At 41.3% G+C, this 57,671-nt stretch carries 46 protein-coding genes (2 of these 46 running past the window's edge); 22 read left to right on the top strand and 24 right to left on the bottom strand.

The genetic code is table 11. The annotated features are described in order from the left end of the window. The 10 genes from C1A47_RS08910 to C1A47_RS08865 form a co-directional block, all read left to right on the top strand. On the top strand, positions 1-119 hold the 3' end of the coding sequence (locus C1A47_RS08910) for a hypothetical protein (RefSeq protein ID WP_111894512.1). The gene continues 592 nt to the left of window position 1, outside the view; only the last 119 of its 711 coding nucleotides appear in the window; its start codon lies off the left edge, out of view; the stop codon is at positions 117-119. Then, the gene (locus tag C1A47_RS08905) at positions 103-300 is read left to right on the top strand and encodes a hypothetical protein (protein ID WP_111894510.1); all 198 of its coding nucleotides are present in this window, start codon (positions 103-105) and stop codon (positions 298-300) included. The genes C1A47_RS08910 and C1A47_RS08905 overlap by 17 nt, the downstream gene beginning before the upstream one ends. A 77-nt stretch (positions 301-377) precedes the next feature. Next, on the top strand, positions 378-686 hold the full coding sequence (locus C1A47_RS08900) for a phage holin family protein (protein ID WP_111894508.1): 309 nt from the start codon (positions 378-380) through the stop codon (positions 684-686). A gap of 253 nt (positions 687-939) precedes the next feature. Beyond that, entirely contained in the window at positions 940-1,464 is a 525-nt protein-coding gene (locus tag C1A47_RS08895) for a glycoside hydrolase family 108 protein (protein WP_111894552.1), read from the top strand. 419 nt (positions 1,465-1,883) lie between these two features. Further along, positions 1,884-2,174 (top strand): hypothetical protein, encoded by a 291-nt coding sequence (locus tag C1A47_RS08890; RefSeq protein WP_111894506.1) that lies wholly within the window; start codon positions 1,884-1,886, stop codon positions 2,172-2,174. Further along, the gene (locus C1A47_RS08885) at positions 2,171-2,452 is read left to right on the top strand and encodes a hypothetical protein (RefSeq protein ID WP_111894504.1); all 282 of its coding nucleotides are present in this window, start codon (positions 2,171-2,173) and stop codon (positions 2,450-2,452) included. Before C1A47_RS08890 ends, C1A47_RS08885 begins: the two co-directional genes overlap by 4 nt. Positions 2,453-2,755: 303 nt before the next feature. Then, positions 2,756-3,937, top strand: coding sequence for an MFS transporter (locus tag C1A47_RS08880; protein WP_111894502.1), 1,182 nt, complete (start codon positions 2,756-2,758; stop codon positions 3,935-3,937). Positions 3,938-4,014: 77 nt separating this feature from the next. Next, positions 4,015-4,488, top strand: a complete 474-nt coding sequence (locus tag C1A47_RS08875) for a hypothetical protein (protein WP_171294358.1) — start codon at positions 4,015-4,017, stop codon at positions 4,486-4,488. A gap of 366 nt (positions 4,489-4,854) precedes the next feature. Next, positions 4,855-5,901 (top strand): 3-deoxy-7-phosphoheptulonate synthase, encoded by a 1,047-nt coding sequence (locus C1A47_RS08870; RefSeq protein ID WP_227539761.1) that lies wholly within the window; start codon positions 4,855-4,857, stop codon positions 5,899-5,901. A 964-nt stretch (positions 5,902-6,865) separates the two neighbouring features. Next, on the top strand, positions 6,866-8,005 hold the full coding sequence (locus C1A47_RS08865) for a catalase family protein (RefSeq protein WP_111894498.1): 1,140 nt from the start codon (positions 6,866-6,868) through the stop codon (positions 8,003-8,005). Between the two features lie 242 nt (positions 8,006-8,247). Here the strand turns inward: C1A47_RS08865 and C1A47_RS08860 are convergent, their stop codons facing one another. The 12 genes from C1A47_RS08860 to C1A47_RS08805 all read right to left on the bottom strand — a co-directional run bounded on the left by C1A47_RS08860 (position 8,248) and on the right by C1A47_RS08805 (position 26,378). Continuing rightward, positions 8,248-8,568 (bottom strand): helix-turn-helix domain-containing protein, encoded by a 321-nt coding sequence (locus C1A47_RS08860; RefSeq protein WP_111894496.1) that lies wholly within the window; start codon positions 8,566-8,568, stop codon positions 8,248-8,250. Beyond that, the gene (locus C1A47_RS08855) at positions 8,553-9,884 is read right to left on the bottom strand and encodes a type II toxin-antitoxin system HipA family toxin (RefSeq protein WP_111894494.1); all 1,332 of its coding nucleotides are present in this window, start codon (positions 9,882-9,884) and stop codon (positions 8,553-8,555) included. The genes C1A47_RS08860 and C1A47_RS08855 overlap by 16 nt, the downstream gene beginning before the upstream one ends. Positions 9,885-10,158: 274 nt before the next feature. Further along, positions 10,159-10,755: a GNAT family N-acetyltransferase gene (locus C1A47_RS08850; protein ID WP_111894492.1), complete on the bottom strand. Its 597-nt coding sequence runs from the start codon at positions 10,753-10,755 to the stop codon at positions 10,159-10,161. 112 nt (positions 10,756-10,867) lie between these two features. After that, on the bottom strand, positions 10,868-12,028 hold the full coding sequence (locus C1A47_RS08845; protein ID WP_111894490.1) for a type III PLP-dependent enzyme: 1,161 nt from the start codon (positions 12,026-12,028) through the stop codon (positions 10,868-10,870). Positions 12,029-12,086: 58 nt separating this feature from the next. After that, the gene (locus C1A47_RS08840) at positions 12,087-13,385 is read right to left on the bottom strand and encodes a lysine N(6)-hydroxylase/L-ornithine N(5)-oxygenase family protein (RefSeq protein ID WP_111894488.1); all 1,299 of its coding nucleotides are present in this window, start codon (positions 13,383-13,385) and stop codon (positions 12,087-12,089) included. A 15-nt stretch (positions 13,386-13,400) separates the two neighbouring features. Beyond that, a complete protein-coding gene (locus tag C1A47_RS08835; protein ID WP_111894486.1) occupies positions 13,401-15,017 on the bottom strand; it encodes a (2,3-dihydroxybenzoyl)adenylate synthase in 1,617 nt (538 codons plus the stop codon). 21 nt (positions 15,018-15,038) lie between these two features. After that, positions 15,039-18,128, bottom strand: a complete 3,090-nt coding sequence (locus tag C1A47_RS08830) for a condensation domain-containing protein (RefSeq protein ID WP_111894484.1) — start codon at positions 18,126-18,128, stop codon at positions 15,039-15,041. A gap of 16 nt (positions 18,129-18,144) precedes the next feature. Beyond that, complete coding sequence (locus C1A47_RS17990) at positions 18,145-21,279, bottom strand: AMP-binding protein (RefSeq protein WP_111894482.1); 3,135 nt, start codon at positions 21,277-21,279, stop codon at positions 18,145-18,147. Further along, positions 21,276-23,753, bottom strand: a complete 2,478-nt coding sequence (locus tag C1A47_RS08820) for a condensation domain-containing protein (protein WP_111894480.1) — start codon at positions 23,751-23,753, stop codon at positions 21,276-21,278. The genes C1A47_RS17990 and C1A47_RS08820 overlap by 4 nt, the downstream gene beginning before the upstream one ends. 21 nt (positions 23,754-23,774) lie before the next feature. Beyond that, a complete protein-coding gene (dhbA, locus tag C1A47_RS08815) occupies positions 23,775-24,530 on the bottom strand; it encodes a 2,3-dihydro-2,3-dihydroxybenzoate dehydrogenase (protein ID WP_111894478.1) in 756 nt (251 codons plus the stop codon). Between the two features lie 32 nt (positions 24,531-24,562). Continuing rightward, a complete protein-coding gene (locus tag C1A47_RS08810) occupies positions 24,563-25,192 on the bottom strand; it encodes an isochorismatase family protein (RefSeq protein WP_111894476.1) in 630 nt (209 codons plus the stop codon). Between the two features lie 31 nt (positions 25,193-25,223). Next, positions 25,224-26,378, bottom strand: a complete 1,155-nt coding sequence (locus tag C1A47_RS08805; protein WP_111894474.1) for an isochorismate synthase MenF — start codon at positions 26,376-26,378, stop codon at positions 25,224-25,226. Positions 26,379-26,782: 404 nt separating this feature from the next. Here C1A47_RS08805 and C1A47_RS08800 point away from each other — a divergent pair, with 404 nt between their 5' ends. Then, entirely contained in the window at positions 26,783-27,706 is a 924-nt protein-coding gene (locus C1A47_RS08800; protein ID WP_111894472.1) for a helix-turn-helix transcriptional regulator, read from the top strand. A 112-nt stretch (positions 27,707-27,818) separates the two neighbouring features. Here the strand turns inward: C1A47_RS08800 and C1A47_RS08795 are convergent, their stop codons facing one another. The 4 genes from C1A47_RS08795 to C1A47_RS08780 are packed head-to-tail and all read right to left on the bottom strand — an operon-like array spanning position 27,819 to position 33,788. Further along, a complete protein-coding gene (locus tag C1A47_RS08795; protein WP_111894470.1) occupies positions 27,819-29,162 on the bottom strand; it encodes an MATE family efflux transporter in 1,344 nt (447 codons plus the stop codon). Positions 29,163-29,210: 48 nt separating this feature from the next. Then, entirely contained in the window at positions 29,211-30,326 is a 1,116-nt protein-coding gene (locus C1A47_RS08790; protein ID WP_111894468.1) for a siderophore-interacting protein, read from the bottom strand. A 49-nt stretch (positions 30,327-30,375) separates the two neighbouring features. Next, the gene (locus C1A47_RS08785) at positions 30,376-31,587 is read right to left on the bottom strand and encodes an MFS transporter (protein WP_111894466.1); all 1,212 of its coding nucleotides are present in this window, start codon (positions 31,585-31,587) and stop codon (positions 30,376-30,378) included. A 35-nt stretch (positions 31,588-31,622) separates the two neighbouring features. Next, entirely contained in the window at positions 31,623-33,788 is a 2,166-nt protein-coding gene (locus C1A47_RS08780) for a TonB-dependent receptor (protein ID WP_111894464.1), read from the bottom strand. Between the two features lie 226 nt (positions 33,789-34,014). Here C1A47_RS08780 and C1A47_RS08775 point away from each other — a divergent pair, with 226 nt between their 5' ends. Then, on the top strand, positions 34,015-34,764 hold the full coding sequence (locus tag C1A47_RS08775; RefSeq protein WP_111894462.1) for a thioesterase II family protein: 750 nt from the start codon (positions 34,015-34,017) through the stop codon (positions 34,762-34,764). 3 nt (positions 34,765-34,767) lie between these two features. Beyond that, positions 34,768-35,505 carry a 4'-phosphopantetheinyl transferase family protein gene (locus C1A47_RS08770; protein ID WP_111894460.1) on the top strand — a complete coding sequence of 246 codons (738 nt, stop codon included), beginning with the start codon at positions 34,768-34,770 and terminating at the stop codon, positions 35,503-35,505. A gap of 78 nt (positions 35,506-35,583) precedes the next feature. Here C1A47_RS08770 and C1A47_RS08765 read toward each other — a convergent pair whose 3' ends face one another. Beyond that, entirely contained in the window at positions 35,584-36,783 is a 1,200-nt protein-coding gene (locus C1A47_RS08765; RefSeq protein WP_111894458.1) for an OmpP1/FadL family transporter, read from the bottom strand. Between the two features lie 587 nt (positions 36,784-37,370). On the opposite strand from C1A47_RS08765, the gene C1A47_RS08760 reads away from it, so the two are divergent. Then, positions 37,371-38,099 (top strand): SDR family NAD(P)-dependent oxidoreductase, encoded by a 729-nt coding sequence (locus C1A47_RS08760; protein ID WP_111894456.1) that lies wholly within the window; start codon positions 37,371-37,373, stop codon positions 38,097-38,099. Between the two features lie 73 nt (positions 38,100-38,172). Here the strand turns inward: C1A47_RS08760 and C1A47_RS08755 are convergent, their stop codons facing one another. Beyond that, positions 38,173-40,869 (bottom strand): LuxR C-terminal-related transcriptional regulator, encoded by a 2,697-nt coding sequence (locus tag C1A47_RS08755; RefSeq protein WP_111894454.1) that lies wholly within the window; start codon positions 40,867-40,869, stop codon positions 38,173-38,175. 390 nt (positions 40,870-41,259) lie between these two features. Here C1A47_RS08755 and C1A47_RS08750 point away from each other — a divergent pair, with 390 nt between their 5' ends. The 3 genes from C1A47_RS08750 to C1A47_RS08740 all read left to right on the top strand — a co-directional run bounded on the left by C1A47_RS08750 (position 41,260) and on the right by C1A47_RS08740 (position 44,464). Beyond that, positions 41,260-41,775 (top strand): 2,4'-dihydroxyacetophenone dioxygenase family protein, encoded by a 516-nt coding sequence (locus C1A47_RS08750; protein WP_111894452.1) that lies wholly within the window; start codon positions 41,260-41,262, stop codon positions 41,773-41,775. A 192-nt stretch (positions 41,776-41,967) separates the two neighbouring features. Next, positions 41,968-43,605, top strand: a complete 1,638-nt coding sequence (locus C1A47_RS08745) for a long-chain-fatty-acid--CoA ligase (RefSeq protein ID WP_111894450.1) — start codon at positions 41,968-41,970, stop codon at positions 43,603-43,605. A gap of 25 nt (positions 43,606-43,630) precedes the next feature. Then, complete coding sequence (locus C1A47_RS08740) at positions 43,631-44,464, top strand: SDR family NAD(P)-dependent oxidoreductase (RefSeq protein ID WP_111894448.1); 834 nt, start codon at positions 43,631-43,633, stop codon at positions 44,462-44,464. A gap of 102 nt (positions 44,465-44,566) precedes the next feature. On the opposite strand, the gene C1A47_RS08735 is transcribed toward C1A47_RS08740, so the two are convergent. Together C1A47_RS08735 and C1A47_RS08730 are read right to left on the bottom strand one after the other, a co-directional pair. Beyond that, entirely contained in the window at positions 44,567-45,628 is a 1,062-nt protein-coding gene (locus C1A47_RS08735; RefSeq protein ID WP_111894446.1) for an NAD(P)-dependent alcohol dehydrogenase, read from the bottom strand. Between the two features lies 1 nt (position 45,629). Then, entirely contained in the window at positions 45,630-46,034 is a 405-nt protein-coding gene (locus C1A47_RS08730; RefSeq protein ID WP_111894444.1) for a cupin domain-containing protein, read from the bottom strand. A gap of 190 nt (positions 46,035-46,224) precedes the next feature. Between C1A47_RS08730 and C1A47_RS08725 the strand changes: the two genes are divergently transcribed. Next, entirely contained in the window at positions 46,225-47,118 is an 894-nt protein-coding gene (locus C1A47_RS08725) for an AraC family transcriptional regulator (RefSeq protein ID WP_111894442.1), read from the top strand. Here C1A47_RS08725 and C1A47_RS08720 read toward each other — a convergent pair. Next, positions 47,113-48,321, bottom strand: coding sequence for a multidrug effflux MFS transporter (locus tag C1A47_RS08720; RefSeq protein WP_111894440.1), 1,209 nt, complete (start codon positions 48,319-48,321; stop codon positions 47,113-47,115). The two genes, C1A47_RS08725 and C1A47_RS08720, sit on opposite strands and share 6 nt — an antisense overlap. A gap of 312 nt (positions 48,322-48,633) precedes the next feature. Between C1A47_RS08720 and C1A47_RS08715 the strand changes: the two genes are divergently transcribed. The 4 genes from C1A47_RS08715 to C1A47_RS08700 all read left to right on the top strand — a co-directional run bounded on the left by C1A47_RS08715 (position 48,634) and on the right by C1A47_RS08700 (position 55,051). Further along, positions 48,634-49,149, top strand: coding sequence for a hypothetical protein (locus C1A47_RS08715; protein ID WP_111894438.1), 516 nt, complete (start codon positions 48,634-48,636; stop codon positions 49,147-49,149). A 272-nt stretch (positions 49,150-49,421) separates the two neighbouring features. Further along, positions 49,422-50,810 (top strand): TolC family protein, encoded by a 1,389-nt coding sequence (locus C1A47_RS08710; RefSeq protein ID WP_111894436.1) that lies wholly within the window; start codon positions 49,422-49,424, stop codon positions 50,808-50,810. Next, the gene (locus C1A47_RS08705; protein WP_111894434.1) at positions 50,807-51,856 is read left to right on the top strand and encodes an efflux RND transporter periplasmic adaptor subunit; all 1,050 of its coding nucleotides are present in this window, start codon (positions 50,807-50,809) and stop codon (positions 51,854-51,856) included. The genes C1A47_RS08710 and C1A47_RS08705 overlap by 4 nt, the downstream gene beginning before the upstream one ends. Before the next feature lie 90 nt (positions 51,857-51,946). Continuing rightward, the gene (locus tag C1A47_RS08700; protein ID WP_111894432.1) at positions 51,947-55,051 is read left to right on the top strand and encodes an efflux RND transporter permease subunit; all 3,105 of its coding nucleotides are present in this window, start codon (positions 51,947-51,949) and stop codon (positions 55,049-55,051) included. Positions 55,052-55,326: 275 nt separating this feature from the next. Here C1A47_RS08700 and C1A47_RS08695 read toward each other — a convergent pair whose 3' ends face one another. The 3 genes from C1A47_RS08695 to C1A47_RS08685 form a co-directional block, all read right to left on the bottom strand. Further along, on the bottom strand, positions 55,327-56,460 hold the full coding sequence (locus C1A47_RS08695) for an MFS transporter (RefSeq protein WP_227539757.1): 1,134 nt from the start codon (positions 56,458-56,460) through the stop codon (positions 55,327-55,329). Positions 56,461-56,584: 124 nt separating this feature from the next. Next, positions 56,585-57,001: a GlcG/HbpS family heme-binding protein gene (locus C1A47_RS08690; RefSeq protein WP_111894428.1), complete on the bottom strand. Its 417-nt coding sequence runs from the start codon at positions 56,999-57,001 to the stop codon at positions 56,585-56,587. A 16-nt stretch (positions 57,002-57,017) separates the two neighbouring features. Then, positions 57,018-57,671, bottom strand: partial view of a transporter gene (locus tag C1A47_RS08685; RefSeq protein WP_162625929.1) — the 3' portion only. Its footprint extends 255 nt past the window's final position; 654 of the gene's 909 nt are visible here — the last part of the coding sequence; its start codon lies off the right edge, out of view; it ends in the stop codon at positions 57,018-57,020.

The raw sequence follows: 57,671 nt of genomic DNA, 5'->3' as shown, positions 1-57,671 counted from the left end.
TTGTAGTTCGTGGAGGTACGGATGATGCGCCAATCCGATTTTGCCCCTCTGCCATCTTTATCGGACTCATCAAAGACGTGGACGAGTTGCATTATGGAGAAGATGTTCACGCTCAGTAATGATACGGGTATTGCCATGAACCATGTCTTTGATCTACCCCTGAGTTTTGATCCTGATTTTTATGGATCTGATGCCTACAAAGCAGTGAAGGCAAAACGAAAAGCTGAAAATGAAAAGCAGCAGGTCTTTTATAAAATCATGAATGAAGTCATCAAAGGTATTAACAGAATCATTCGTTAATTGTCGATTTTGGAACCTCAGAAAACCCTTAATAATCCAGCACTCATAATGAGGTCATTCAGTAATGGTTAGTAGTTATGAGTGTATATGAATTTCTTGCCCAATTTGCCAAGTCGACTTATGAGACCTTAACAGTGAATAGTATGGTCATTTGTGCCATGACTTTATCAGTTGTGACATCTGCAATTAAGTCGATCAAACAAAAGGGCAAGCTGGATTGGGTCGAAGCTTTACTATGTGGATGCTTAACACTCGCCGTATCCAGTACTTTGGAATACCTCAAACTACCCCGTGAAATTTCAATTTTCTTAGGTGGATTCATTGGCTTTAAAGGCAGTCTTTGGATTGATGCGTTTATTAATCGCAAAACAGATAGTGAGGAATGATCCAATGGGTATATTGGGAGAAAGTATTTTTCGGTTTAAGTCAGTTCAATATGGTGCTGCAGCTGTAGGTTTGATTGGTGTGATTTCACCATTTCTACAGACGATCGTAGATACAGGAACATTGCAGGAACCGTATCTCACTTTAGTAAAAGGTGCATTGGTATTGTGTGCAGTCATTATTGGTAAAAAACAATATCAACCTGAGCTACATCAAGACAATGTTCTAAGTTTTGCTGAGTTGAAAGAAGATGCGATTAGCTTTGATGAGGCGTTTGAGCGATTGATTGGCCATGAAGGTGGCTACTCTAATGATAAGAATGATCCAGGTAATTGGACAGGTGGACAAGTAGGTAAGGGAACATTAAAGGGAACTAAGTATGGGATAGCTGCAAATACCTACCCGAACTTGGATATCAAGAACTTGACACTTACTCAGGCAAAAGAGATTTACCGAAAAGACTGGTGGAATAAGCTTGGTGCTGATGGAATCCACTCGGCAATTGTATTTCAGCTATGGGATTTTGCCATTAATGCCGGCAAGGTCCGAGCAATTAAAGAATTACAGCAAGCGATTGGGTTTGTTGGCTCTCAAGTAGATGGCAAGTTAGGTCCAGCAACCAAAGCCAAGATTAATGAATTTGATATTAATGATGTCATTCTGACGTTAATGGCTGAGCGTTTAAAATTTTATACTGGCTTACCGACTTTCTCTAGATATGGCAAAGGTTGGGTAGGTCGGTGTGCTGAGAATTTGAAATATGCGGCTAAGGATAACTGACTACAAATCTCCCCAAAGTCCACACACAAAAGAATATCGAATAATAGTAGAGAAAGTTGATGCATACATATTGATGAAGAGCAATTCAGTCAAGTATGGAATGCTATCAATTAAGATGTTAAAAAATAAAATTTGACAGATTTCATAAATAATTTTATATACTTATTTTTAATAGGAAACTATTTTTTAACGTACGCTGTAGTTTTTCGTTTTATAGCCATGTGAACTCTTCACATGGCTTTTTTTGTTTAAAAAATGCTTGTAAGGTATTTCATCTATAGTTTTATGTGAATGCTTATTTATTGCCACCATGACAAAGTTTTATGCTTTTTCCTTATAGATTTTATGGAATTGAATATAAAAATTATGAAAATTTATAATATTATAAGTTAGAAAATTCTTTATAAGACGAGCATACAATGAAAAAAATACTCTTTTTGCTTGCGACAGTACTCATTTTTGCATCATCAGAAGTTCCTGCGAAAAAAACTCATGCAGTGAGTGATGATGCGATAAAAGAAAAAATCATTCAGGAGTCCATAGACTCGTATCCTGGGCCATGTGCTTGTCCTTATAATTCGGCTAGAAATGGCAGTCGCTGTGGTAAGCGTAGTGCTTATTCGAGAGCAGGGGGATATGAAACGATTTGCTATAAAGAAGATGTAACCAAACAAATGATTCAAGACTATAAAAACAGGAATAAAAAATGAGCAAGACTCTAAAGTTTTCAACTTTTACACAAGACGTTATTGCCATCATGGTGATTTCAGCTGTAATCATCATAGGACTATTGCAGCTTCAGATCCGTCATAAAGACAGAGCTGGTAGCTATGTCGAGGGAACAGATGGTTACTCAGGTTACACATTTGCAAGAGACAATAATTTGAAGTCAAAAGCTGAGTGTGAGTATGCAAAGCTACCACCATCGTCTGCCGAAGAAACCAGTGATGAGTTTATGCAGGGCTGTCATAAGTATTTCGACAATTAAATCATAATGGAGTTATTCATAAAAAATCTCAAACATTCTTACAAATATTATTATCAAGGATGCAAAGTAGTTTAAATTTCCATTTAGGTTAGAAATTCTATATTTATCTGTGATTTAAAAGCTTTAATATATAAGCTTCAAGTTGATAAATTACATCAGTCTACAAAAAAGTTAAAAAAATATTTTTTCATGATTTGTAGACTTATTTGTAGACTGTTGAAATACAATCAAGGGTAATTGAATGCAAGTCGGTACAACCTTTAAAAAATTTAAGTTATTGAAAATACAATGGAATACAACTAAATGCTAGATATTCCAATCAGGGCTAAACTAGGTGGTTTTTACTTTTTCTACTATGCAATTGTTGGCATTTTCATGCCGTATTGGAATTTATATCTCCAACATCAGGGTTTTAGTTTTCAACAAATTGGATGGTTGTCTTCAATTGCAATTATTACCCGTTTTTTTGCGCCATTAATTTGGGGATGGATCGCAGACAAAACTGGTAAGCGCATGTTACTTGTCCGTATTGCGACTTGGGTTGAATCCTGTATTTGGTTTTTAATTTTTGTTATTCCAAATAATTTTCAGTCTATAGCAGCACTGATGCTGATTTTTAGTTTTTTCCAAAATGCGATATTGGCTCAATTTGAAGGTGTGACACTTTTCTGGCTGGGTGATGAAAAAGCAAAATATTACGGGCGAGTGAGAAAATGGGGATCTGTTGGCTTTATTGCTGCTGTATTTCTAATCGGTGAATTACTCGACATCATTTCAATTCGCTGGCTGCCTATTATTTTATTGAGCATCGCATTTTTGGCATTTCTTTGGGCCTTTACCATTCAAGAACCGAGTAATGCACCTAAAGCTCAAAAAAATTTACAACCAATTTGGCAAAATATTCGCCGCCCTACAGTCTTGGCATTCTTTTCAATTGAATTTATTTTACTGTTTTCATTTGCGCCATTTTATAGCTTTTACAGCAACTATTTACATGCTCAACAATATACAACCGCACAAATTGGAACATTATGGGCTACAGGGGTAATTGCTGAAATTATCATGTTTGCTTATGCACAACGCGTCTTTTTACAACGTTTTTCATGGCAAAAACTGGTGATCCTATGCATTTTGCTCACCTCTATACGTTGGCTCATTGTGGGGGTGTATTCCCATTATTTTGTTATCCAAATTATGGCTCAAACCTTACATGCTTTTAGCTTTGGATTATTTCATCTGATTGCGATGAGGGTCATTTTTCAAAATTTTAGTGCTGAACAACAAGGACGTGGACAAGCCTTGTATAGCACCATGTGGGGAATTGGGGTTGCTGTGGGGAGTATTTTGGCTGGGCATTACTGGAATATGGTTTCAGGACAACATATTTTTATCTATGCAGCAATTGCTGTACTTGTTGCTTTACCACTCACTTACTGGTTGCCTCGTCAATCTGAAGCAGATGGTGCATTGGCAACAAAGAGCTAAAAAACAAGTTATTAATACAATCTTTTAAAGTAGATGTGCTAAGTTATTCTTTATCACTTAGAGGTATAGAACAACTTATGAAGCAATTCGTCATCTGCAGTGTTTTTTGTCTGTGCTCAACATTTGCAATTGCAGCATCTAAATCGACTGATGAATCTACTGCTGCGGCAAATATTCAAAATGACAATTCAATTAATATTATTGTACGCCCACAAATCGTAGGATTATGGGGAATGGAAATCCCAAATAATAAAAAATGTGTTGAATATTACAACTTTAAAAGCAGCAATCAAGTCATTATTAAAAGTGCCGCAGAATGGTCAACAGGTATTTATGAATATCAGCCATCGAATGAAAACTCAAAAATTGGTGCACTGGCTTTACAGGTTAAATACGACAACAATCAACGTGACTGCTTAGGGCATCAACAAGATCAGGCAGGAGAGGTATCTCAATATTTTGTGCAGTGGAGAAATCCAAATACTATCCAATTTTGTGCTTCGGAAAAGGATGACAAGTGTTTTGTAACCCTTCGTCGTGTTCTACCTTAGTCTATGAAAAACAAGTATTTTTATTAAAATAGCAACTTGTTTTATAAAAATACTTGTTTAATTGAATAAACAAGCGTATTTTAATTATAAATGTTTTATTTGTGATGAATTTGATGTTACAGCAACCTATCTCTATTTCTTACAACGCGTATTACTGGCACTTTAGATAGTCGCCCGAATACGTTTGGGCACGGAAAAGATAGGTTGCCCATCAAAAAATTTAATACCTGATTGGCAACCCCAATCAGGTTTTTTTATATTTTAAATTTGGAGAATTATGATGTTTACAACTTATCTAGTGGCTTATTTTCAACCTCGATTCTGGTTCTATTTTTCAGCGAATCGCTCAGAAATACATACACCCTTATTGATGGATTAAACGCCAAGGAAATTTTTATGAACAGCGTCTTAATAACTCCACAGCAGCTCAAACAGCAACAACCTTTGACAAGCGAACTTGCTGCACAAGTACAACAACAGCGACAAACGATAGAAAGAATTTTAAAAGGGCAGGACTCACGTTTATTGGTGATTACAGGTCCTTGTTCAATTCATGATCCAAAAGCCGTTTTTGAATATGCAGAAAAATTAAAAAAATTACAGGCTCAAGTTGAAAAACAAATTTACTTTGTGATGCGTGCATATATCGAAAAACCGCGAACTACTGTAGGTTGGAAAGGTTTTTTATATGACCCAAATTTAAATGGTCAGGCAGATCTTAATGAAGGTTTAGCTCAATCTCGCGAATTGTACTTACAAATTTTAAATCTGGGTTTGCCACTTGCCAGTGAAATTCTAAATCCAATGGTGACAGGTTATTTTGATGATCTTTTGGCTTGGGGTGCAATTGGTGCACGCACATCTGAATCACAAATTCACCGTGAGATTGCAAGCAGCTTGCCATACCCAGTAGGCTTTAAAAATGGAACGGATGGCTCTGTGCAAATTGCCACAGATGCCATTTTATCTTCACAGCATTCACATCAATTTTTCGCAATGGGACAAACGGGTGCGCCAGTACTGCTAGCGAGTTCTGGAAATCCTTTAGCCCATATCATTTTGCGTGGCTCAAATTCTGGAACAAATTACGATGCTGCCTCAATTCAGGCTATTCAGAAAACATTGAAGCAGCCAACTGCAATTATTGTCGATTGTAGTCATGGTAATAGTGGTAAAGATCCACTACGTCAGCCAGAAGTATTACAGCAAGTGGTACAAGAGCGAGAACTCACTCAAGTTCGTGGTGTCATGCTAGAAAGCCATTTGGTTGATGGACAGCAGAAAATTTCTGAATGTATGGTCTATGGTCAGTCTGTCACAGATGGTTGTTTGGGTTGGGATAAAACTGAAGCATTATTACTTGAGATGGCTGAGCAGCTTGATCAGAATCAGTTAAAGAAGATTGTTGCTTAATTCAACAAAAACAGAAGATGAGGGGAAACCTTATCTTCTGATTCGCTGTGATGATTCTATGAGTCATAGGTATCGCCTATTTTACATAAGTGGTTAATTTTTAATCATTTTTTATTTTTGATTAATATTTAAGCATGTTAATTTTCTGTGGATGAGTGCTATACATACCTAAAATTTTAGTCAAATTTTCCATTAATTTTTTAATATTTTTACAAAAAATTTATTCAAATATTTGTTTTATAGAAAGTTTTTAATTTATTTTTTTAATATTTTGCATTGGAATCATTGGAATCATTGGAATCATTGGAATCATTGGAATCATTGGAATCATTGGAATCATGGATCATGGATCATGGATCATGGATCATGGATCATGGATCATGGATCATGGATCATGGATCATGGATCATGGATCATGGATCATGGATCATGGATCATGGATCATGGATCATCAGAAATTAGACCAAATCGACATTTGAGCCACAAATTAAACGAAGCAGATTTAAATGATTTTTAAACTGAGATGCGACCACAAAGCAGCATTCTAGGCTGCATTTTATAGCAATCACTTATTTCGTATAATGTATATTATGTTAAATAAGATACACCTGATAATAACTTCATATCTTTCTTTCTCTGACTACTATTCAATAACTTAAGTGATTTTTCTTTTACTTCTAAAATATGACATGTTGACCTTAATAATACTTCACAAACTTTATTATGCTTGCTTTAAAAACCATTCATTTGGAAAAGAAAATCTTAAACTTAAATAATTATTCTGCTATTTGATCTGGACTCATCTTGTCCTGTTTGTACCCTATACTATAACAGCATGAAGTTCCTTCGAGCACTTGTAAATCACTAGATATTATAATAATTTTGTATATTAAATAACCTTAAGAAACTTCACCTCATCAGCGAATAAAACTAAATATGATACTGATGCTAGAGGCTAAATATTATGCAATCAATACGTTTGAGCTTGTCGCTTACTGTATTACCCGTAGCCATCATAATTAATGTTTGCACACCAGTACATGCTGATACAAATGCGACAATGCTTCCTTCGCCTCAAAAGATAGTTTACCCCAGCATTGATTCAAGTTTGGGTGAAAGTCTTTATCCAAATGAAGCTGTTATCGCTGAAAAAATCGCAGATGTAATTGAAAAATCCATCCGTGAAAAATATTCTGTAGGCACTGCCCTACGTGATGCACATCCTAAAGCACATGGGTGTGTACGCGCAGAGTTTCAGGTACAGGAAAAACTGCCCAAAAACTTAGCTCAAGGAATTTTTATTCCTGGTAAAACTTATAAAGCATGGATTCGTTTCTCTAATGCATCTCCTGATGCCAGCCAAGCAGACATTAAAAATGATGCGCGTGGAATGGCGATAAAAGTTTTAGGCATACCAGGAAAAAAACTTTTAGAAAATGAAAGTAATGCATCTACGCAAGATTTCATCATGATTAATCATCCTGTCTTCTTTATTAATGATCCAGATCGTTATCTAGCCTTAATGCAGGATATAAACAGCAAGAATTATTTCAGAAAATTTCATATTCCTTTTGCGTTGGGACTTAAAGGAACCTTGATTGCAGCCAATCTCAAAACGAAAATTTCAAACCCTCTACAAACGCGATATTGGTCTATGGTTCCTTATCAGTTGGGATTAGGTTCTGATCGTCAAGTCGTGAAATATTCTGTTCGAGCATGTTCAGCAGTCGTAGACCCGATGCCAGTTCAACCCAGCCATGATTTTTTGCGTGAGGCACTTCGAAATAGCCTGCAAAAGCACGATGCTTGTATGGAATTTCTGGTGCAACCAAGAACATCAAACACCATGTCAGTCGAAGACTCCATGACCGAGTGGAAGGAAAGTCAAGCTCCCTTTTATCAGGTAGCAACAATTCATATTCCTCAACAGGTTTTTGATACGCCAGATCAGAATAAGTTTTGTGAAAATCTTTCTTTTACACCATGGCATGCTTTACCTGAACATAAACCGCTCGGTGCAGTCAACCGAATGCGTAAAGTCATTTATGAGCGGATTAGTCGAGTCAGACATGAGATGAATTTGACCAAAAGACAAGAACCTTAGCCTATTTATTCTCTTGACTATACGAAATAATTAAAGGAGCTTTGTTGCAACAGATTTAGACCATAAAGTGCTTCCCACACCATCTAAACTCAAGACACAACTTGGGTATGGGATTGCCCTGTTTTTTAAATTTATTCAGAATTGTTATATGTGCCTGAATTTCATCAAGTTCAATTAATAAAGATAAATAAGATTTTGAAAGTTATAGGTAAATTTTAAAAAATATTGCTGAGATTGATTTATCACTCACCTGATGGCTTGATAATTTTTTGAACAATATGCTCATGTGTCGGTACAAGTCCTGCTTTTAATCCCAGTGGTTTAAACACTTTATCTAATACAGACTGTGTCAGTTTGCCTTTGTCTTGCTCAATATCGGTTAATGTTCTACGGCTGATGCCGACCAAAGTTGCGTATTGTTCTTGAGACATTCCCAGCACATTTTTGCGTAAATACGTCAACAATTGCCCCAGTGTAATTTCACTAAACAAATATTGTTTATATAAATCAATAAGAACTTGCTGGCGATCTTGTGTCTGATTTTTGTTCATAAAAGTTCCCATCTTTTCAATTTGGCTTCGATGTAATCAAATGAAAGCCCTGACATTTCAACAATTTGCTCAGGTACCCCCCGATTGATTAATCGCTGTTTTAGTCCGACAAGCTTAATTGCCAATGATTTCAAGGTATTTAGGGATAAATCAGGGTCACACCATGGCGTGAGTCTTTGTGCAATTTTATCCCAACGATATTCACCTCCCTCTTCATATGGACTTCCCCACGTTGTCGATCTGATAACATGTTCAGGATCTGCTTTCATCGGTGCAAAGTCATAAATTGGAGAAAGAAAAATATGCCCAGATTTCTTTAAAAATGACGTATTACGGCCATGATTATCTGAGTTTCCAAAAATAATATTGAGTAAGTCTCGTTGTAGCCATTCACAAACAAAACGCGAAGAATCAAAATTTTGATCAATTTTAGTCAGTAAATGGCATAGGTCTTCAATCACCTCAAAGTGATTTAGATGACTTCCTGAAGGCTTATTTAATATTGAATAAACGGATTCTAGCCCATGACGATGCCACTGTTGATTACGCCATTCAGTATCAAATCTCGGCAGCCATAAAGATGGATATTTTTCACCTTCTATCAACTTCATTCCTGTTGTTTCAATCGTATTAAAGCCGAGCGCTTCAAGTTCATGGTAATAGTAATATTCGGCCCTTAAAATATTACAGTCAATTTCACTGCGATTATTTCTAGGAAATTTAACAAGATAGTGTTGATCCGGCTGATCAAAATTTTGCTGATAGGTATCAATCCAGACATTTTGATCTTCCGAAACCCGAATGAGGAGTTTTGGTGCTTCCCCACCCGCACCCGTTGCCCCGCCACTGATTGCCCCCATTTGCTGTGCATATTCTAGAAAATCAGCATTGCGATCTGCCACATCTTCGGTACTAAAATAGCGTAAGTGCAGCGTTGATTCAGGATTGATCGGTGGAATTGCTTCCTTAATTCGTAAATTCCCAACAGGCGCAATGCCGCCTTTTTCCAATAAAATACTGTCTTGTTCTGCATTTGGTAGTCGCTGTAGACCTAAATAATTCACCCAATAGCGTCGTGCAGCACCAGAAGGAACAATATCATCTAAGAAACCAAACCACGCTTTTGACTCATGTTTAATCAGCAGTTGTACAGGCAGTGATATGCTACAGGCATGCTCATCTCGTTGATCTAAATATGAAATTGCGTATTCTAATTGATACTCTAATTCACTCGCTCCTGCCGAACCCTTTTGAGGTTCTAACAACTGAAGTTCAGCGATATCACACCAGTTCGCATTGAGTAATGCCTGTATTGTTAATTTTTTCATTAGGGAAAAATGAGCAATTATTTTCTCAAAATTAGCATAAAATAAAATAATTGTGAATATATTTGCTCAATTTAACTTACATTATCATTATTTTGTGCAAATTTTTGCTCAAAAATATTTAACATGAGTTTCTCATGAAAGAGAAAATATGATGTTAAAACTAGAAAGAAATTTACTCATCAAATAATTAAGACGATTTCACACAAAAGCATAATATAAATCACTAGATGCTCATTCATTCAACCGTATCTAGTGATTTGATATTCAATATTTTCTAATTAGCCACTCGATCAAATTTCCCACATTTTTTATAAAACTCATTTCGGAAGCAGTGATATAACACTGCGGTTTTTTCTGGCATTTTGATTTTTTTTTGTGCTTCAAAAGCAATTTCATCAGCCACATAGCCATATGACTTCACTTTTTCATCTGGCTCACCCACAATTTTCTCTGCCAGAGAGTGCTCAAAAATAAAATAGCTCATCATGCGCATGACCGCACGGAAATGCCCTTTTCCAACCACATCCTTTTCACCCAGCAATACATGCCAGCCCAAGTCATGCGAATCTGCCGCATAATACAATGCTAGACGATCACGGGCAGCTTCGTAGATTTCCAGATAACCAACATCTCGCCCCTGAATCTGAATGATATAAAGCCGCTGGTGGTCATCGACAGCCATTCGCTCAAAATACACTTCAAGCTCTAATTCGGGTTTATCCATCTGCCACTGTGAAACTACATGCGGCTCATGCATCCATTTAAATAACAATGGAAAATCTTGTGGTAAAACCACTTCTCGTAAACCATATTGAATATTTTTCTCAGAATATTCAAAAGATTCAGGTAATTTTTTGGATATTGTTATCATCACGATCATCCTTTGGAATATGGATATTTCAGGATTTTAAAATAAGATATTTTGGACATAATCCACTTTAACGATACAGAATCAAATATCTTATTTCTCAATCTCAACAGGATTAATCCAAGGTATAGTATTTAAGTGGTGAGAAACCATTAAACTCGATTGAGCTATAACTGGTTGTATAAGCACCTGTAGATAACCAATATAAATGATCACCAATTTCTAGAGATAAGGGTAAGTCATATTTTTTATTCTGGTACATAATGTCCATACTGTCACAGGTTGGTCCTGCCAAAACTACTGGATCAGAATGCCCTGTTTTTTCACACAGAATAGGATATTCAATCGACTCGCCTAATGTTTCAATCAAGCCATTAAATACCCCGACATCGGTATAGAGCCATCTTTTATTGCCTGAATGTGGTCGCTCTGAAATTAGTACAATTTCAGACACCAAAATACCCGCATTCCCAACCAGTGAACGCCCTGGTTCCAGAATAATCTGCTCCAGACCATAATCTTTAAACAGCGCCAGTGCCGCATTAATTTGCTCAGAGTAGGTCGTAAATTCTGCGGTTTTCTGCACATATTGGGCAGGTAAACCACCACCGAGATTGAGCATTTTCAGGAAAATCTGATGCTGGTTGGCCAGTTCATCAAAAATTGCCTTGGTTTCCTGCAATGCATTATCCCAAGACCCAATATTGCGCTGCTGAGAACCCACATGGAAAGAGATCCCATAAGGCGTTAAGCCCAATTCCTGTGCCTTGATCGCAAGATCGATCACCGACTGTGCATCACAACCAAATTTTTTCGACAACGGCCAGTCTGCAGTCTCAGCACCATCGATCGACAAACGGAAATACACTTTAGAATTCGGGGCATACTGCGCAATATTCAGCAAGTCAGCCTCTGAATCGGTCACAAACAGACGCACGCCTTGATCATAAAAATATTGAATATCTGCTCTTTTCTTAATGGTATTGCCAAAAGCGAGTCGTGACGTTTCAACATTATATTTAAGAACTTTATTTAACTCATTGACCGAAGCCAAATCAAAACTCGCCCCCAGTCGGGTGAGGCTGTCAATAATTTCATCGGCTGGATTGGCTTTGACGGCATAAAAAATTTCAGCGGTTGGAAAGCCCTGTTTCAGTTCCAGATAATGTTTTTCAATTACACTTAAATCTAAAACTAAAAATGGTGTCGGCTGTTCCTTGATTAAGGTCTTTAAAAAACCCTTAATCTCTGGTTTAAAATACGATGGCAGATTCATCATCTATTCCTGAAAAAAATTGATCTGTATAATTCACTTAAAGAAATGTAGAGAAGCACTAGGCAACAATTTCTTCAGGTAGTGGTTTAAATTCCTGAAACGCAATTCTTTGCTCGACTGGATAAATCTCTTTACCCATGATTTTATTAATAATAATTGCATTTCGATAACAGCCCATTCCTAAATCAGGAACCGTAAATCCATGCGAATAAATTCCGACATTCTGTACAAAGATATTTTCCTGATCATTTGCACTATAGTTCTGATTGACCTTGATACGCCCTTTATTGTCCCAATTCACGATCTGGTTTAAAGGCTGTAAAAATGGCGGGATTTTATATTCATAACCCAATGCCAAAATCAGAACATCCGATTTCATCTTGAATTTTTGATTGACATCGAGGTTTTTAAACACCAGATCCAGTTGATTATCTTGGTCAGCCACCGATTCAAGCGCACAGTTGGGTAATAATCGGGTCTGGATTTTAGCGGTCTTGGATTTTTGATACAGAAGATCATAAATTCGGTTAACCAAACCAATTTCAATGCCTTTATACAAGGCACTTTGCGACTGAATCACCTGATCACGTTTGTCTTGATTGAGTGAAAAGAAGTGCTGTGTATAATCAGGCGATGTGTACTCTAAAGTTAATTTACCCAGATCCATCGAGAAGAAATGCGGCGCTTTGGTGACCCAGTTGAGTTGATACTGGTGTACATCAATTTCAGACAATAAATCATAATAAATTTCTGCACCACTTTGCCCACCACCAACGATGGTAATGGATTTTTTATGCTGATATTCTGATTTATGTTTGATGTAATTGGCACTTGAATGCACGTCATTACTGATATTTTTACAGAATTCTGGAGTAATTGGCGTAGTGCCTGTACCCAGCACAATATTTTTAGCAAAAACTGAAAATTCTTCGACATTATTCTTTCTGACTGTCACAACATAATGCTGTTTGTCTTGATCATAATGCACATTTTCCACATGGCTGCTAAAGTGTACATTGGAGAGCTGCTGGGCTGCCCATTTGCAATAATGGTTATATTCTGCACGTAAAATAAAAAAGCTTTCACGAATAAAAAATTGATATAAGTTATTATTTTCCTTCAAATAGTTTAAAAATGAAAATTTATTTTTTGGGTCAGAAAAACTCACCAGATCAGCAATAAATGGAATCTGCAAAGTGCTCCATTCAGGCATAATGCCACTATGCCAGTCGAACTCTTTTTTATTATCAAAGAATATGGTTTTTAATTCACTCATCTCTTCTGTCAAACATGCCAAACTTAAATTAAATGGACCAACACCAATACCCACGACATCATAAATATTTTCGTTCTTCATTTTTTACTCCTCAACTTACAGCTTCTGTCTATTTACTTTTCCAACATGGGTATATTTAAAATCTGCAACAACTTCAATTTCATCGGGGATCTTATATTGCGCAATATTTTTATCGATCAGGAATTTGCGTATTCCCTTGAGATTAATGTCACTATCTTGCTGTTTCGGAATAATAATCGCCTTGATCCGCTCACCTAAATAAGGGTCGCTCACGCCTACAACGCAGACATCTTTGACCAAAGGATGGTTGAGAATAAATTCCTCAATTTCACTCGGGGTAATTTTTTCGCCAGAACGGTTGATTTGCTCTTTTTCACGCCCTGTCACCACGATATTGCCATCTTCATCGATATAGCCAATATCACCGGTTTTATAAAAACCATCCTCCGTAAAAGAACGACGATTAATTTCTGGCAAATTATAATAACCATTAATCGTATACGGTCCTCGGGTATGAATATGCCCGATTTGGGTCACTGCCAAGGCTTCTCCAGCATCACTGGTAATGCGGATCTCATCAAAAACCGACAGTTTTTTCCCTTGGGTGTTGACCATGGTCTCAATCGAGTCATTCAGATGAGTGAAGTTCACCAGACCTTCTGCCATGCCATACACCTGTTGCAATTTGACCTGCAACTTTTCAACAATTTGCTTGGCAAGTGTCGGTAGCAATTTGGCCCCACCCACCTGAATGACTTCCAGACTACTCAAGTCATAGTCATGCAGGCTTTCAGAGTTGAGCCATAGGGTTGCAATCGCAGGTACCAGTGAAACTTGCTGAATCTTATGTTTTTGAATCAGTTCAAAGCAGATTCTTGGGCTAGAATGCTGGCTGATCACCACCATTCCCCCCACATAGAATGTGCCTAAAAACCCAGGAGAACTCATGGTGAAGTTATGCATGACTGGCAAAACCACCAACTGCTTCGCCTGCTGATTGAGTTCTGCCACATCGACACTCAGTTGAACCGAATAAATATAATCGGCATGAGTACGGGGAATCAGTTTAGGTAACCCTGTAGTGCCCCCTGAGAGTTGCAAAAATGCAATATCTTCTGAGCTTGCACGCGTTTGGATGGCTGGATCGGCAACAACACCGTCCAACATGGCAAACGATTGTGCCAGTGAGGCTTGGCTCGTCACAGTCTGTCTGAACCACAGTTTAAAATTAGGTTCGGCGAACTGGTCGGTAATCTCTGCGGCATCTTTTTGCGTCGCAGAATCAATCAGACGAATATAGCCACTTGCCCGACTTTGTCTGGCAATATTTTCAATCTCATAGGAACCATGCCCGTTTAGACAAAATACAGGTCTAGCGCCAATATAATACAGCCCGAAAATCACCACAAAAACTTCAATGACATTGGCCGACTGTACCAGAACAAAATCCGTTTCCTGAATGCCCTTTTGCTTGAGATAAGTACCAAACCGAATCGCATAGGCATACAACTCAGAATAGCTTAGTTGCTTATTATCTTGTAAAACCGCAAGATTTTTCCCATAGTTTACATGAGCATCTTGCAACAACTGAAAATGGGTACGTGCTTGCCAGCAACCCTGTTCCCGATAAAATTGTGCTCTAGATTCAGGGAATGGGACAAAGCCATTTTGAATATCTTGTTCGATAAACATATATGTTCCTTGACACTATTTTTAGTGAAGATTGATTTGCGCTAAATGCTTTCTAAGCTGCATAACATCAGCTTGCTGTTGATCATCACCTGCCATAAAGCCATGTAAAACATGCTGAGTAACGTGTTGAATCAGTTGAATTTGTGCATCATCATAACGATTAACACGATAATTAATCACCACACGAAGTCGGTTTTCTTCGGAGAGAGGCTCTTCATAGACTTCAAAATGCAATCCGAATTTTGCGCTATCCCGTTCGGGTTCAAGTAGCTCAAATCCAATTTCATGCCCGTCTTGCAACGAGAAAGTCCCTGTCAGTGCATTTTTAGCGTGCAACTGAATATAGACTTCATACGGGCTTTCTGTAGATTCTTCATCTTCTGCCCGAACCTGTTCTTCAACAATCGCAAAAGGAATATCGGCATACGGCAAGGTATTGAAAATATTATTCTGGACTTGCTGAACCAGATCACCAATGCGCAGCTCTTCCTGAAACTGGGTATAGTGCATCACCACGTTGGTGAAATAGCCGAGCGTATCCTGATAATTAGGGTTATCTCGACATGCCACCGATGTTCCTGTCAGGATCTTTTTCCCGCCACCAAGGAAATGCACAGACAATACGATTGCGGCATACACTACATAGAAAATCGAAGATTTATAGTTTTTCGCCAGTTGATATAAGTGCTCGGTTTCTGCCGCATTCAGACTGAATTCAACCGATGCTCCTGCCACATCGTACTGGTTTTCCGCAGTGGTCTGCGCCTGTGAACTGAGCAGAGCTGGTTGCTTTTTGACTTTGCCAATCGCATTGATCCAGTAATCCAGATGCTCTTGTAAACTTGAGTCATCCTGTGCCAAAGCATACTCATGGAATTGACGCGGAATTTTTTCCCATACAGGTGCATTGCCCCCGACACGAGCGGTATATGCCTCGAGCAACTCCTTGATCAAGATGCCTGATGACCACTCATCCATGGCAATGTGATACAGCAATAACGAGAGGATATGACGCCCTTGTTCATCTTTGAGGAAACGGACCCGAATTGGAAATTCATGCGTTAACTCGAACTGATGATTGGCTTCTTGTTTTAAAATTTGCTGTGCCGATGCTGTGCCTTGCGTGTCCGAAGACCAGAACCAAGGATGCTGGGCAATCTGATTCAGCGGAATCACCGTTTGAGAAATATCGTCAATGGCATGGAAGACAAAAATACTGCGCAAAGCATGATGACGTTCCAGAATATCCACGAAAGCTGCATAAAATGCTGTTTCATCGACTGTTTCAGTAAAACGGAAGGCAAATGGAATATTGAAGATTGGATCGCGACCCTGATCCGAAAAGCCCATAAATGCTTTTTGTAACAAGGTAATTGGTGCAACAATTTCCTGATCAGGGCTAAAGATTTTGCGGCTGGACTGACTTTGATCCTGATATTCAGCGTACTGAGTTAACTCAATTGCCGTCGGTGCATTGAAGAAATCAACAATCTTGATTTGCACCTGATGCTGGCTTTGCAATTTGCCAAGCACGCGGGTTGCCAAAATCGAATGCCCACCCTGATCGAAGAAGTTATCGTAAATACTGAGATCAGGATTCAATAACACCGCTTTAAATTCATCAAGAATCAGCTCTGCCAATGCCAGATTTTCTGCTTTTGTTGGACTAACCGCTGGAGCTAAATTCAGCGCTGACTGATCATTCTGCGCCAAAGGCTGGCTAAAAATCGGGAACGTGATGTTGTGCGTGTGGTCTTGGTGTAGAAAAACCACAAACTGCTCTAATAACAACGCGGCAATCGAAGCAGACAGACGCTCACCTGTGGTCAGTTCAAGCTGAAGCTGTTGCTGATCCTTGAGTTGGAATGCCAGCGTTAAATCATAGTCCGCATGCAGTGGTGGAATCACCAAAGACTGTACATCAACCTGCGCTAAGGCTAAATACTGCGTCGACTCCATAAATTGGGTGACCAGAATATTGGGAATCAGATGGCGCTGGGTTTTGGTCGCTGACAGGATCTGTTCAATCGACACGTTATGGCTCATTCCCTGTAAAATCTGATTACGGGTCTGGGCAATCTGTTCAGAGATGCCCTGTGCCAGTCGACTGATGCGAATCGGTAAAATATTGGAACTGGACTGGATCTGGTTCAACGAGGCAATATCATAGTGCTCAACCACAGGCACGAACACATCGACCGTGTCTAAATCCAAAATGCTTTGTACATAAAAACCAAACAGTGACACCATCGTATGCAAGATCGATGATTGTGCCGTTTGACTTAACTGATATAAATGTCCCGCATCAATCGTGGCAAAGACGCGCGTCACTTTCGGTTCAGCAACCAGTGTTGAGGTTTTACCATATTGCTGAATCGGGGCGGCATGTGGGGAACGCTGGAACAACGAGGGCCACAGTACCTTGTTCATTCCTGTTGGATATTGTTGCTTCCAGTACGCCAGTGCGGCTGCTTCTGCATGAGAAAAACTGCCAGATGTCTGCGTCAATGGAACAGCCAGTACTTCAGCCGTATTATAAAAATGACTTAAATGCTTAAAAATCGGTTTCCAGGCACTGTCATCCAGCAGGATATGATGCCCCAAAACTCCCAGAATCACTTCCTGATTATTTTTTGGCATCACCACAAACTGAATGGCAGGTTCAGTGCTTAAATCTATTGGGGTCTGCATGAGCGCCAGCAGATGCTGGATCGCCTGCTGCTCAGAATCCACCAGATGTGTGCTGACTTCAAGCTGTTGTGAGGGCTGATGACGCTTGACCAACTCACCTGCCTGATCGAGTTGATAGCGAAAGTTCAGATTCGAATCGCCGGCATAAAGACTTTTGATGGATTGAATTAAACGATCCAGCTTGATGTCACCTGTCAGTTTCAGCCCGACCAGAAACGGCCCTGAAGCCGCCAGTGGATCTTGCTGATGCAACATCCAGGCTCGTTCTTCCGACAAGGACAATGCCAGATGACTATCGCTTAGCACCGCATTTTTTTGTATTTCAGCGCTGGATAATGTCTCAGATAAACCGATATCCTGTAATTCACTTTCAAAGAGACCAAATAAATCGTCACTCATAATCGCTTGATGATGACTCATACAACCTACCTTTAAATTAACTATTTTTCTGATTTACTTGGTTTTTTATGTTGTCGACCATCTCTTGGACGGTTTTGCATTTTGCTAACATATAAAAGTCAATCGATGTATTAAATTGCCGTGCACAGTGCTTCGCCAAGCGATTCAGGTAGCTTGGCGTCATGCCCACCGCCAAAATTTCCGTTTCCATAAACAGATCGGCACTGCTCTGCTGTGCAGGTAAAGACTGACGCAGAAGCTGTAAAATATCCTGCTCCAGTTGTGGCTGCGGGGACTGCATAGGTTCTGCTGGGGATGCAGGGACGTAAGTCTGATACAGCATTTCCTGAGCCGATTTCTGTAACGCTTTTCGGTCAATCTTGCCGTTTCGTGTAATCGGGAATTCGCTCAGATACAGCCATCGTGAAGGAATATGTGAATTGGGCACAAAGCTTTGCAGGAACTGGCGCAGTGCTGCTGGGTTCAGACCGCCAGTTTGCGGATGGGCAGTGGTATAAATGGCAACCAGCTCATTGCCTTCAAATACAGGATTGATGCAGGTCATCACCACACAATCTGTAATCTCGGCATGTTTGAGCAAGGCATTTTCGACCTCTGAGGCAGCAATCCGCACCCCACGTACCTTTAGATAACCTTCATCCCGTCCCGCAAAAATAATACTGCCATCGGCTCTGAAATAACCCCTGTCACTCATGCGAAATGCGCGTTTTTGCTCACCATTGGGTAGCGTCAACAGGACAAAATCTTTTTGCAGGACCTGCCCATCAAGCAGATAACCATTCGAGAGGTTAACACCCGTCATGTACATTTGCCCGATTACACCAACAGGGCAAAACTCACCATGTGGATTTAACAGATGATATTCATTGTGTTTCAGTGCCTTACCATAAGGAATGACATCGCGATCTTGCGGCGTAATCTCATGCCAGATGCTCAAAATCGTGGTTTCTGTCGGACCACCGATTGAAATCAGTCGGGTATGCGGCAAGATTTGACGGAATTTTTGAACCACAGAAGGCTTCACATAATCCCCACCTTGGTTGATCAGGCGAAAACTTTGCAGTTGACGAGGTTCAGCCGCAGTCAGCAACATATCCGCCATAGCAGGAACCGTACACCAGATGCTGACCTTGTACTGATCGATCAACTGCGCCCACGCCACAGCACTTTTGGCTTGCTCTATCGTTGGAATCACCAGCGTTCCCCCAACAGAGAGTGGGACCAGAATATCGAAAAGCGACATATCATGATGAAACGGGGTGGCAGCCAGATGAATATCATTGTGCTGAATATTCCAGTTCTGAATGGACTGCTGCAAGATATTGGAGGTTGCCCGATTGTTCAGGACCACACATTTCGGTGTGCCTGTACTACCTGACGTATACAGATAATAGGCCGGTGAACTGTCATGCTGATACTGCCAAGTCTGTGCTGAGCAAATCGGTGCCTGCAAGGCAGCATGGATATCCACATAAGCCATGCCTTCGACAGGTGCATCACTGATTACCAGATCTACCCGACTATTTTTTAAAATATAGTCTCGGCGCGCCTGAGGTGAGTCCATATCGACAGGTAACCAAATGATATTGGACAAGGCACATGCCAACATGGCATAGATATGTTCAGGGCTTTTCTTCAGACAGATGGCAACCACCTGCTTTTCTGTCACGGCTGCTTGCGCTAGGGCAACACGGACTTTGGCAACATTCTCGCCCAAGCGCTGATATGAAATCTTCTGGTCAGCGTAAATCAAAGCGGCTTTGTCTGGTGTTTGTTGAAAAAGCTGCTTTTCAATCCGTTCTAAATAATTGTCTAACTCAAGACCACCTTCAACATTTTCCTGCCAATCATCTCCGAGGGCTGCAACTCTGGACTGCTGCACAGGTGCATCCTGTAAATCTTGCAGTGCTGCAAGCTGATCCAGACGCTGTTTAAGTGCCTGCAACATATCCTGAACGACCTGCTCAGACAAAGCTTCTTCAACATAGTCAAAATCAATGATGAGATCTGCACAATCTGACAAGGTCAGACGAACATCCAGTGCCAACTGTGGCGTCTGGGTTTGACCCGCCACATACTGAATCTGCGGAGTATTGACTGGTTTTTTCCACGCCAGACCATTGGTCAGGGCGATTGGCAAAACAATCGATTCTTTGGTTTTTTGAATCAGATATTTAGAAATTTCCACCCCTGAAAAGGAGCTATGGGTCATGGACTCTAAAATATCTTTTTGGACATTTTTCGCCGTATCCACAAAGCTTTGCTGTTCAGTATGATGATGGTGCAGCACTATAAAAGATGAATGATTGGCAACGCCACCCGTCATTGCCGAGTTGGAAATCGGTACGGACAGCACCAGACTCTGATCTTCTGTCCATTTTGACAGGACTTCTAAAATAATCGTGGTCAATAATGCATTGGGCAGCAGACGCTGCTTCGCTGCCAGACTGGAAAGTTGCTTCCAAGCCTCGCTCGAAATCGAGATACCACGTCGCTGATAATGTGGATCGGTAATTTTTTCTAATGCAGTAGCCCATGGCAACTGGGTAATCTGCTCAATCTGGTCAAGTTTTTCAAGCCAAAACTGATAGTCTTTGGCACTAGCTTGCACCACATTCGGTTTAACCACTAAATGAGAAGCAGATTGCGGTGCTGCATACTCACTACCACTGCCCTGCCCAAATAATTCGGTCAGGAAAACAGAAATCGAATAACCATCTATAATCAGACCATCAAAACTGGTGAAAACCACAGTGCGATGCTCAGCTTCTTGCGGTAACTGGATAAACGCTATCCGCCACGGTGGAGTGTCCAACGCATGCAGATAATGCGTAAAGGTCTCACGCCAGCGCTGTAACTGCTGCTGTGCATCTTGATGCGACAGTTGCTGTAAATCGACATAGTCAACCTGATGCGCCAGATCAACCTGATCCAGAACCACTTGTATCAGTTCGGTTTCATTAATTTTGGTACGTAATGCGGGGTACTTTGCAACCACTGCGGTCAAGGCATTTTGAAATTGCGCCTTGGTCATCTGCCCATGAAATTCTCTAAAATCGTGCATGGAAGACTGGCTTAAAGGAAAAAGTTTAGACTTGCCCAGCAAATACGCTTTTTGCATGGCATTCAATGGTGTATGAAGCGTGCTCATTTTTTTCCCTCTAATACTTTTAGGAAGATTTCTGCGATCTTGTGTGCAGATTGAGGAATATTTTGTTCAATCACCTTGGCAATATTCTGAACGGTACGCTGTGAAAAAATATCAACCACTGTAATCCCGCAATCTTTAAAATAACGGTGCAGTGCTGCCACAAAATGGGTAGCCAATAAGGAGTCACCGCCATAATCAAAGAAATCAATATTGGCATTTGGGTGATCGGGTTGTAAGCCAATGATTTTAGCCATCATGAAATACACCACCTGTTCTAAATGGGGCTGTGTTTGCGCTGATGACCGTTGGGCGAGTGATTGATTTTGATCAATAAAATCTTGAATATTGTCTGCTTGAACTTGTGCAAACTGTTCAGCACTGATGAGATAAGACTGCTCAGGAATTAAATATTGTGGCAGTCGTGCTGCATAGGCAGCATTTAGCTGATGCTGCTTCAGTTCAGCCTGTGGGGACATAACCAAGCAGGCAATTAAGCGATTTTTGCCATCTTGATAAACTGAACAGAGCTTGGTTTGTGCTACTTCTGGAATCTCAAGGATTTTTTGGCAAAGCTCATTTAAATCCAGCCAGTATCCGTTGATTTTGACCAGTTGATGCTGATCTTCAAACAGGATAATTTCAGCAGCATCATTGTAATAAGCGGCATAACGGGTCGGATACCAATACTGCCCTTGTACCAGTTTCAAATTCAGCCCTGAATGCCGTTTGACATCCTGTGCCTGAACACGTCCCCACAAGGTTCCAATCACCCAGTCTGGGCAATCGATGCCCATCTGATTAACCACACGATACTGATCACAATCTACTGGTAGCTGTGCCAGCACATGGGCTGCAAGTGTGGCAGGCTGAGCCTGTCTTTGAGCATGCTGCGCCGTAGGCAACTGATATGCCATCGGAGCATGAATGTACGTTTCATCCTGAATTATTGCCGTGATCTGGGCAATATAATGCTCGAACATATGCTGGATCACGTGCGGTTTAAAGGCATGACTGCGAATGTCCCAGTTGACCACCAAACCCTGATTAAAATAAGCAATTTGTACATCAAGATCGACTTTAGGGCCTTGAGAAATACACCAGACAGGCTGTCCCAGATGCAACTGCAAGCCCTCAGAAAAAATTTCACCGACTTCAAGTGCAGAGGTAAAGACAATCGGCGAGGTTTCTAACTGCTGGTGACGTTTGGAAAGATCCCGCAACACATGAATACCCGCATAAGCATAATGCTCATGGGCTTGCTGCACCTGCTGCTCAATGCGTTGCACTGCCGAATAAAAAGATTCCTGCGCGTTGAGCTGTACATCCAGCAAGCTTAAATTGGCAAAATCACCCACGATGTCATTGATCATCTGCTGATATGGCTCTCTGACAAAGAACGGAAGATTTAACCGAAACTGTGGTGAGGATGACCAAGTTGCCACGGTTTCAGCAAAAGCCGTCAGGCAAAGTGACTGTACCGAAAGATGATTTTTTTCAGCGATCTGTTGTAATTTTTTCTTATCGGCTTCAGTAAAACAAAATGCTAGACGCTCAAATTGCTGTGGATTTTCTCGCAAGCCTTCTGGGAGGAATGGTAGATCAGGCGCAGGGGCAATCTGGTCTAAACGGTTCTGCCACCACTGCTGGTCCTGTAAAGCTTTTGCATGGTAATTTGGATCGTCACTACGCTGTTGCAGATAGTCAAAATAATCAATGGATGAGCTGTTCAGCGGGCTGAGTGTTTTACCCAGATATAACGCAGTTAGATCTTCCACCACGATCAAATAACTCTGCGGATCAATGGCGATCATATCGCTATCAATATGTAGGATATGCTGATGATCTGGCAATAAACTCAGATGGATATCAATCACTTGCCCATTTTGAATAGCAAGCTGTTGATGGCTCATCTGCTGACGTCTGTTTTGTAATGCCGCAGCCACATCTGCTTGATCCAGATGACTTAAATCATGGATTTGAATCTGCTGATGCTCCAACGCCTGAATGCTTTGTCGCCCATTGATAATCGAGGCATTTAGCATAGGGTGACGCTGCACCAGTTTCTGATATGCGGTTTGTAATTTTTGAATATCGAGGTTTTTCCCAGCAAACTCCATATATAAATGGGCGGCAGTATTTTCCGACTGTCTACCTGCCCAGTAGGCGTATTGCATATCAGATAAAGCTACAGATGCAGAAGGAAGTGAATATGACAGCGCTACAGCAGGCTCCTGAACCTCTGAGGATACGCTCATGCTGTTAATAATACTGACCCAGTCTTCAACCGTAGGTGACATGGCAAAGTCTGTATAAGACAATGGTTTTTGATATTTTTTCTCGAAAACATCCACCAATTGCATGATCGCCAAAGAATGTAACCCATGTTCGATCAAATTATCCTGAGGCGATATATTGACGCTGTCCAACTGTAAAACGGTATGAATATGTTGGGTAATTTCTTGCTGTAACTTCATTTCTATACTCACCTGTCAGGCTTATTGTCCCAAGGTCGCGCCACCATCAATCACCAAATCGTGCATGGTGATATGCGTTGCCTGATCACTCAGCAAGAACATCACCGCATTGGCAATATCTTGTGTCTGGGCTATTTTTTGTAATGGAATCCCGACCTTATATTGCGCAGGATTGCCCTGGATCGTATTTTGCTCACCTGTTGCATCGTTCCATAACTGGTATTGCATTGGGGTCGCTGTTGAACCAGGCGAGATGATATTGACGCGTACGCCATATTCAGCCAGTTCCAAACCTACGGTTTTTGAGAAACTGGTCAGCGCCGCTTTAGATGCACCATAGGCTGCCATGTTAATGCGCGGTGCATGTGCCGCATTGGATGAAACCACGACAATGCTGCCCGAACGCTGGTGTTTGAAATGCGGGCTTAATTGGCGCAAGAAATAAAACGCGCCAAAAACGTTCACTTCAAAGGTTTGTCGCCATGCATCGAGGGACAAACTCTCATGTGAATCTAAATGCAGCACCGCAGCAACATTGACAAAATAATCTGGAGCAGCTGTTTTTAAGAGGCGGGTGCACAATGCAGAGACCTGCTGTTCATCGCGCACATCACATTCATAGACCTGCGCCTTAAATACCGCAGGAACCTGATCTGTAGAGACATCAAAACCAATGACCTGAATGTCCTGTGCAATCAGTTGGCGCATGATCTCGGCACCAATCCCCTGATTCACCCCTGTAACCCATGCAATTTTTTGCTTGTTCGCGAAAGCCATAACTGTTCCTTAACCATCTACAATGTTGAAAATCAAGAACGAACCAGTTGGTTCACATGATGCACAACACCCAAATTGCGCTGGACATATTGCAAGGCAAAAAGATGGTCTTTCAGGCTAAAGTCCGCCACAGAGTCAGCGATTACGAAAGGCTTAATCCCGTTCATAAAGGCTTCTGCTGCGGTTTGTAACACGCCAATATGCGCATATACGCCACAAATAATCAGTTGATCTCGTTGTTCTTGTTTGAGTAATTGTTCGAGGTCAGAGCGATAAAAAGCACTGTAGCGCCATTTGGTTAACACCAAATCGTGCTTGGTTGGCGCAAGCTGCTTCACAATATCGGCCTGTTCAGGATATGCCGTTAAGCCTGCACCCCACATATCATTTAATAAGGCACGATCTTGATCATCTTGTTTTGCAGGCTGTGCGGTGTAATACACAGGAATATCATTTTGCACACACCATGCTTTTAATTTGCTGATGTTATGCATCACGATCTGGATCAACGGTGATTCTTCGCCATAGAAATTAATGAAATAATCCTGCATATCATGGATTAATAACGCTGCACGCTGCTTATCAATTTTCCAGTCTACTTTTGCCTCTGGATAATCCTGTTTTAGTGGCAAATGATAACTTTCAATTTTTCGAATACTCATGGCTTAACCTATTATTTTTAAGAGACTGGATTTATCGTGCATCAATACTGGCATTCAGCGTTTTCAACATGGTTTGCATTTTGGCTTCGGTTTCATTCCATTCCATTTCTGCATCCGAACCCATGACAATACCTGCGCCCGCATACAAACGAATGCTTTGACCGCTTAACAAACCACAACGAATGGTGACAACCCATTCACCATTGCCGTGCGCATCCATCCAGCCAACCAAGCCCGCATAATATTCACGGTCATAACCTTCGTGCTGCAAGATAAACTGTTTGGCGAGATTGGTCGGCGAACCACATACGGCTGGGGTTGGATGCAAAGACAATGCAACATTCAGCGCATTCAGGTTCTGGTCTTTTAATGTCCCCTGAAATACAGAAGACAAATGCAACATGGTCGTGGTCTCTAAAATTTCAGGCTGTTCAGAAACTTTCAACTCTTGGCATAACGGATCTAAATTCTGCAAAATGTTATCGACCACAATCTGGTGCTCGTATAAATCCTTGGTCGATGCTTGTAACTCACTGGTGCGTAGGTTATTGACTGCCGCATCTTTACTGCGAGGTCGAGAGCCTGCCAGTGGATTGCTGCGAATGGCTTCATTTCGTTTGGAAATCAGCAGTTCTGGGCTGGCACCCAACAAATAGCTGTCTTGGTCAACAGGCACAACAAAGGTATAGGCATACGGATTTTGTGCAGACAAGGTGATTGCCAGTTCAGCAGGTTTCTGAGAATCCAGTAATTCAAAATCTACCGCCTGAGACAAAACAATTTTTTCTAAATGCTGCTTTGAAAATGCCGCAATCGCTGATTCGACAGCCTTGCCAAAATGCTGACTTTCAATGACTTGTTTTTTATTTTTTAATTGAAGTGGCAATAAAGCATCGGCACTGGCAGCGGACGTACTGTTTTGTTTGCGATGTTGACGATAAAAATTTAACGAGGATGGCTTGGTTGTATCAAATGGAATTGCACCCACCAAAATCGGATTCGTCCCCTCTTGATCAAGAAGTCGAGTAAAACATTCTTGAATTTTTTGATTGAGCGCCGTTTTGTCTATTGCGGGGAGTGAAATGGTGTCTGCTAAATCATCTGCGAATAAGTGATAGTCTTTTGTAAAAAAACAAGCTGTTTTATTGTCAAAGAATTCACCTTGTTGTTTATTGATACTTTGCATAAAACTTCCTCACCCAATATAAAATCGTTAAGTATTGATCTCATGATTTAGCTTTAACACCAAACTAATACATTGATATATATTGATTTATATAAATATTCAATTTTTCAACATGTCAAATTTTGTTAATTAAATTTCAATACCTTTAGCTTGATGACCTCAGATATATCGTATGGTCTTGTTCTAGACCATTTTGCGCCAAGAAAGTGTATTAATAATCATTATCAATTAAAAGAAACAATAAGGAATATTTTCCTAGATTAAGGAAAGTCTCTGTTTTAAATCATTTTTTATATATAATTAAATCGAATCAGAAAAATATAAGCGTTGAAGATTGACAATCGGCCACCATTTAAATGAAAATAGTTATCATTTAATATGCCAATAATATCAGATCACAGATTATGTCTAAATTTATTGATTTTCATAAAACAGTTTTAAAACAGGTCGGGAATTTATATTTAGATACATGCTCAGAACTCCCCAATCATCAGCTAAATCTATGTAATCCATCTGATGGTCAAGGCTATACTGAACTCTATGACTTTAATCGCTTATGTGTTGGAAAAGGTCAATACTGGCTACATCACCCCCTAAAAATGAGTGCCAATACACAAACTTATTCTTTAGGTTTGACTATCTTGTTGTCAGGTACGCATCACATCCAAAATCACCAAACCAATCAAGAATATGAATTTCAGTCACCGATGATTATTTTGCGTAAAGGCATTCTTGGTTTACAGACGTTATATTTGCCAGAACATAAGCAAATGTCATTAATTAGTTTAGATTTCGACGAGAGTTTACTAAAAATACTGAAATCATCTACGGTAGATAATCATTTGCTTCAATTCTTTTTTGATGGTGATACACCTGCTTTAAAGGCAATTCAAATTCCACATAAAGATATTTTGCACCATGCCCAATATTTACTTAATTTGCCAGTAGCCAAGAATATGCTGGATTTGCTACATCTCGAGGGTGCAGCACTTGAACTGTTAAGTTTACTGCTGCAGAAAAATACTCAAGATTTGATTAAACCTGCCATCCAAAACGCGATTTCTATTTTGGAAACTCAATTTGATCAGAAAATTACGATTAGGGATTTATCCAAACAAGTGGGAATGAATGAATGTGATTTAAAGCGCCTGTTTAAACAGAGCACAGGACATACGATCGGCCATTTTCTACTCAAGACCCGAATGAAATATGCTCAGTCACTTCTAAAAAAAGGCATGTCAATTGAGCATGTAGCCAATCAAATTGGCTATAGCAGTACACAATATTTTAAGCGGATTTTTGAACAGCACTTTGGTTATATCCCTTAAATTAACAAATCTTATCCAGTTTCAGGCACATTCATCAGATTAAACAAAAATAAAAAAGCTGCATCATGTTGTGATGCAGCCTCAAATTAAACCTAATGCTGTCATTGAATTATTAGTACACCACTTCTTTATGGGTAATTCTGCGATAGCTTTGAATAATCATAAACAGTGCAGCCAAACAAATCCCTGTAGCCAAAACTTTCCAGATCACATCGACATTGGCAGAGAGTTGCAACCAGCCTTTTACACCCATGACATAGCTAAGCGGAATAATGATGATCCAATAACAGAATAAGATGACCACTAATGGTTGCATAAATTGCTGTAAGCCTCTGAGCACACCTGAAGCCACTGTTTGCATCGCGTCGAAAACTAAAAAAATGGCAACATAATGCATCAGCCTTGTGGCAATGCTCAAGACAGTTACATCCTGACTGAATAACCTCGTAATTTGATGGGCAAATATGGTTAAAATCAGCGCCATCAGCCCAGCATAAATCAGAGTCATCATGGCAACCGTTACACTGGTCAATACCTTGCCCTGCTGATTATTGGTCGAAGAAAAGGACGCAACACGTATGGTGGTTGCACTACTGATTGCCACAGGAATCATGATAATTACCATCGCAATATTAATCACGATTTGATGGGCTGCAATCACTCGGGTTCCCAATTCCGAAGCGAAGAAAGCCAGTGTTGAGAGCGCCAATATTTGCAGCACCAAAGTCACCCCGATTGGCAAACCTTGTTTCAACAACTGTAAACTCTCGCCATAAGTGACCTGACTTTCCTGCTGCTGCTGAATTTCAGGCACAGCTTCGCGGACAAAATATCGCATCACAAAACAAGCAATATAAGCACTGAGTGCTGTGGCTAAACCTGTACCTGCCCCACCTAATTGTGGTAAAAAGCCAACGCCGTTGACCAAGCCAAAGCATAGAGATGCATCACATATCAGTAAAATCATAAAGGTCAGCATAATCGGTTTCAGCTGACTATTGCCTTCACTCATAAAACGGTAAAGGGTCATATAGACCAGACCTGGCATGGCAAAAGCAACAAAATGCAGATAGTTCTTGGTGATCACTGCTATTTTCACATCTGCAATCATCAATGGGCAGAGAAATGCCAAGAGTTGGATTAGCACAAAGCCAAAAATCGCCAAGGTCAGTGCGATATTTTTTCCCTGTTGAAATAAAATGGCAATTTGCTTGCCATCTTGTTGATGTTTGAGCATCGACACTTTGGGAACTAGGACATATAAAATCCCAGTAAACAAAATAAAAATAGGCGTCCAGATACTACTTCCCAGACCAATCCCAGCCAGATCATGATAGTTATACTTACCAGCAACGAGTGTATTCACCAACCCTAGCGAAGCCTGACACAACTGAATTAAAATTAATGGCAGTGCCAGTTTTAAAATCGGGATCGAAATATCTTTAAATATATTCATAATGTGTCTTCAATCTACCTCATCATCTACTGATGGATGATCGACACTTTATTTCAAGCGCCAATATCCTTTTATATGATTGTTCTTACCCTGTAATGCGCGTTGATTACGAAAGTAATGTCGGATCTGCTTTGCAGCATTATTTTCCAAGGCGCCCCATACATTATCGATGGAAGAAAATTCCTCTAAGATTTGAAGGGTTTGCTCGGCTTGGACAGCGACATCACAGATGATTTTCTTCAAGATGGTATTTTCAGGAAAAGAAAATTCTTTAAAATAATCAAGATCCTGTTGCTCTGTACACAACAGAACAACGATCGGCGGTGTTGGATTTTTCCAAAAATCCATAATTCCGGCCAGCGCGGGATATGCCGTTTCATCAGCAATCAATACGGCTTGCCCTTGATGCAGATGTTCATGTTTGTCATCAGTTTCAGTACGGCTTGAAATCAGCGATCCCAGTTGTAATTCTGAAACCCACTCACTGCCTGGGCTGTTGCCATGAGTAAAGACATCGACATAACCATAATTCAACGCCGTGTCATCTCCATCTCGGCTAAAAGACTGGCGCAAGGTATATAGGCGTACATCTTTATTCATCGACTCCAGTAGTTTTTGGCGTTTTGGGCTGGAAATATGTTTCATTATCCACAAGAAACCACGATCGAAGGTATTTTTGACTAACCCACTTTTATTGGACTGTTTGGCTTTGACTTGTGGTGCCTTTTCAAGAACTTTCAAAATGAAACCATAGGCATAACCTGCATAATATTGCGGCAGCGCCACTTGGCTTTTAATGGTGAGTCGGGTGATATTTTTACTGAGCTGCTCTTTGGCAATCACTTCAAAAAACTGCTTGGCATTATTGCTAAACTCGATTTTTTGTATTGCAAATGAATTGTATGCCAAATACAGAATTTGCTCTTCCAGATCACCTTTTAATTCAAAATCGACAAAAAGCGCCGTTGCCTTTTGAGCCTGCCCTTCACGTGTATGCAGCAAAATGCCTTCTTCATAGATATCGGTAATACTCGCTTCATGAATCTGCATATTTTTGCCATAGCTTTGCGCAATCATGAGCAGCTCTTTGGTATGGTCCTGATTGACATGATCCATAATATCGAGCTTACGGTCTTGGTCTTGAATAGTGGTGTAGTTCATCATTTTAAAAAGCTACCTTTATTTTCCTAAAGACATCTCGTGTGATTGGCGATTATTGAGATGTGGTGGGTAATAATTTCCATGTCAGTCCAGCAACACCCATTGCACAAGCAAAAGTGATCAAAACGACAGCGGTGTATCCAATATGTTGGGCGAAGGCCAAGCCGATTGCAGAGTAAGCAAAGCCCATAAAAACAATCAGGCTGAGTTGCAAACTAAAAAATGTCGCTTTGGCGGGCATGGTCGATGCCCGATCCATAATCAGGGTAGAAAGTGCCGCCATTAATCCAGGGTTTGCGAGAAAATATCCAAAAATCGCAAGATAAACCAAAGGTTTAGTCGTATAACCCAAGGTCAGCGGAATAAATAACAATAACGCCATGCCCTGTAACAGGGTCAGGCTGATTAACGCGGCTTTACGGTGCAGTTTATTAATCAGAAAAGTCGCTAAAAATGCGGAAAAAATGCCAACAATTGAACCAAAGACTTTGGTTGCAAACCCAATATCTGCCAAGGACCATTTGGCATCGACCAATAGCGGATTTAAAATGCCAAAAACAGCAGTAAAACCGATGGGATAAACAAACAGTAATGCAAACCAGACTTTATGTTGCTGAATAAACTGTTTAATTTGTTGTGCCAGACTTTTAAATTGTCCAGAGATTCCGCGATGTGGATTGGCCCAAACATTGTCTGGTTCTTGATAAAAAAACAGTTGAATATTGGTCAGTGCTGTCAGCCCTGCCAAAATCCATAGTGCACCTTGCCAATGTAGCCAAGGATATAAAATCAGTAACAAGCCACCACCAATAATATTGCCCATCAAATTACTGGAGTATTGAATACTGTTGGCAAACTGGCGTTCTGTTGCCCTAAAAATTTTGCAAGCAAGACCATCAATTGCGACATCTTGCATACTCATAAATAAGGTATACACAATAAATAAAATTAAAATCGCAGAGAAATGCTGCTGAATGTCGAGCAAACCGCAAATGAATAACAAGATGGTCATACAAAGCTGGGCCGCAATTAGCCAGCTACGATACTGCCCCTGAAAGAAAAGACGAAAACTGTCGATAAATGGCGCGTACAAGACCTTACCTAACATCGGCAATGCGATCAAATTGATTAATGCCAATTTATCGAGCGCAATCCCGCTTTGCCTTAAGATCGCAAATGCAGCAGAGATCATAAAGGCAATACCAATATATTGTGTGGTGTACACACTGATCAGCAATGACCACGGTTTCGGATTTTCTTTCATGGGAGTCTTCCAATGTTGATTTAATAATTTAAGTTTTAGAAATCAATCTGCATTGAAAGTTTATAAGTGCGCGGCAAGCCCACTGAGACATAAGCACCATTCCAGACACCTGCCCAATAGTTTTTATTAAAGACGTTATCCACTCCGCCTCTAAACGTGACTTTATGATTGGCAATTGATGTTAAATAGCGCCCACCCACATCGACACGAACCCAGCTTGGTAGTTTTTGGGTATTTGCTGTATCAACGTATTCTGTACCTGTATAAATCGTATTTGCAGTTAAGGTTAGCCCCTGAATTTGATTTACATCCCATTCAAAACCTAAATTTGACTGCCAGTGAGGAATACCATAGACATCGTTACCATCATAAGCACCTGATGCAGTCTTCGTTTGCTTGGCATCCATATACACCACACCACCTAACACACGCAGGTTTTGCAATAACTGTCCAGCAGTTGTCCATTCAACTCCTCTGTTTCGTTGTTCGCCATCTGAGTTATATGTGTTTGTGCTGCTGTCTTTGATCATGCTGGGTTTTGTAATTTGATAAATACTTAGGCTATTTCTAAACGTGCCATTTTCCCATTTCATACCCACTTCATACTGCTTCGACTTATATGGAGCCATATTTGCACCATAATTTGCAGCAGTTGTATCGGTTACAGAGTCACCTTGTGATAAGCCTTCAATGTAGTTCCCATACAGTGAAATTGAGTTATTCCAAGGTTTAACGACAAAACCAACCGCAGGTGTTAGTGCACTTTTCTTATATAACGGACTGCTTGCTAGGCCCGTATAAATGCTATAGCTCTGGGATCTGACCTGCTGGCGACGTAATCCGAGAATCAACTGATATTTATCATCAACAAACGATAAAGTGTCAGCCAGTGCGATACTACTCAATGTAATTGCTGATGTTTTTGGAATATACGTAGGCTCACTCGCCAAAGTACCTGATGCAGATGGTGTGTAGATATTGGATGACCATGTTCCACCTGTGGACAACCCCATTCGCATATCCTGATCAATCACATTAGTACTCAGCACTAAGCTATGATCGACCACCCCTGTTTTAAACTTACCGCGAAGTCCTGCTTCAGCAGAAGTGACATCGGTAATATTGGCAGTATTTCGAGAGAAAGCCGTATAGTCACCATTGGCTTGAGCGTTTAATCCCAAAGCATTGTTTGCCATATAACCATGGGCTTTTTGATGTTTAGTCCCACCAGTCAGATATGCTGTCCAATCATCTGTAAAGTCGTATTCGACATGTCCAATCGCTGCAGTGGTTTCAGTTACCCCATAAGAACCTGGCATGGTATTGGTCGATGCATCGGGTGCTTTGGGAATGCTTGAAGATGCAAAAGACACCATCAGTGGCATTGCGCCCGATAATTTCTCTTTAATGTCATACACATCTAAAGATGCACGTAAATTGGTGCCTTTATAATCAAGTGCAATAGAACCTAAACGCCGATCTTCAGTCTGCCCATCTAAAGACGTTCCTCCATGTGATTTAAGCGCATTGACCCGAATACCAAATTGGTTGTTTTCACCAAAACGACGCCCAATATCAACATGTTCACCAAAATTTGAAGATGATGAATAAGTTGTAGTTAAACGTGTAATCGGTTCATCGGTTGCACGTTTAGGTACAACATTAATAACACCGCCAACCGCACCACCCAATGACATTCCATAAAGCAAAGCACTGGTTCCACGGAATACTTCAACTCGTTCTAAAAACTCAGTTGGAACACGGTTATGTGGGACTAAACCAAATACCCCATCCCATGCCAATTCATGGCTTTGCGTATATAAACCACGGATATTAAAGTATTCCCCTAAACCATTTGCCGACATGACACTACGAACAGATGGATCACTTTGCAGCGCTTCTGCAACTGTTTTTGCCTGATGGTCTTCAATATATTTGGCGGTATAACTGGTAATGCTAAATGGTGTATCAAGTGCATCTTTGTCGCCCAAGATTCCTACTTGGCTTTTACGACTGACCTGCCCTGCTGCAAGTGTGGAGTTGGTATTTTTATTTGCAGCAACGCGAATGACAGGTAATACATTTTGATCTGCCGTTTCATCGTTTTTATCTTGTTCAGCCGCTTGGATTGATTGAGATAACATTGCAAATGCTAAACTTGCCCCTAATACCGATAACTTAAAACCCAACCCTTTATTCATTTCACGCCTTATCACTGACAAATTATAAAATTTACATAATTTTACTGATAATCATTATCAACTAATAGAGAGGATCAGAAATGAATTTATATAATCGGGAATACTTTTGTTTTTATTGAATTTTTAAAGTTAAATAATAATCATTATAAATTAAACTTGACATATTTTTGAAGATAATCATATTTTCTAATAGGTAAAATCGCATTCAAAATCAGGAATCTTGTTAATGGATCAAGAAAATATTCTCGTCAATATGTTTTGTTTACCCTCTGCTGGAAGCAGTTCATCCATGTATCATTCATGGAACAAATACATGCCGTCTGGAATTAAAATCATCCCTTTAGACTACCCAGGCCATGGAAAAAAAATACGAGAAAATTTAACTCATGATCCTCATCAGTTAGCACATCAACTATGTGAAGAAATTAAAACGTTCGGAAACTATCCCTTTATTCTGTTTGGGCATAGTGTTGGAGCCGCAGTCATGTGGAGAATTGAAAATTTGCTAAGAACTGAAGACATTTATGCAAATCTGATTCTGCTTGTTGTGAGTGGCCGACCTGCGCCAAGCTATTTAAAGGATATGGGTAAAAAAAGCATTTTAAATGATGATGAATTAATCAATGAGTTGAAAGTTTATAATAATTTCCCGAGTGAAATTTTAAATCATCCAGATGCTTTAGAATTTTTTATAAAAATTATTAAGAATGATTTTATGTTAAATGACAATATGTTAATTGACAAAATTCCCCTAACTCAAAAGCCCTTACTTAGTATTTATGGTAAAGATGATCCATATATTCATCACCATACTATGATGGAAGAATGGGATGAATATTCATCAGCTTGGTTAGGAGCTCATGCTGTTTCAGGGGATCACTTTTACTTCTTAGATCACGCTATTCTATTAGACACTCTAAATATTATTTATAGCCATTTATTAAAAATACTCAACACAAAAATAAATATCCGATAAATCATGCAAAACATGAATCTAAATAAAAAACGCTACACACGAAACCAACCAGTAAGTTATGAAAAAATCCAGATTCATCAATTGGAGTTTCATAAGACCTCGATTCAACTAGATCACGGCCGAAATATTATCGACTTGTATGATGAATTTAATATTCATCTTCCAGAAAAAATTATAAATTCATGTTTTAAAAGACAAAATGAATATTTTATTGGCCGATTAGCAGCACAATATGCATTAAAGTCCCTCAACCAAAAATACGATTTTATTTTAAAAAATGGAAAGTATGGAGAGCCAATCTGGCCAGAATCCTGCTGTGGAAGCATTAGTCATTCAATGTGTTGTGCAAACAAAGGCGTTGCTATTGCATCTTTAAATCAGGCTCAATTTGTCGGCATTGATATTGAGTTAAAAAGCAATCATAGTGTTTTAAATGATGATAAGAACATATTAAATCAGTTTCTAAGCTCATTTGAAATTAAGTACCTAGACAAATTTTTAAAATCCAATTTATATCTTTATTTAATTATATTCTCAGCAAAAGAAAGCATAATTAAGGCAATATGCTCAAAATTTAAATTTGTCTTATCATTTAAAGAAATTGAGATTATATCTATGAATACCACAACACAACAGATGATTTTCAACCTAAAAAAAGCACAAAATCATAATGAAGTTACTGTAAATTATATTTTTTTAGACAATGAAATTTTAACTTATGTTTTTCTTTCCAAAAATTGAGTGAGAATAATCATTAAAAAAACCTTCTTTATAAATCATAAAGAAGGTGTAAACCATGATAAAAGGAGGCTAATAATTTTATTTTGAGTTATAGGATAGTTTCATTCCAAGTACATACCCTGTATTTCCTGAAAATTCACCAACAATCTGACCATCTGGAACATTGCCTTTGGCATTACCGAACCATAAATAACGACCACCTAAACTTAGCGCAAGATGCTCGGTGATATTATATTTTGCAGCTAAACCAGCTCCCCAGTACCCTTCTACTGGCCCTAATGTTGTGACAGGATTACCTGCACCTGAATCCCATAAACCAGAAACAGCAAGGGTTAATTTTGGACTCAGTTTTTTACCAACACCCAGTTCAACCGAAGTCTGGTCTTTTGAATAATTTAACAGCGGTAAACCTTGATTACTCCCAAGAGCAACTTGAGTCGTGTGATCTAAAACAGGCGGTCGGTACTCAAATGAACCCCACGGGATATATCGAATTTTTGCAAAAACTGCTGTGGTTGAGTTAATCCCCGTTTGCAAATTCAGATTGAATGATTCAGGTGTCGTGACTTTGCCTTTGTTGCTATGTGCATAATCAAGGTTCAATAAGTCTGCGAGTGGCATATTTTCTTCGATATTCATTTTGTGATGAATTTCAGAACGATACGTCAAAGAGGCCAAAATACCATATTCAGGCTTTGCATAGCTGATTCCAGCAACCCAGCCGACATCTATGCCAGAAGAGAATCGGTTGTCATAGCCTGCGCCAGCACCATAAGCAACACCGCGCAAATGCACATCGGCACTCAATTCCTGTAAAGCAGGCCCGCCATAGATCATGACGTTTTTATTGATGTTGTAACCCAATAACGTAGTGATATTTTTAGACTTCACTGTTACACGTGTATTTCGGTCTTCCCCTTGTCGACTGTCATCAACAAAGTTATTTTCCCCTTTAAACTCAACTTTCGCGCCAAATGGCTCATCGTACATTACTGCCAGTTTAAATTTATCGGATAAATCGACTTTCACGGCGTAGTTAAATGACTCAAAATCTTTGGCCATGTTTGAAATAGTGTGCGAAGGTTGACCACCTGTCGCAATATCATGTCCTGAAATATCAGGTGAGATATAGGCATAACCGACTTCAGCATAAGTTCCAGATTCAAACAAGGCATCCACCGACTGTGGTGCGCGCTCTAATCCTGCTGCATTTGCCTGAGTTGCATATAACGGCGTTAATATTGCGAGGGCAATATATTTTTTCTGATTTCGTAGCATTTTCTAGTCCTTTAGTTACGAAGTACGATCAGTAAATACAGACTCCTGTTGTATATACTGGTTAAAATCACTCTTTTTATAAATTTCAATAACTTAATTTTTATGCTTTGTGCCATTCAATGATGCATTGAATTAACAGGCTTCCTATGGATATGAGCTGTTTTTATGAATCACGAATCCGATGTGTGCTATTTGTTTGACAAAGTTAGATCTTGAGCAATCACTGTTGTTTTACAGCAACCTATCTATCTATTTTGAATAAATTGACAATATGGCTAAGCCGAAAATGTGGTTTCGAGAATTTCTTTTTAAATCAGTCATAACGCAATCCTTTGCATTTAAGATCTCAAGCTGAATCACGTTCCTTCGTGATGTTTTTTGTCAGCTCATGAATACAGCCAATACGCGCTGACAATATTGGCTGTATGTGCAGATTAACAAGCCTGCCCTTTCAAATAACCATGCAAAAGAATGGAGATGGAATGGTTTTACATCTCCATTCTTTCCAGTGATTTGCTGATCCTTTAGTGTGAAATTATCAGTACAGACTGATTGAAAAACAAAATTACAAACAGGATGAGCAAGACATGGAAACTTTCAACACCAAGATGTTTGAAAATAAAGTCGTTGTCGTGACAGGTGGAACTTCTGGAATTGGCTATGCAGTCAGTGTTGCCTTTGCAGAAAAAGGTGCAAAAGTTTGGGCTTTAGGCCTACAAACTGACAAAGTCACATACCCTGCGGGTTTAAATATTGAAGCGGTAGAAATCGATGTGACCGATAAAAACGCAGTGGATACATTTTTCTCAAAACTTGATCGTATAGACAGCTTATTTAACGGCGCAGGCATGGGCTCGATTGCTGAGCATGAATTAGACACCTTTAAACGCGTCATGGATGTCAATTTGACCTCGGTGTTTTATATCAGCGAAGTGGCTGCAAAACATTTAGCAAAATCGGATAATCCATCCATTACCAATGTATCCTCACTCTATGCAATCTTTGGTTCTGCGCTGGCTCCTGCTTATTCCTCATCTAAAGGTGCAATTGATCAACTGACCTTTTCACATGCCTTGAGTTTTTCTCAAGCCAAAATTCGGGTAAATGCTGTTGCACCTGGCTGGATTGATACACCTCTCATTCAACCGTTAAAAGATATGCCTGAAGTTTATGCAGGGATTATGCAACGCTCACCGATGCAGCGATTAGGGAAACCCGAAGAAATTGCCAATGTAGTGGTGTTTTTAGCGTCTGAAGCTGCCAGCTTTATTAACGGCAGTATTGTCAAAATTGACGGCGGATATTCGATTCTATAAGCCTTAACCCATGTCGTTATTCACAACAATAAGAAATAGCACATCGTAAATGTTTCCCATGCTTGGGGTTAATTCAGTCGATTAACCCCAATTTTTTTGCCTCAGTCACCGCTTCTAGCCGCGAACGAACCCCGAGCTTGTTATAAATATTCCGTAAATGCCATTTCACAGTATTCACCGACAAAAATACCTGATCTGCCAGTTCAATATCGGTACAGCCTTGACTGACTTTTTGTAAAATCTGAACTTCACGTTTAGAGAGCAGATCAGCCTGCAGATCTTTCACATCGACACTATCGGGTTGAGCAGCAAACTCTGGGCAACATAAGCTGCATAGCTGCTCGGTAAATGCAATCTGCACGGCATTTTCCTGTTTCTTACTTTTTTGTAGATGCTGTGCATAATCAGCTAAAAGCTGAATCAGTAACGGATGTTCATCGAGGACGATACGAATCACTTTGGTCGGTTCAAGTAAGATCAGTGCTTGCTCAAAGTGGTTAAAGGCAATCTCTCGCTGATCTAAACGATACTGCGCCAGCGCCATCAAGAACAGAATACGGACTGACCTGAACAGATAAGTCCCGATGCGCTTTAACTCCAGTTCAAGCAGTTCACATGCCTTGTGTTCTTTCCCAGTAAAAATCAGCTCACGATAAATACCCAGATCATCGCCCGTAAAGACATTGGAAAGATTAAGCGATTTTTCCAAATGTGCCCGACATAGCGTTTCAATATTGGCATCAGAAAATCCAGCCAGTTTCTCTTGTGCATGAAACCACTGAAACTGATCATATAGACGTTGTATGCTGTCCGTGAGCCGTGGCATAGACCAGTCTTGAGTACGAATTTGGACTTGTGTCAGACATTCCTGTTCTGCCTGTGCATGCCCTTGCAAATGCGCCAAACGCAATTGAAGCTCATAACCGATAATCGCAAGATCAGGAATGATGAGCTGCTCTCCACCATTAAAACTTTGTAAGGTTTGCTCGGCTTGTTCGAGCTGATTCAACTCATAGTATAAAAAGGCTTTCATACTACTGGTAATCGTCAAGATCATTGGTTGAAGAACGTCATCTGAGCTCAGCTTTGAATAATCCTCACTTTTACCAATGTAATTACACTTTTCAAGTGCCTGTTCAATATTCCCTTCGAGATAATCACAAGCCGCCGCCACACAGTCTGTGAAAATCAGGCCATAGGCATTGTGACCTTGTATATAAGTCGCACGGGTTTTGATCAGGATCTTGCGTGCTTCGGTCAATTGCCCAATCGCAATATGGTAGAGTGCACCAATCCCAATCAGTGGTGCACGCACAAAATATGCTGTTTCCGAGAGCTTGCTTATATTCTGCTGAGCCAGTTGATAGGCTTGCTCCAGATGATCTGTCAGTAAGGCCAACATCGGTGCAATACTTAACTGATCGTCTCTAAGGGGTAAGGCCTCACTCTGGTGGCTATTTTGCCACAACTGTAAATAATGATTTGCCCGCGCATTTTGATGGGTAATGATGAGTGACCATGTAATGTCATATAACAGCTCGCCATGTTGAACGAGACTTTGTTCAGGAATCTGTTTGACCAGTTCCAACAGCGTATATATACGTCCTTCAAGAATCAGCGTACGACTCACCTCTTGGAGTAACGCCAGCACCAAAGTCTGATCTTGTGCAAGTTGCGCGTAGTATATGGCTTCCATCAAATAATGATTCTGCTTAAACCAGTAAGCAGCACGTGAACAGGCTGCTTTGTAAGCTTCAACATTGAACTGTTTAAAACGCATTTCCAGAAAATCACGGAACAAATGATGGATCCGATACCAAGCATGCTGTTCATCGAGTGCTTGTAGAAATAGCCCTTTTTGAATCATGGCGTCAAAGCACTGATTGGCTGCAGGGTTTTGTGTGACCTCGCTAACGACAGGCAAACTCAGTTTACGAAGAATACTGATCTTTAAAATAAAATCTCGCATGTCTTCTGAAAGCTGCATAAAAACCTGCTCACTCAGATAATCCACAATCTGATTGTGTGCACCGCTTAAGCTTTGAATCACTGCACCTGCATCATGGTCATTCTTCAGATATAGATTGGTGAGCTGAATTCCTGTGATCCAGCCTTCGGTCTTTTCAATCAGTAACTGGGCAAGTTCATCACTCAAGGCTAAATGGTCAAAATTCTGCTGTTGTAAGAATTGAATGAGTTCGCCACGATCTTCAAGTTTGACACTGAGTTGTCCTTCCGTGACAAACTTCAACCGCCCAAGTAGAAACTCTTTGGTAAAACTCCAATAAGGTTTGACCCGTGAAGCAATCACCATATGACCGTTATTCGGCAAATACTGATATAACCACCACAAAATATTTAGACAGTCTGGATTTGTCAGTACCTCAAATTCATCAATAAAAATCACGATGTCATGGTCGAGTTCTGCCACATGCTGAGCCAGTTCGATCACATTCTGTTTATAAATTTGCCCTTCTGGAATAGGTTGATGATGTTCACTACTCAGTAATGCGGCCCAGAGATATTGATACAGTCGAATTGGGTCATTATCGTCACTGTCTAAAGTCAGCCAACAAGTCTGCTTGCCTTGAGCCTGTAATGATTCACTGAGTTGATACATTAAGGTGGTTTTGCCATAACCCGCCGCAGCATGGATAAACACCAGTGATGAATGACAATACTCCAACATCTGTTTAAGTAACTGAGGACGTTGCATCGTCATCTCATTCATGATGCTTGGGCGGCTGAGTTTAGTCTTCAACACCTTCATTTTTACATCTTCCAATCTTTATTCTTCAATCTATACACAAATCTCGATTCCATGAAATTTGTTCTGTTTTAAGCATCATGCTGTTTTTCTAATGACTTGCAAGCACAAATAGCCAATCTTCACGTTAATACAGGCATCTGTTTTTCACAATCCACACTTTAGTCAATCTGCACATCATCTTTCTATTGTTCTGGCATATGGATCAGTAAAAGGGATTAAGGGATTAAGGGATTGATGATCAGCCATGATCAAACCATAGCAAATCCATTCTTTTGAATGGTTTTCAGTAACTCAAAGGTTGCTATGCTGAATTCAAGCTAAATCGTATGGACATTAGCAGATATCGAGAGATATCAAAAATCTATAGAAAAGACATACATGGAGTTTGTCATGAGTATTGCCCAAGCTATTAAACATCAAGATTATTTACTCACAATTAATACTAAACGTGATGGTGAAGTCAAAAATGCTTTGCCAGGTGTACATGTTAGCCCGTGTTTCCTCGATCCAGACAACGGTGTTTGGGTGGTCTATGCTCGCTTTGAGCCAAACACCATCTTGCCACGTCACTTCCATACAGGAACCGTGCATTTCTTTACAACGGCGGGCTCTTGGAGCTATGTCGAATATCCAAATGATGTACAAACGGCAGGAAGCTATTTGTTTGAACCAGCTGGTTCGATTCACACTTTCTCAAGCAAGGAAGGCACTGAAGGTTTCATGGTGATTGAAGGCGCAAACGTGAACCTGAATGACGATGATTCCCTGATGTTCATTATGGATTCAGGCTGGATCGAAAAAACGCTGCATGCTGTTGCAAAACAGACAGGTCAAAAAATGCCACGTTATATTAAACCGAACAGTGCAGTCGATTTCAGCGACAAAGCTTCCAACAATCCTGAATAAACATTATTTTATAAAAAAGACTTTTAGTGAGAATACATAGTAACTTGCTAAAAGTCTGGTCTATCGTTTTCTTTCATCATGGCGTATATCCCTTTTATTGTTCTGTCTGAGTCATTCAATTAGCGCAGCTAGATAAAAGGTTTTTTGAAAGAAATACCATATAAAACAATAAATATTTCAAGGATGATCTCTATGCTCGGTAATATGATGCAGCAGCCTTTGCTGATTAGTCACTTAATTGAACATGCTGCAAAATATCATGCAGATACTCCCATTATCTCACGTGAAAATAATGGTCAAATCATCACAACCAACTGGTTTGAAGTTCAAAAGAATAGTAAACGTCTCGCCAATGCGCTCAGCAGCTTTGACTTAAGCCAAGGTGATCGACTTGCAACGATTGCATGGAATAATCATCGTCATCTTGAATCGTGGTATGCCATTTCAGGGAGTGGTTACGTTTGCCACACCATTAACCCACGTTTGTTTCCAGAACAGCTTGTTTTTATTATCAATGACGCACAAGACAAGGTTATATTCTTCGATTCGACCTTTGTTCCGTTAATCACAGCGATTCATGACAAAGTACCATCGGTTGAGTGGTTCATTTGTTATGGGCCATATGATGAAAAAATCGTTCAGGCACTTCCAAACGTCATTTTCTATGATGAATTGATTCAGGCTCAATCTGATCAGTTTACGTGGCCACAGCTCAGTGAAGAAACTGCCAGCTCTCTCTGCTATACATCAGGTACGACTGGAAACCCTAAAGGCGTATTGTATAGCCATCGGTCTTCATTACTACATGCCATGGCAATCTGCTTTCCTGACTCTTTAGCTTTATCGGCCAATGATACGGTAATGCCTGTTGTCCCGATGTTCCATGTCAATGCATGGGGAATTCCGTATGCCGCAGCGATGGTGGGTGCCAGTTTTGTCTTACCTGGCCCAAATCTGGACGGCGACAGCCTAATTGACCTGATTGATGGTTGCCAAGTCACCGTTGCTTTGGGTGTTCCAACCATTTGGCAAGGTTTGCTCACAGCAGCAAAAAAACGCGGCTCGACCTTAGCCAGCATGAAGCGCAATGTCGTGGGCGGTGCGGCATGTCCTCCATCCATCATCCGTGAATTTAAAAACACTTACCACTGCGACACCATTCATGCTTGGGGAATGACCGAAACCAGCCCTGTCGGGACAGTGAACCAGTCTAAAGCTAAACATCACAGTTTAAATGCTGAAGAATTCGAAAAACTCCGCCTAACCCAAGGTCGTCCACCTTTTGGTGTCGATCTTCGCATTGTGGATGCAGACAACCACAATGCACCCTTACTGCACGATGGTCACACTCAGGGCAACCTTCAGGTTCGTGGCGCGTGGATTATCGAACGCTATTTCAATCAGGAAAACAGCGCTCTGACTGACGATGGCTGGTTCGATACAGGTGATATTGCAACCATTGATGCCGATGGTTACATGACCATTTGTGATCGTGCCAAAGACCTGATCAAGTCAGGTGGAGAATGGATTTCTTCGGTAGAGATTGAAAATATCGCGGTGGGACACCCTGAAATCAAAATGGCGGCGGCAATTGCAGCACACCATCCGAAATGGGGCGAACGTCCAATTCTGATTGTGGTCAAAGAAGAAAACTCACACCTGAATGAAGACCATGTTCGTGCTTACTTTGAAAACAAAATTGCACGCTGGCAAATTCCTGACGCGGTGCTGTTTGTCGATGCTCTGCCTATGAATGGCGCAGGGAAAATTGTGAAAGCCGAACTTCGTAAAAAATTTAATGACGTCCTGCTGAGTAACGCAGCGATTTAAATAGCATCATCAAATGGATATTGATATGAAACAACAAATTTCAGCACACACCAAAACAGCTTGGGTCACAGGTGGCAGTAGTGGCATTGGCTTTGAACTGACCAAGCGTTTACTTAAAGATCGTTATCAGGTCTGTATTTTTGCTCACGCAGGCATTGAAGAAGCGGTATCGCAATTACAGCAAATTTCGCCGTATGTCCGTGGTTTCCAAATTGACGTTCAAAACGAAACCTCGTTAGAGGCCGCATTCAATCAGGCTGCGACAGAATTTGGCGTACCTGATCTCCTGATTAACTCCGCAGGTATCAGTATTGCCAAGTCTTTTGATGACATGACGTCGGATGAGTTTCAGCGTCAGATCAACATTAATCTGGTGGGCAGTCGTAATGTCGCACATGCAGCATTACCATTCCTTTATCAGGCAACTGCACAAAGCAAAACACCAAAGCTTGTGTTTATTGCCTCTGCCGCAGGACTGGTGGGTTGTTATGGTTATACAGGGTATTGTTCGTCAAAATTTGGCGTGGTGGGTTTAGCAGAAGTTCTTCGTATGGAGTTACGCAGCAAGAAAATCAATGTGGCCGTGGTCTGCCCTCCTGAAGTAGAAACGCCACTGGTCACTGAAGAACGTAAACTTGGCTCTAAAATTACCGCAGAATTAAAGCAATTGGGTGGAAGTCTGACAGTTGATCAAGCCTGTAAAGATATTTACGCAGGGATTCATTCTTCTGAATTTATGATTATTCCAAGTACACAGGCACGGATTCTGGCCAAAATCTCACGTGTCTTACCGAATCTGTATCGGGGGCAGATTGATAAGAAACTCGATAAGATTATCAAGAAATATCAGCTTTCCTAAGATCATTTGCTAAAGCTGAGATGAGTAAAATACTCGCCATAACACAACAAGCCAGATGGCATTCATCTGGCTTGTCTGTTTAGAATGATTTATTTGGAATGTTTATGCTGCCGAATTTTCATGAAAAGACTGCATATCAATCACGAAACGGTATTTCACATCACTTTTCAGCATACGTTCAAAGGCGTCATTGATGGTTTGCATTTCAATCATTTCTACATCAGCAGTAATGTTATGCTCACCACAAAAGTCCAAAAGCTCCTGAGTCTCTTGAATACCGCCAATCACTGAGCCTGCCACTGAACGGCGACCCATAATCATCGGTACAGTATGCGGTTTGATTTCGCCCAAGTATCCAACGAGTACTAATGTTCCATTTAGTGCCAAGGTTGGCACATACGGATTGAGATCGTGTTCATATGGAACGGTATCAATAATCAGGTCAAACTGATTCGCAGCCGCTTGCATTTGCGCTTCATCTGTCGAGAGCACCACATGATCTGCACCTAATTGTTTGGCATCCTGTTCCTTACTGGCTGAACGGGTAAATAGCGTGACTTCTGCACCGAGTGCATGAGCCAGTTTAATCGCCATATGACCTAAACCGCCTAGACCGACCACGGCAACTTTAGTTCCCTGACCCACGTTCCAATGACGTAGTGGTGACCATGTGGTAATTCCTGCACATAACAACGGCGCAACGGCTTTGGTATCTAGGTTTTCAGGTACTTTCAGCACAAAATCTTCAGAACAGATCATGGTTTGTGAATAACCACCATAAGTTATACGGTGGTCATGTAAATCTTCACCGCCATAGGTTTGTACACTTCCATTTTCACAGTACTGTTCTAGACCATTGTCACACGCTGAACAGTGACGGCAAGAATCGACTAAACAGCCAATCCCAACCAAATCACCGACTTTATATTTCGTCACTTTAGTGCCAATGGAAGTCACCCGACCGACAATTTCATGTCCTGGAACAATCGGATAACGGCTAAAACCCCAGTCATTACGTGCCTGATGTAAATCGGAGTGGCAAACCCCACAATACTCAATCTGAATGGTGACATCATCTTCACGCGGATTACGGCGTTCAAAGGTAAACGGAGCTAAAGGACTTGTTGCCGATTGGGCTGCATAACCTAAGACTTTAATACTCATCTTATTCTCCAGACGTTAAATATTGTTCATCTAAAACATGTTCCAGCCAAGTCACGACCTGACCGTGTTCTGCTTCCTGTAAGGCAATATGGGTCATAAATTGCTGTTCCGATGCGCCGTGCCAGTGTTTTTCATTGGGTGCAATCACCACAATATCGCCTGGCTGAATCATTTGGCGCGGTTCTCCCCATTTTTGGACATACCCCATACCCGCAGTAACCAATAAAATCTGACCTAGAGGATGCGTGTGCCAAGCTGTGCGTGCCTGAGGCTGAAAGGTCACACGCCCGCCACTGACAGCACCAGGTTCTTGCTGAGCAAACAGACTGTCAATATGAACCACTCCACTAAACCAGTCTGCTGGGCCTTGTTGAGACTGATGCTGGGCATTTTTAAACACTTGCATTGTGACTTACCTCTTCATAAAGCGGTCTATCATCAGAACCGTAGAATCAGTATAGGAATTTAGACCAAAATCGGTTGTTCCATTCCTCTTGCAGATTTGCCTAATCCTCCAAAAAAATATTGTCACCCCTAGGTTTCTGTGCCATTTCCAACTATGTTTAGACAAAGTACAGGTATAAAAGGTCTTCGCAATGACCCAATCGGAAAGCGATTTAAATGAAATTTTGTCTCAGCGCATCACCAAACTGATGCAAGGACAGCATCAACTGAAAACCCCGATTGCAGGCTTAAGTTTAAGTCGCTGGGAACAACCGACCGATCCGACCAGTTATGTGATGGATGCCAGCCTGTGCCTGATTGCTCAAGGACAAAAACAGGTCATGCTGGGTCAGGAAGTCTATACCTATGATGCACAGCATTTTCTGTTTACTGCGGTGGACTTTCCTGTCATTGCGCAAATTACCCAAGCGTCTTCCGAACACCCCTATTTAGGGGTCTTACTCAAACTTGACCCGCATTTACTGGCGCAAATCATGCTGGAAGCTCAGATGACCTTTCAGCCTTCAAATCGTGACCGTAAAGGCATTGCGGTTGGTAAGCTTACGCCTGAAATGACTCATGCCTTTATTCGTTTACTGGACTTGCTTGAAACGCCAGATGATTTACCGATTTTGGCACCCCTGATTATTAAAGAGATTTTTTACCGACTGCTGATGAGTCCCCAAGGCGAACGTCTTAAACACATCGTGACGATGGGCACGACAGGTCATCGGATTATTCGTGCGATAGACTGGATTAAACAGCAGTTTAATCAGCCATTACGCATTGAGGATTTAGCCAAGCATATGAGCATGAGCATCTCGAGTTTTCATCAACATTTTCGGGACATTACCAATATGAGTCCATTACAGTACCAGAAAAGCTTACGCCTGACCGAAGCACGGCGCTTGCTAATGACTGAAAATCGAGACATTTCTTCGGCCAGTCTACAGGTGGGCTATGAAAGCCTGTCTCAATTTTCCCGAGAATATAAACGCTTCTTTGGTGCCTCCCCATCGGAAGATATAAAGCATTTATCCTTATGAATGTTTGGATCGACCCAGATGTAAAACCACAGCGCTCAGTACAGTAAAAATAGTCATGATGCTGAGCATGGCTGTTGGTGTACCTGTTGAAAAATAGGCCAATAGCAATGATGAAACAATCCCGCTACCGTACTGTAATGATCCAATCAACGCAGCCGCAGATCCAGCTACATGAGGAACTCCATCCAGTGCGGCGGCTGTGGAACTGGCCGCGATAATTCCATTCATGGAGAAAAACAGAAAAACCATGAAGACTAGGCTATACAAACTGCCAATATGCGCCAGATGTAAAGCGCACAAGATCAACAAGGACAGCATTGCGATACAGGTCGTCACTTTTAATAAAAGCTCAAGACTATAACGCTTCACCATTTTTCGGTTAATGAAGCTGATTCCCACTACACCGAAAATATTGCAAGCAAACAACCAGCCATAGTGCTGAGCAGGCACGCCATAATAGGAAATATAAACAAATGGCGATCCCACAATAAATGCATACACGGCAATATAGAAAAAAGTCACGCACAGGGTGTAACGCATAAACTGCCAGTTCCCAAGCAGCGACTTATATGTCGAAAAAACCATAGGCAATGACATCACGGTACGCTTTTCTTGAGTATGCGTTTCTGGCAAAAAGAATAACGCGGCAAACATGGCAAGCCCCAAAGCTGCCAACAGGAAAAAGATACTGTGCCATGTACTGATGCGAATCAGTTGTCCACCAATGATTGGCCCTGCAATTGGTGCAATCGCCATAATAATGGTTAAGGTCGACAACATATGTGCCGCTTGTGAGCGCGCATATAAATCCCGAATCATGGCTCGTGCCAGCATCGGCCCTGTACAAGCTCCAAATGCTTGAAAAACACGCCAGAATACAATCTGCTCAATAGTATTTGAGTAAGCACAGCCCAGTGAACCAATAATAAATAAGCCCATTCCGATAAATAAAGGAATACGGCGTCCAATACGGTCACTAATCGGCCCCCAAACCAGTTGAGCCAAGGCAAAACCAACCAGAAAACCTGTAATGGTCAATTCGACATTGCCATGTAGCTGTTTTGCCATTGCAGGCATGGCAGGTAAATAAATATCGGTAGACAGCGAGGTAAATGCCATTAAGGCACTCAGCATAGACAGAAAAAACCATTGGCTCACGCCTTGGTTACTGGCTCTTGGGGAGATCTGAGATGGGAAGTTCATATTATTTCTTCAAAAGAGTTACGCTAAGATCGGTGATTTCTGAGCGTAACGAGTCATTGCCGTCATACATTTTCAAACGGCATCAATTAAGTACTCGAATAGGTCTACCTTTATATACCGCTTGAATTAATTCTGGTTTAAAAAAATCATTTAAACCTGTTTATTTTTGGTTTTCGCTAATTACAGCCAGTGATCTAAAACTCTTCGCCATACCAATATTTACGAAACGGGTATGATGTGGCTTAATCAAGCCGTAATAATGAATTGTCACTGTCAGGTTTCTTGAAGACTTCGTTGAAACTTATACTCTTTATGCTAAAAAATCGAATTCAAAATCAATTTTTCTTGTTCTGTCTGGATTTCTTTAAAATCTGGTCATTACACGTGCGCCCCTTGACCCGTAATGAAATTACCCTTGCGACACCTGTCTTTGCAGATCTGATTGATTATGACAAAGTCCGAATCTTGAACACGCCGTTTTTACCGTGGCAACCCGTTGGCATGTTTATGGCACCCAATGGCGCTATTTTTGTGAATCCTGAAAATTATTCATTGGACTATGCACTAGAATCAGAAATATATCAGGGAGTATTTATTCATGAACTCACCCATATTCTGCAATATCAGCAAGGCAGATCGGTTTTAGTCGCAGGTGCTATTTTACAAACGGCGTATTATCTGAGCTTTAAACGCTATAATCCTTATGCATACACATTTAAAAATAATAAGCCATTTCAGTATTACAACATTGAACAGCAAGGTGATATTGCCCGTGACATCTTTCTCGGGAAAATTCCCAACATTCTGCTCAATCCTCCAAAAAAATAGGCGTGCAGATATTCACAGTAAAACAACTCAAGAGCAAACACGCAGATTTTCAGACCGATCGCTTATTGCACAAGAATATGAATAAACTTCATTCATAATGGCCTAAACCCTCTTTATTTTTCTCCCTGAGCAAAATTGAAATACAATTTAATGCAGCGTAAGAGAAATAAAAAGGACTTATAAAAGAAGGCTAATAGTTGCATAAAATTGATAATGAGCACATTATTTTAAAAGTCCCCTATCTCATGTTTGGCAACTCATGAGGAAAGTTCATGCGCAAACTGATTTACAGTGTTTTAGTCGTGCTGACAGGTTGTACGACATATCATGCCCAGCCGCTTGCACCCGCTCAACTTGTTCAGCAGTTTGAAGAGCGCTCACTGGATTCTCCAGACCTCCACGCCTATATACAACATGCGTTGGGCCATGACATTGCATGGCCTGTAGCGCATTGGAACCGTGAAATGCTGACACTGGCAGCATTTTATTATAACCCTAGCCTAGATGTATCTCGGGCAGAATGGGAAAGCTCCAAAGCCGAAATTGACGTTGCCAAAGCCAGACCGAATCCTGTGCTTCAACTCCCATTTCAAGCGGCTACATCGGGTTCTGGTATTTCCCGATTTAGTTTAGGGTTTGCCTTAGATATCCCCATTGAAACCGCACATAAACGTGGCTACCGTATCAATCAAGCCAGTCATGTGAGTGAAGCTGCACGGTTAAATATTCGCGATCAGGCATGGAAAGTCAGTGCCGATGTGCGAGATGCCTTGCTTGAATTGTACGCAGCGCGTGAGCGTATGGGCTTATTGTCACATCAGACATCGGCACAACAACAGATTGTAAACATGAGCCGTAAACGCTTGGCGTTGGGACAATTTTCACAACCTGAATTTAATGAAGCGGTATTGGTAAATACACAAACACAAAGTCAATTGCTAGAAGCACGTAGCAGTGAGCAAACTGCCCTAAACTCACTAGCTAAAGCAATCGGTTTACCCGTATCCGCTCTAAAAGGCATTCACTTCGATTTAAGCGAGTTTCAGCAAATCCCTGTCATTCCTCCAAAATCTGTTCAGCGTCAAGCCATCTTGCAACGGGCTGACCTTCTGTCTTCACTGGCAGACTATGCTGCCAGTGAATCAGTACTCCAGCTGGAGGTCGCCAAGCAATATCCAGACATTCATCTTGGGCCAGGTTATACCTATGACATGGGCACCAATAAAATCGCCTTTGGTTTAGCAGGCGTTTCACTGCCGATTTTTGACCGAAATCAGGGGGGTATTCGTGTTGCTGAAGCCAAACGTAAAGAAGCGGCTGCACGTACCGAGGCACTGCAAGACAAAATTTTGGGAGACTTGTCCCAAGCCTTACTCGGTTATCAATCCAGTCAGGCAGCAATGCGGTTGGCAATCCAATCTCGAACCACGGCACAGCAACAACTCAAGCATCAAGCCACAGCCTTTAAAGTGGGAAATCTGGATCGTTTGAGTTACACCCAAGCGCTGATCGCTTATCAAACCAGTCAACTCAATACACTCGATGCCACAATTTCGGCACAAAAAGCCGCAGGTGATCTTGAAGATGTTTTACAGCGATTTTTAAACCATGACCTGACATCAAACAATAAATTAGTCCAAATGCAGGAGTTAAACCCATGAAACTCCGTTTGATTCTGTCTTTCGCAATTGTGCTGGTTTTAGCTGCGGGTGTTGGTATTGGCTGGTATCTCAGTCAAATGCTCACTCCTCCGCCAACAGCAGATGCTACACCCAAACCAACGGTACAAACTGTGCATGGAGAAAGCGTCATTACCGTGAGCCCCGAGGCACAAAAAGCCAGCCGTATTGAAGTTTCACGTTTGACATCGACCATGACCCAGCAAGATCTCGCCGCTTATGCAACGGTGATTGATCTACAACCATTGTTTAATTTAAGAAACCAGTTAGCGACCGCTCAGGCGGACATTGCTTCATTGTCTGCACAGGCTGCAAATTCTCAGGCGCAGTATGAACGCAGTCGCCAATTATTTAACGATGACCGCAATATTTCCCAAAAAAGTCTGCAAGATGCTCAATCTGTCTTACAGAGCGATCAGGCAAAACTCAAAGCTGCACGCGCTGCACTCCCTGAGCTTACCGCCGCGATACGGCAACAGTTTGGGGAAACCATGACCCAGACAGCCATTATGTCAAAATCTGATTTAATGCAGCAATTGCAACTGGGCAAAGCGGTGATTTTACGAGTCACTTTACCAAGTAGTGTCAGTGCACCCAATCAGATTAATGTTCAAGCAGCCGATGGAAAAGTAATACAAGCTCAAAAACTGTCTGCCTCACCTCAGGCAGACCCGACCATTCAGGGCAATCCTTGGCTTTATGTGGTTCCGCAATCTCTCCCAACCAACTTGCGCTTAAATGCACGTATTCCACTCGTCGGACAGAGCAACTCAAGTATTGTGATTCCAGAACAGGCGATCGTCTGGTACGGCGGACAATCTTGGGCCTATGTGCGTACAGCATCCAATCAGTTTACCCGTCGTTATGTTTCTGCTTCGGATGAAATGGGACAAGGTTTTATTGCAGGGTCAAACTTCCATGCGGGAGATGCTGTGGTGACACAAGGTGCACAACTACTCCTTTCTGAAGAACTGAAACCACAAGGAATCAATACCATTTGTAAAGATCCGCCTGAGTGTGATGGCTAATCTTTTAATTTAAAAAAGCATTTCAAAACCAAACAAACACAATATAAATCATTGCTAAAACTAAAAAATAACGGATAGGAGGATGTGCCCATGCTGAATATGATCATCCAGTTCTCATTGCGATTTCGTGGTGTCATCTATGCCTTAGCACTTATCCTCACCGCATACGGAATTTTCAGTTTGAACCGTGCTCAGCTCGATGTATTCCCCGAGTTTTCACCCCCAATGAGCATGGTACAGACCGAAGCCCCAGGACTGACCAGTGAACAGGTCGAGACGCTAGTCACCCAACCCATCGAAAATGCCTTGGGTGGTATGGTCGGTTTGCAGTCCATGCACTCACGCTCCATGCAAGGCTTGTCTTTGATCACGCTGGTCTTTGACAATAAAACCAGCATCATGCAAGTTCGGCAGTTGGTGACGGAACGTATCAATGGACTCGCGGCAACACTCCCCGCAGGGGTTAAACCACCCAGTTTACTTCCACTGACCACAACCACCAGTACCGTCAGAACAGTTGGGCTTACGTCATCGACTCGCTCAGTGCAAGAGCTATACGACATTGCACAGTGGACGATTAAACCGCAAATGCTGGCTGTGTCAGGCGTTGCCGATGTGGTCGTGTTTGGTGGCAGTGCTCGGCAAATGCAAATTCAGGTTGATCCTGACAAACTCATGCGTTACGGCCTGTCTATTCAAGATGTCATCGCCACAGCACAGCAAGCAACTGGCGTACGCGGTGCGGGATTTATTGAAAATGCCAATCAGCGAATTGATATCAATGTCAATGGACAACTCACTACACCACAGCAAATTGCAGGCGTGGTTTTACGTTCTAACAATGGAAGCGCGATTCATCTTGGTGATGTGGCAACCGTGACATGGGCAAGCGAGCCACCCGTTGGCAGTGCATCCATTATGGGAAAACCCGGGATCATGCTGATCATGGATAGCCAATACGGCGCCAATACCATGACCGTTACCCGCGGCATCGAAAAACAACTGGCAGCCATTCAACCCCTATTGGTTCAGGAAGGAGTTGATCTACACATGGATGTCTTTAGACCTGCGAATTTTATCGAAACCGCAGTTGGACATTTGCGTACCGCCTTGATTGTAGGTGCAGTTCTAGTAATCGCCGTACTGTTTATGTTCTTGTTGAATATGCGAACTGCAGTGATTTCAGCCGTAGCAATCCCGCTTTCACTGCTCATGGCAGTCATCGTCTTGATTTCTTTTGGCGTAAGTCTCAATACCATGACACTTGGCGGGCTTGCAATTGCCTTAGGGGAAGTGGTCGACGACGCGATTATTGATGTTGAAAATATCTATCGACGCTTACGTGAAAATCGTCTTTCAGCTCAGCCATTGCCTGCCTATCAGGTTGTGCTGAAAGCATCACTAGAAGTGCGTAGCGCCGTGGTATTTGCCACATTCATTGTCATGCTGATTTTTCTGCCTGTCTTAACACTCACAGGTGTAGGTGGACGTTTGTTTGCACCTTTGGGGATTGCGTATATTTTGGCGGTATTGGCGTCACTGATTGTCGCACTAACCCTTACACCTGCCATGGCATTGGCACTTTTGACGCGTGGAAAATTGCCTGAACATGAGCCACGATTGATCAGGTGGCTTAAAAAACGCTATTTGGCCTTACTGGCGAGTGTGGAACGGCATGTCAAAGCAATTGCGATAGGTATTATCTGTCTGTGTATCACGTCTTTTGCCCTGCTGCCCTTTCTGAGTGGGAACTTCATTCCTCAGCTCCGCGAAGGTCATTATATTGTGCATATGGGCTTAGAACCGGGGACATCTTTAACAGAGTCTATGCGAATCGGCACTCAGGTGTCCAAAGCCCTCATGCAAATTCCCGGTGTACGCTTGGTCGCTCAACGTGCAGGACGTGCCGATGAAGTGGTCGATCCGACAGGCGTGCAACTGTCTGAATTTGAAGTTGATCTTCGTCCAATGTCGGCTAAGGATCAGGATTGGACGTTATATCGGATTCGGCAAACTTTAGATCGCTTCCCTGGCTTAACCACTTCTGTAAATACCTTTTTGGTTGAACGGATTGATGAAGTCATCTCAGGTGTCACCGCACCTGTTGTCGTGAGTGTATTTGGCAATAATTTAGATGTGATTGATCGAACAGCGCAGCAAATTGCACGGATGCTCGGCACAATTTCAGGGGCAGCCAGTGTACAGGTCGATTCACCACCAGGCATTCCTCAGCTCGATGTCCGATTGAAACCAGAAGCACTCAGCAAATGGGGCTTTAAACCGCTTGAAGTACTCGACACCATTCAGGCCGCATATGAAGGTGTCACTGTCTCGCAAATTTATGAAGGAAGCCGCTCATATGATGTCACAGTCGCCTTGCCACCCTCAGCGCGTAAAGATCTGATGAGTATCGGTGGACTGATGATCCGCAATAGCGATGGTCTCACCGTACCATTACATTCACTCGCTACAATTCAGCAGGTCTCTGGACGCTATCAGATCACGCATGTGGGGGGACAACGCGTACAAACCATTTCCGTAATACTTGGCAGTCGACCTGCCAGTGATTTTGTTAAAGAAGCACAGGCACGTATGACCCATGAAATACAAATGCCCAAAGGGGTCTACGCCGTATTTGGTGGTGAAAGTGAAGCTCGGGCTCAGTCACAGCACGACCTGATCATGTATGGCCTGATTTCACTGGCGTGTATTACATTGCTGCTGTTCTTGGCTTTGCGAAATGCTCACAGTGTAGTTTTGGTCATGGCAAATTTACCTTTTGCCTTGGTCGGTGGGATTGCCATTGTGATTGTTTCGGGTGGAAATCTGTCTTTAGGCAGTATGGTGGGATTTGTGACGCTGTTTGGTATTTCACTCCGCAATTCGCTCATGCTGATCAGTCATTACGAACATTTGGTGCATGTCGACGGGTTACCGTGGAATTTTCAGACCGCCATGCAAGGTGCTTCTGAACGCTTAGTTCCGATTTTAATGACTGCCCTTGTCACTGCACTTGCACTGCTCCCACTGGCGTTAACCAGCAGCGCAGCAGGCAATGAAATTGAAGGGCCTATGGCCATCGTGATTTTGGGTGGTCTGATTACATCGACCGCACTGAATTTAATTATCTTGCCGACCTTTGCGCTACATTATGGACGTTTTGGACAATCTAAAAAAATTGAGGAAATGCCATAGGTTTCAGCAGTAAAACAGACTCAATCAGAAAGCAAAAATTTGAGTGATGCTCAAAGGCAAACTGAATGACAACAGTTTGCCTTTGAAGAAATGATTCATGATCAGCATCATCTTAAATTCTTTGGTTAATGCCGATTCAAATGCATATTAGACTTCTTTCATAAGTCCTTTTTATTTCACTTGCGCTGCATTGAAATAGATTTCAATTTGCTCAGGGAGAAAAATAAAGAGGGTGTAAGTAATTATGAAAGACGTCTATTTTCAAACAATTCAGATTAAACTGAATCATTCACCAAGATTTGCTGTTCGGTTGCCTTGCTGCGTAATCTGGAAATATTGAAAAGGATGATTTGTAAGGCCACCAGCACAACTGCCATGTAACCAATCGCTTCAAAACCCCAGAATTTAACCAAAGCCCCACCCAGTAATGGCCCCACGGCTGAGCCAAACATCAGCATCGCTGGCGTTGCCGAGACCGCTCGGCCAGATGGATCTAACTCAGCCAACAAGCCAAAAGCAAAGGTATGGATAAACAAAATGCTAAAGATCATGCATGAGCCAAATATCGTAAACACCATAAACTGATGGGTCTGATAAATACACAAGGCAGAGATGGCTTGTAGCATTGGCCCAAAGCAAATCACCACAAATTTGTTCACTCGTTTCTGTAAAAAAGCTGCGACAGGTGCAGGAATCAGGCTCACTACGGTATAAACCACCAGTGCTGTTGCAATCTGTTTCGCACTAAATCCGCGAAAAGTACCGACCCGCTCAAAGAAACTGAGCACTAAAGCTTGAGTCATACTTAATAAACTGACCCCAAAGATGACTAGCCAAGTATTTAGGCTTAATTTACCTACAGTTTTGTGGATATGATCAGTCAGCGTATTGGATATTATATTTTTTGGAAAGAAGATGAACGTGGCCACACTGGCACACCCCATCACCAAAGCCAAAACTAGAAAGAAATAAGCCCCACGATAATGTTGTAGTATTTGGGTAGCCCCTGCCATAAATGCAATACTAAAAACCCCGAGTGCCATTCCCAATAAAGCAAATAAACGGTGCGGATTTCTACTTTTTCCGACTGTCCCATGGGTCAAACTTAACGATGTCCCAACGCTTATGCCAGCGAGAAAGTGCAGCGCAACAAAGAGTAAAAATGATGTTTGAAAAAAACACAGTAAAAAGATCAAAAAAGCACAGCCATACCCAGCAATGACCCATTTTCTGATCTGTAATCGATTAAACTTGGGTGAAAATATACAACTCGCCAGTGTGACGCCTAATAAAAACAACGTCACCAACAAACCTGCATTTTGAAAATCAAAATGATAAAAAGAAACTAAAACACCAATCCAGATCGGCAAAGCAACCAGATCAACCATTCCCGCACAATGTGCAGACATGAGCCCAAATATGTTTTTAATACTAAAATCTTGCATCATAAAATCCATTTAAATTGAAGATTTGTATTTCAGCTCGATGAATTATGTTTAAACACAGATCATCAGGCTGTTCTCTATTGAAAGTCTATTTCCAACTCAGTTTTAAATGCTCAATGGCCTTAACCAGAATCATTTCATCCTGATCACCTGTGCCACCCGAAGCACCGATTGCACCGATAATGTCATCCTCTTGGCAAATCAGAATCGCACCTGTCTGCGGAATAAACGGTTTATCGACTGCTGTGGCGATACTATTAAAGAACACAGGCATGTCCTGAGACTTTTTGACCAGTTGTCGGGTATTGGCTTGCATGCCAATCGCCGCTACAGCTTTCCCATAAGCGATTTCATGCCGCATAAAATTCGCCCCATTATCTCGCCCTGAACAGACGATATTGCCTGCGGTATCAACCACCACGATTGCCATCGGCTTAAACTGTTCTTCTCGTGCAACCTTGATTGCACAATGAATCAGTTCAAATGCCTGCTCAAAACCAATCATGTCCTCATCCTCTTTTCTATTTAAAGTGATACATTAGGCCTGCAAATACACTTTCGCCCTCAGAATGGTTTTCTGCCTTAAACTCTTTATACGCTCGAATGATTAATGCTGGGCCTGCATCAAAACGATAAGAAATATATGGCCCTAGCCCCATGACTTGACCTCGGTAACCATCTTCATAAACCACACCATCTTGTTTATCATCCGTGACTTGTTTAAAGGCGTATCCTGTAATACCTGCCGTGAATTTCGGATTGACGTGATAGCCCAAGCTGGTTTCAAGCGTAAAACCATTGCCAGATTTATAATCGGTATGCATATTTTTCTGGTTGATGACATACACCAGTTTCCCTGAAAAATCCCAGCTTCGGTCAAACCACGTAAAGGCATAATACGGCGCAAATGTCATGTAGCCACTGCCAACATTCACGGCATCATTTTTATTATATTTGCCAACTGGAATCGTAATATCCATTCCAGCCACTTGCTGCAAATTCTTGCCGTGCCATCCAAGCATCATCGGTGTGATGGTCGAGTCAGTCATGCCTTTCGAACTGCCACCAACATCACCGACGTAATTGACTTCATTTTTGACATCGACATCTGGAAAGGCAAATGTTGCTCTCGAACCGACATCGGCACCTAAAATTTTGGCCTCTGGCCAGGTGTA

This window comes from Acinetobacter sp. MB5, from assembly GCF_003261585.1.
In the GTDB taxonomy this organism is placed as follows: Bacteria; Pseudomonadota; Gammaproteobacteria; order Pseudomonadales; family Moraxellaceae; genus Acinetobacter.
This window is presented reverse-complemented; position numbering and strand designations above follow the sequence as displayed.

Excerpts from the sequence above, each read along its gene's own strand:
- C1A47_RS08710 (WP_111894436.1), top strand. The coding sequence starts at position 49,422 with ATGCGCAAACTGATTTACAGTGTTTTAGTCGTGCTGACAGGTTGTACG.
- C1A47_RS08900 (WP_111894508.1), top strand. The coding sequence starts at position 378 with ATGAGTGTATATGAATTTCTTGCCCAATTTGCCAAGTCGACTTATGAG.
- C1A47_RS08785 (WP_111894466.1), bottom strand. The coding sequence starts at position 31,587 with ATGAAAGAAAATCCGAAACCGTGGTCATTGCTGATCAGTGTGTACACC.
- C1A47_RS08745 (WP_111894450.1), top strand. The coding sequence starts at position 41,968 with ATGCTCGGTAATATGATGCAGCAGCCTTTGCTGATTAGTCACTTAATT.
- C1A47_RS08905 (WP_111894510.1), top strand. The coding sequence starts at position 103 with ATGTTCACGCTCAGTAATGATACGGGTATTGCCATGAACCATGTCTTT.
- C1A47_RS08810 (WP_111894476.1), bottom strand. The coding sequence starts at position 25,192 with ATGAGTATTCGAAAAATTGAAAGTTATCATTTGCCACTAAAACAGGAT.
- C1A47_RS08765 (WP_111894458.1), bottom strand. The coding sequence starts at position 36,783 with ATGCTACGAAATCAGAAAAAATATATTGCCCTCGCAATATTAACGCCG.
- dhbA (WP_111894478.1), bottom strand. The coding sequence starts at position 24,530 with ATGGCTTTCGCGAACAAGCAAAAAATTGCATGGGTTACAGGGGTGAAT.
- C1A47_RS08890 (WP_111894506.1), top strand. The coding sequence starts at position 1,884 with ATGAAAAAAATACTCTTTTTGCTTGCGACAGTACTCATTTTTGCATCA.
- C1A47_RS08795 (WP_111894470.1), bottom strand. The coding sequence starts at position 29,162 with ATGAATATATTTAAAGATATTTCGATCCCGATTTTAAAACTGGCACTG.
- C1A47_RS08755 (WP_111894454.1), bottom strand. The coding sequence starts at position 40,869 with ATGAAGGTGTTGAAGACTAAACTCAGCCGCCCAAGCATCATGAATGAG.
- C1A47_RS08805 (WP_111894474.1), bottom strand. The coding sequence starts at position 26,378 with ATGCAAAGTATCAATAAACAACAAGGTGAATTCTTTGACAATAAAACA.
- C1A47_RS08850 (WP_111894492.1), bottom strand. The coding sequence starts at position 10,755 with ATGATAACAATATCCAAAAAATTACCTGAATCTTTTGAATATTCTGAG.
- C1A47_RS08830 (WP_111894484.1), bottom strand. The coding sequence starts at position 18,128 with ATGAGTCATCATCAAGCGATTATGAGTGACGATTTATTTGGTCTCTTT.
- C1A47_RS08780 (WP_111894464.1), bottom strand. The coding sequence starts at position 33,788 with ATGAATAAAGGGTTGGGTTTTAAGTTATCGGTATTAGGGGCAAGTTTA.
- C1A47_RS08860 (WP_111894496.1), bottom strand. The coding sequence starts at position 8,568 with ATGGGAACTTTTATGAACAAAAATCAGACACAAGATCGCCAGCAAGTT.
- C1A47_RS08715 (WP_111894438.1), top strand. The coding sequence starts at position 48,634 with ATGCTAAAAAATCGAATTCAAAATCAATTTTTCTTGTTCTGTCTGGAT.
- C1A47_RS08820 (WP_111894480.1), bottom strand. The coding sequence starts at position 23,753 with ATGAAGTTACAGCAAGAAATTACCCAACATATTCATACCGTTTTACAG.
- C1A47_RS08690 (WP_111894428.1), bottom strand. The coding sequence starts at position 57,001 with ATGATTGGTTTTGAGCAGGCATTTGAACTGATTCATTGTGCAATCAAG.
- C1A47_RS08760 (WP_111894456.1), top strand. The coding sequence starts at position 37,371 with ATGGAAACTTTCAACACCAAGATGTTTGAAAATAAAGTCGTTGTCGTG.
- C1A47_RS08775 (WP_111894462.1), top strand. The coding sequence starts at position 34,015 with ATGGATCAAGAAAATATTCTCGTCAATATGTTTTGTTTACCCTCTGCT.
- C1A47_RS08700 (WP_111894432.1), top strand. The coding sequence starts at position 51,947 with ATGCTGAATATGATCATCCAGTTCTCATTGCGATTTCGTGGTGTCATC.
- C1A47_RS08845 (WP_111894490.1), bottom strand. The coding sequence starts at position 12,028 with ATGAATCTGCCATCGTATTTTAAACCAGAGATTAAGGGTTTTTTAAAG.
- C1A47_RS08865 (WP_111894498.1), top strand. The coding sequence starts at position 6,866 with ATGCAATCAATACGTTTGAGCTTGTCGCTTACTGTATTACCCGTAGCC.
- C1A47_RS08800 (WP_111894472.1), top strand. The coding sequence starts at position 26,783 with ATGTCTAAATTTATTGATTTTCATAAAACAGTTTTAAAACAGGTCGGG.
- C1A47_RS08840 (WP_111894488.1), bottom strand. The coding sequence starts at position 13,385 with ATGAAGAACGAAAATATTTATGATGTCGTGGGTATTGGTGTTGGTCCA.
- C1A47_RS08875 (WP_171294358.1), top strand. The coding sequence starts at position 4,015 with ATGAAGCAATTCGTCATCTGCAGTGTTTTTTGTCTGTGCTCAACATTT.
- C1A47_RS08735 (WP_111894446.1), bottom strand. The coding sequence starts at position 45,628 with ATGAGTATTAAAGTCTTAGGTTATGCAGCCCAATCGGCAACAAGTCCT.
- C1A47_RS08880 (WP_111894502.1), top strand. The coding sequence starts at position 2,756 with ATGCTAGATATTCCAATCAGGGCTAAACTAGGTGGTTTTTACTTTTTC.
- C1A47_RS08885 (WP_111894504.1), top strand. The coding sequence starts at position 2,171 with ATGAGCAAGACTCTAAAGTTTTCAACTTTTACACAAGACGTTATTGCC.
- C1A47_RS08740 (WP_111894448.1), top strand. The coding sequence starts at position 43,631 with ATGAAACAACAAATTTCAGCACACACCAAAACAGCTTGGGTCACAGGT.
- C1A47_RS08790 (WP_111894468.1), bottom strand. The coding sequence starts at position 30,326 with ATGATGAACTACACCACTATTCAAGACCAAGACCGTAAGCTCGATATT.
- C1A47_RS08705 (WP_111894434.1), top strand. The coding sequence starts at position 50,807 with ATGAAACTCCGTTTGATTCTGTCTTTCGCAATTGTGCTGGTTTTAGCT.
- C1A47_RS17990 (WP_111894482.1), bottom strand. The coding sequence starts at position 21,279 with ATGAGCACGCTTCATACACCATTGAATGCCATGCAAAAAGCGTATTTG.
- C1A47_RS08695 (WP_227539757.1), bottom strand. The coding sequence starts at position 56,460 with ATGTCTGCACATTGTGCGGGAATGGTTGATCTGGTTGCTTTGCCGATC.
- C1A47_RS08835 (WP_111894486.1), bottom strand. The coding sequence starts at position 15,017 with ATGTTTATCGAACAAGATATTCAAAATGGCTTTGTCCCATTCCCTGAA.
- C1A47_RS08725 (WP_111894442.1), top strand. The coding sequence starts at position 46,225 with ATGACCCAATCGGAAAGCGATTTAAATGAAATTTTGTCTCAGCGCATC.
- C1A47_RS08770 (WP_111894460.1), top strand. The coding sequence starts at position 34,768 with ATGCAAAACATGAATCTAAATAAAAAACGCTACACACGAAACCAACCA.
- C1A47_RS08730 (WP_111894444.1), bottom strand. The coding sequence starts at position 46,034 with ATGCAAGTGTTTAAAAATGCCCAGCATCAGTCTCAACAAGGCCCAGCA.
- C1A47_RS08750 (WP_111894452.1), top strand. The coding sequence starts at position 41,260 with ATGAGTATTGCCCAAGCTATTAAACATCAAGATTATTTACTCACAATT.
- C1A47_RS08720 (WP_111894440.1), bottom strand. The coding sequence starts at position 48,321 with ATGAACTTCCCATCTCAGATCTCCCCAAGAGCCAGTAACCAAGGCGTG.
- C1A47_RS08855 (WP_111894494.1), bottom strand. The coding sequence starts at position 9,884 with ATGAAAAAATTAACAATACAGGCATTACTCAATGCGAACTGGTGTGAT.